The sequence below is a fragment of the Pseudomonas helleri genome, assembly GCF_001043025.1.
GTDB lineage: Bacteria > Pseudomonadota > Gammaproteobacteria > Pseudomonadales > Pseudomonadaceae > Aquipseudomonas > Aquipseudomonas helleri.
This window is the reverse complement of record NZ_JYLD01000013.1, coordinates 115,343-156,642: the sequence shown is the minus strand read 5'-3', so window position 1 is coordinate 156,642 and position 41,300 is coordinate 115,343. Positions and strand designations below refer to the sequence as shown.

At 59.0% G+C, this 41,300-nt stretch carries 27 protein-coding genes and 2 pseudogenes (1 of these 29 cut by a window edge); 9 read left to right on the top strand and 20 right to left on the bottom strand.

Annotation, left to right across the window (positions count from 1 at the left end; translation table 11 throughout):
* Positions 1-108: IS3 family transposase (locus TU84_RS26135; RefSeq protein ID WP_138762977.1), on the top strand; the 108-nt coding region annotated here is incomplete at its 5' end.
* Between the two features lie 151 nt (positions 109-259).
* Here the strand turns inward: TU84_RS26135 and TU84_RS26680 are convergent.
* Positions 260-748 (bottom strand): annotated as a pseudogene (locus TU84_RS26680) (ABC-three component system protein); the annotation flags it as partial.
* Between the two features lie 1,750 nt (positions 749-2,498).
* Between TU84_RS26680 and mdlC the strand changes: the two are divergent.
* A complete protein-coding gene (gene mdlC, locus TU84_RS20015) occupies positions 2,499-4,130 on the top strand; it encodes a benzoylformate decarboxylase (RefSeq protein ID WP_048372145.1) in 1,632 nt (543 codons plus the stop codon).
* 54 nt (positions 4,131-4,184) lie between these two features.
* Here the strand turns inward: mdlC and TU84_RS20010 are convergent, their stop codons facing one another.
* Positions 4,185-5,123 carry a LysR substrate-binding domain-containing protein gene (locus TU84_RS20010; RefSeq protein ID WP_153326383.1) on the bottom strand — a complete coding sequence of 313 codons (939 nt, stop codon included), beginning with the start codon at positions 5,121-5,123 and terminating at the stop codon, positions 4,185-4,187.
* A gap of 95 nt (positions 5,124-5,218) precedes the next feature.
* On the opposite strand from TU84_RS20010, the gene TU84_RS20005 reads away from it, so the two are divergent.
* The gene (locus TU84_RS20005; RefSeq protein WP_053225278.1) at positions 5,219-6,175 is read left to right on the top strand and encodes a DMT family transporter; all 957 of its coding nucleotides are present in this window, start codon (positions 5,219-5,221) and stop codon (positions 6,173-6,175) included.
* A 7-nt stretch (positions 6,176-6,182) separates the two neighbouring features.
* On the opposite strand, the gene TU84_RS20000 is transcribed toward TU84_RS20005, so the two are convergent.
* A complete protein-coding gene (locus TU84_RS20000) occupies positions 6,183-6,956 on the bottom strand; it encodes an ABC transporter ATP-binding protein (protein WP_048372143.1) in 774 nt (257 codons plus the stop codon).
* A gap of 208 nt (positions 6,957-7,164) precedes the next feature.
* Here TU84_RS20000 and TU84_RS19995 point away from each other — a divergent pair, with 208 nt between their 5' ends.
* The 4 genes from TU84_RS19995 (at position 7,165) to TU84_RS19980 (ending at position 12,142) form a co-directional block, all read left to right on the top strand.
* Positions 7,165-7,689 carry an RNA polymerase sigma factor gene (locus TU84_RS19995; protein ID WP_048372141.1) on the top strand — a complete coding sequence of 175 codons (525 nt, stop codon included), beginning with the start codon at positions 7,165-7,167 and terminating at the stop codon, positions 7,687-7,689.
* Positions 7,686-8,525, top strand: a complete 840-nt coding sequence (locus TU84_RS19990; RefSeq protein ID WP_048372139.1) for a FecR family protein — start codon at positions 7,686-7,688, stop codon at positions 8,523-8,525. The genes TU84_RS19995 and TU84_RS19990 overlap by 4 nt, the downstream gene beginning before the upstream one ends.
* Positions 8,526-8,601: 76 nt before the next feature.
* Positions 8,602-10,959 carry a TonB-dependent siderophore receptor gene (locus tag TU84_RS19985; RefSeq protein ID WP_053225277.1) on the top strand — a complete coding sequence of 786 codons (2,358 nt, stop codon included), beginning with the start codon at positions 8,602-8,604 and terminating at the stop codon, positions 10,957-10,959.
* 313 nt (positions 10,960-11,272) lie between these two features.
* Positions 11,273-12,142 carry an isocitrate lyase/PEP mutase family protein gene (locus TU84_RS19980; RefSeq protein WP_048372137.1) on the top strand — a complete coding sequence of 290 codons (870 nt, stop codon included), beginning with the start codon at positions 11,273-11,275 and terminating at the stop codon, positions 12,140-12,142.
* An 86-nt stretch (positions 12,143-12,228) separates the two neighbouring features.
* Here TU84_RS19980 and TU84_RS19975 read toward each other — a convergent pair whose 3' ends face one another.
* From TU84_RS19975 to TU84_RS19905, 15 genes are all read right to left on the bottom strand, one after another.
* Entirely contained in the window at positions 12,229-13,023 is a 795-nt protein-coding gene (locus TU84_RS19975) for an SDR family NAD(P)-dependent oxidoreductase (RefSeq protein WP_048372136.1), read from the bottom strand.
* Between the two features lie 51 nt (positions 13,024-13,074).
* A complete protein-coding gene (locus TU84_RS19970; protein ID WP_048372134.1) occupies positions 13,075-13,587 on the bottom strand; it encodes a GNAT family N-acetyltransferase in 513 nt (170 codons plus the stop codon).
* A 186-nt stretch (positions 13,588-13,773) separates the two neighbouring features.
* Complete coding sequence (locus TU84_RS19965) at positions 13,774-14,760, bottom strand: LysR family transcriptional regulator (protein ID WP_048372132.1); 987 nt, start codon at positions 14,758-14,760, stop codon at positions 13,774-13,776.
* Between the two features lie 102 nt (positions 14,761-14,862).
* Positions 14,863-15,804 carry a peptidylprolyl isomerase gene (locus tag TU84_RS19960; RefSeq protein ID WP_048372130.1) on the bottom strand — a complete coding sequence of 314 codons (942 nt, stop codon included), beginning with the start codon at positions 15,802-15,804 and terminating at the stop codon, positions 14,863-14,865.
* Entirely contained in the window at positions 15,801-16,292 is a 492-nt protein-coding gene (locus TU84_RS19955) for a YbjN domain-containing protein (protein WP_048372128.1), read from the bottom strand. Before TU84_RS19955 ends, TU84_RS19960 begins: the two co-directional genes overlap by 4 nt.
* Before the next feature lie 18 nt (positions 16,293-16,310).
* Positions 16,311-16,946 (bottom strand): hypothetical protein, encoded by a 636-nt coding sequence (locus TU84_RS19950; protein WP_048372125.1) that lies wholly within the window; start codon positions 16,944-16,946, stop codon positions 16,311-16,313.
* A gap of 18 nt (positions 16,947-16,964) precedes the next feature.
* Entirely contained in the window at positions 16,965-18,665 is a 1,701-nt protein-coding gene (locus tag TU84_RS19945; RefSeq protein ID WP_048372124.1) for a putative porin, read from the bottom strand.
* A gap of 39 nt (positions 18,666-18,704) precedes the next feature.
* Positions 18,705-19,385: an energy transducer TonB family protein gene (locus TU84_RS19940; RefSeq protein ID WP_048372122.1), complete on the bottom strand. Its 681-nt coding sequence runs from the start codon at positions 19,383-19,385 to the stop codon at positions 18,705-18,707.
* A 6-nt stretch (positions 19,386-19,391) separates the two neighbouring features.
* The gene (locus TU84_RS19935) at positions 19,392-19,817 is read right to left on the bottom strand and encodes an ExbD/TolR family protein (protein ID WP_048372120.1); all 426 of its coding nucleotides are present in this window, start codon (positions 19,815-19,817) and stop codon (positions 19,392-19,394) included.
* Positions 19,818-19,828: 11 nt separating this feature from the next.
* Positions 19,829-21,646: a DUF2341 domain-containing protein gene (locus tag TU84_RS19930; protein ID WP_048372118.1), complete on the bottom strand. Its 1,818-nt coding sequence runs from the start codon at positions 21,644-21,646 to the stop codon at positions 19,829-19,831.
* A 25-nt stretch (positions 21,647-21,671) separates the two neighbouring features.
* Entirely contained in the window at positions 21,672-23,276 is a 1,605-nt protein-coding gene (locus TU84_RS19925) for a ShlB/FhaC/HecB family hemolysin secretion/activation protein (RefSeq protein WP_048372117.1), read from the bottom strand.
* Positions 23,277-23,547: 271 nt separating this feature from the next.
* Complete coding sequence (locus TU84_RS19920) at positions 23,548-36,057, bottom strand: filamentous haemagglutinin family protein (RefSeq protein ID WP_048372115.1); 12,510 nt, start codon at positions 36,055-36,057, stop codon at positions 23,548-23,550.
* A gap of 377 nt (positions 36,058-36,434) precedes the next feature.
* Positions 36,435-37,364: a FecR family protein gene (locus tag TU84_RS19915; RefSeq protein ID WP_048372113.1), complete on the bottom strand. Its 930-nt coding sequence runs from the start codon at positions 37,362-37,364 to the stop codon at positions 36,435-36,437.
* Between the two features lie 37 nt (positions 37,365-37,401).
* Complete coding sequence (locus tag TU84_RS19910) at positions 37,402-37,947, bottom strand: RNA polymerase sigma factor (RefSeq protein ID WP_048372112.1); 546 nt, start codon at positions 37,945-37,947, stop codon at positions 37,402-37,404.
* Positions 37,944-38,564: an STN domain-containing protein gene (locus tag TU84_RS19905; RefSeq protein ID WP_048372109.1), complete on the bottom strand. Its 621-nt coding sequence runs from the start codon at positions 38,562-38,564 to the stop codon at positions 37,944-37,946. Before TU84_RS19905 ends, TU84_RS19910 begins: the two co-directional genes overlap by 4 nt.
* Before the next feature lie 250 nt (positions 38,565-38,814).
* Between TU84_RS19905 and TU84_RS19900 the strand changes: the two are divergent.
* Positions 38,815-39,126 (top strand): annotated as a pseudogene (locus TU84_RS19900) (hypothetical protein).
* Between the two features lie 12 nt (positions 39,127-39,138).
* Here TU84_RS19900 and TU84_RS19895 read toward each other — a convergent pair.
* Positions 39,139-39,891 carry an alpha/beta fold hydrolase gene (locus tag TU84_RS19895; protein ID WP_048372161.1) on the bottom strand — a complete coding sequence of 251 codons (753 nt, stop codon included), beginning with the start codon at positions 39,889-39,891 and terminating at the stop codon, positions 39,139-39,141.
* A gap of 176 nt (positions 39,892-40,067) precedes the next feature.
* Positions 40,068-40,961 carry a LysR family transcriptional regulator gene (locus TU84_RS19890; protein WP_048372107.1) on the bottom strand — a complete coding sequence of 298 codons (894 nt, stop codon included), beginning with the start codon at positions 40,959-40,961 and terminating at the stop codon, positions 40,068-40,070.
* Between the two features lie 106 nt (positions 40,962-41,067).
* Between TU84_RS19890 and TU84_RS19885 the strand changes: the two genes are divergently transcribed.
* Positions 41,068-41,300: the beginning of an RraA family protein gene (locus tag TU84_RS19885; RefSeq protein ID WP_048372105.1), read on the top strand. 436 nt of this gene lie beyond the right edge of the window; only the first 233 of its 669 coding nucleotides appear in the window; its start codon is at positions 41,068-41,070; its stop codon lies off the right edge, out of view.

Sequence of the window (41,300 nt, the reverse complement as noted above, 5' to 3'; positions counted from 1 at the left end):
GATTACATCGAGATGTTTTACAACCCAAAACGACGCCACAGTTTCAACAATCAGCTGTCACCGGTAGAGTTTGAAAAGCGTTACGCAGCGAGCCTGGAGAGTGTCTAGGAAACCCGGGGCGATTCACCATATACATTGCCGAAACCTTATCAATACTGTAAATAGCCGCGCGTCTAATAATTTTTGACTCAGTTATGCTGCCGCCCGCCCCCATAAAATCATCATCTAACCCAGTAATTGCACCCGAAGGAGTACTGATGTCTGTCCGAGATGAAACATGAATCTCCCCTTCACCTCCGCCGCCGCGCCCAAACACAATAAGTTTGGGATGCCACTCAGGTTCTTGAAGCCATTTTTCAACTTGACTCCTCACAAATCTATGACCGCGCTCGCGCTCGCTCCACACAAGGAGATTAACAGCGCCTGAAGACACTAAGTGACCATCCTGATTGTCCTCAGTCAACCACTCGGCATTTTCAAGTGATTTCAAAGCCGCTATTGCGTATATACCATCACGATAGCTTTCATTCTCATGAAGATCATCAGGCTCAGCTAAAAATTTTCGCTGTAGACCACTTAAAATATGAGAAACTAATCTTTTTAAAGTGCGCTCTGAAAAACCTTCAGCCCTTGTCCTAAGCGATTTTAAGCCAATATTTACGCAGGGATCCCAATTTTTTTGATTAGGCAACCTTCTTAAATTCCTACCAACTTCACACCTGATGATTGTATTCTTCGCATAGTTCATCAGATCAATCCCTTGGCTATCGATATGACAGAGCATGTCAGAGTGCCAAAGAAACTGCCCCTCCACAGGATTAAACGGCCTCCAACCCAACTTTCCACCAACGATACAAGGTTTAGAATCGCGTATTACCACACCAGAAATACTGGATGTATCCAGCGCTCTTCCTGCTGGCAAATGTTTCTGGCTTTTAGGAAGATCTTGAAATTTTGTAAAAACACCACTCATGCTTCTCCATTTATCGGCCTCTTCTACCTGGAGAGGGATGTCATGAGCGATATTGCAAAGAGCAAGTGCTGAAGGTCTTTCTGTTACAACATGCTGAAGTATATTTCCTACGGCGTTTTCCCAGTTTCTGTTATAGCCGGTTTGCCATAACGAGCCTGTTATCAAAACTGGAACTGTCGGACGCTGATCAAGATCTATCGCCTTGCGAAGTTTTTCCTGTGTTGACCCAGGCACACTTACAGAGTTCAATAGATCTGCACAAATAACTGGCAAAAGGCTTAGGTCGTTAAATTTTATATGCAAGACTTCCTTGCCAAATTGCATGTTTGGTATATTAACGGCCTCTACTCTCTGTTCAGCAATATTTTTCATCCACACGATGCAATCAGTACGAATGTTCGGTTGGTGAATCCAGCACCATGCCCCATTGACCACTTTTATGTTACTAATATCCTCAGACCAAGCCCAATGCCTCTTCGTTTCGCCATCCTTTTTCACCCAATCTGTAAGTAGAGCGCCCGCAGTAGCTCCAAACCCAGCTATTAACATAATAGGTGTACGACTTTCTCTTATAGCAGTATCCAGCTCATCCCAATCCACATAGCCAAATGCGAACTCAGGCAGGAGTATTAATGTCATCTTGCTTCTTGGTAAGATTTCTTTAAGTACTGGCTGCCCATGTCGTTCATTTTCTGCTAGCAACTGGCTAACAACTTTTACTGTTGTTTGTCGTGACTTGTCATTTTCAACTAGCTCAAAATCAGGCGCAGGCGCTTGTATTAAACATACATCTAGCTTTTTGTTTTCCAAAACGGAAAAATCAAAGTAAAACTCGCTGACCTCGTCATAGATTTTTTTTACTGGAGCAACCACAGCTAAATCCTATAAAAATTAATTAAGCTGAATCAAAAAAATCTTCAACTTTCAAAGACTAACCCAGCGCACCCAGCTCAATATTCCTACTTGACCAAAAATGTATTTTAGTGTGTTCCACATGTTCTGATGGAAACAGAGGGGGATCCTGAGCCATTTTTGGTTCCATACGTAATCTCCAGATTTCACCAATGGCTCGTGATGGGATGCAATCAGGAGGATTCACGATGAGCGAAGTGATTTCGCAATCTTCACGAATTCCTTTCTCTCTGGCTCCGCACTCATCACTGTAATGTTTGTAAAGTCTAATCATTCCATGACTAAAGGCGTGTGACATTCCGTGTGCTTCACTGATGATGAAAATACTGCATGATGGCTTTTTGATAACGTTTTGGCTAGAGTCAATTATGCGTCCCTAACGCACGGATCACTTCTCACCTCATCAAGCTGTGACAATTTCACACACTCAAACCTTCAATTTATCCCACCCAAACCACTCGTCGCCCTCACCCCCACCACCCCCCTCTTCGCCTACCCTCCGATCTGATCACCGCGCAGTTCCAGCGCTGGCTTGTGGTGAACACGCGCGAAATAACTACCCTGCCCATCAGCTATTTCGCAATGTCATCAATTTGAATTGATCGGAGTTTCCATGACAGGCAAAACCGTCCGCGATGTGACGTATCAGTTGCTACGAGAGCTGGGGCTTACCACGATGTTTGGCAATCCTGGCTCGACTGAGGAGACCTTTCTCAAGGATTTCCCGGCCGATTTTCGCTATATCCAAACCCTGCATGAGTCTTCTGCGGTTGGCGCGGCGGATGGTTTTGCGCAGGCCAATCGGCGACCGGCGATCGTTAACGTGCATACCAGTGCCGGGCTGAGCAACGCCATGAGCAATATTTTGACCGCGTTTCAGAACAGAACGCCGTTGATCATTACCGCGGGTAACCAAACCCGGGACATGTTGCTGATGGAGCCGTGGCTGACCAATATTGAGCCGGCTCTTTTGCCCAAGCCTTGGGTGAAGTGGAGTTATGAGCCGGTTTGCGCTGAAGATGTCCCGGCCGCGTTTATGCGCGCTTACGCCATCGCCGTGCAACCGCCTGCCGGTCCGGTGTTTTTGTCGATTCCACTGGATGATTGGGACAAGCCTGCCAGAGGCCCTGCCCTTGTGCGCTCGGTGGCCACGCGTATTGCTCCAGACCCTGAGGTGCTCAGCGCGTTTGCTCAGGCGTTATCCAACGCTACTAATCCGGCGCTGATTTATGGTGCGGCCATCGCCCGTGGCCAGGGCTGGCCGCAAGCCATTGCCCTGGCTGAGCAGTTGCAAGCCACGGTGTACGCCGCGCCTGCCTCTGAGCGCCCTCCTTTCCCGGAAAGCCATCCGCTGTATGCTGGCGGCTTGCCTTTTGCCATTGCACCTTTATCGCAGAAGCTTGCGGGCCATGATCTGGCTATCGTCATTGGCGCCCCGGTGTTTCGCTATTATCCCTATGTTGCCGGCGACTACTTGCCTGAGGGCTTACGCCTTTTGCACATCACTGACGACCCCAGTGAGGCGGCTCGTGCACCGGTCGGCGACAGTGTGCTGGGGGATGCGGTCCTGTCGCTGGATGCCTTGATTGCTCAAGTCAAGCCGCGCCCCGTCGGCAGTGCTGCGGTCAAGCGCCAGGCACATGGCTTGGCTCCGCACCCGGCAGCCAAGCACGCAGAAAGCATCGATGGGTTGTTGTCATCACTCAGTGTGTTCCAGGCCCTGCGCGCTGCAACGCCCGCCAATACGGTTCTGATTGAAGAGTCGCCTTCTAACCTCGCAGAGCTTCATAGCGCATGGCCTGTGGATCAGCCCGACTCGTTTTATACCTTTGCCAGTGGCAGCCTGGGCTGGAACCTTCCGGCCAGTATCGGTATTGCGTTGGCTGAGCGTGACAGTGGGCGCAATCGCCCCGTGCTGGCGATCATCGGCGATGGCTCGTTCCAATACTCCATACAAGGCTTATGGACGGCGGTGCAGCACGAATTACCGATTCTCTTTGTCGTGCCTCGCAACGGGCAATACGGGATTTTGAAGTCCTTTGCCGTGCTGGAACAAACGCCGAACGTGCCGGGGCTGGATTTGCCAGGTCTGGATTTTGTCGCTCTGGCACAGGGCTATGGCGCCCATGGGGTACGCGCCACTACCCTCGATGAGATCCGCAAGGCCTGCCGCGAAGCCTTCACCCGTAACGTGCCAACGGTACTGGAAGTGCCCGTGCAAGCGACCATACCGCCACTGCTCTGACCTATTTTGTCTCGCTACATCCGAGCGCTTAACCTTGGGCGCTCGGACCCATTCCTACCTGGGCGTGCGCCCCCCAACACCCAATACCCACTCGCGAAAAATCACCGCACAGGGCGACAACGGCCGATGCTTGACCGACACCAGGTACTCGGCGCGCCCTGTCACGCATTCAAACCCGGTGACGCGCTGCAACTCGCCTTTGGCGAAGGCTTCGTCGCCCATAAAGGTCCACGCCAGGCCAATGCCCATGCCTTGTTGCACCGCGCGAAAAGCCAAGGTCAGTTGGTTGAACACCGGGGCTTTTTCCGGGGCGAGGTAGTCGATGCCGAAATGCTCAAACCACTGCTCCCAGTCCAGGCAATGCCAGGCCGAGGTGTCGATCTGCACCAGATTGGCGCTGGCCAGTTGTTCCAGGGTTTGTATATCCGTGACGTCCAGGGCTGCATGGACAACCGGAAAGACGATTTCAGGAATCAGAAAGTCGCAATTTAAAGCACCCCACTCGCCTTGGCCGTAGAGGATGCCCAGGTCGTAGTCCTTGAGGCTGGCTTCATCGAATTCATTCATTGCGTGCACGTGCACGGCGATGTCGGGATAGGCCTTGTTGAATTCGATCAGTTTGGGGAACAGCCAAAACTGCGCCAGAGCGTGGGTCGCCAAAATTGAGACGGTGTTGGGTTGATGCACATTGCGGATCCGCGTCACGCTCTGGTGCAGCGTGGTCAGGAGTGTATTGACCGTTATCAGCAGTTCCTGCGCGGCAGGCGTGAGCATGACGCCGCGCGGTTTTCTTTCGAACAGCGGCACGCCGATGCAGTCTTCCAGCTGACGCATTTGTTTGCTCACGGCGCTTTGGGTCAGGAACAACTCCCTGGAAGCGCCAGTAAAGCTTGAGTGGCGGCCGACTGCTTCAAAGGTGATCAGGGTTTCCAAAGGCGGCAAGGCACGCAGGTAACGGTTGATGATGCAGCTCCTTGTGGCGACAAACAGCAAGATATTCCGCAGCGGAATGGGTGACTGATTTTTTATCGCAGGTGACGTTGAATTGCTACCGATAGAATCTCGCCAAAGTCATTAGTTGAGTGGGCGTGATGAAAAGCGGGATTGTGTTTGCGTTGCTGGCCGGAGCCATTTGGGGCGGAGTTATTCTTGGGCCCTCCTTGCTGCCGGAATTTAATGCGGTACTGATCAGCAGCGTCCGCTTTGCGATGTATGGCCTGATTTCCCTGGCCGTTGCACTGCCCATGGCAGCACGCCTGCTGGCTAAAATCAGCCGCGCCGATGTCGGCATGCTGTTGCGTCTGTCGCTCACCGGTAACGTGCTGAACTATGCGCTGCTGGGGGCCTCTGTGCAGCTCAGCGGGGTCACGACGGCCTCGTTGATCAACGGCATCATGCCGGTGGCCATCACGTTTTTAGGCCGCGCCGATGCGGGCTCGTTGCCGATCAGCAAACTCAAGCTGCCTTTATTGATGGTATTCCTCGGAATCGTATCGATCAGCCTGGAACATACCGCTGCCCATTCATCGGGCACTGAGTTGACCACGCAACTGCTGGGCATCGCTTGCGGGTTCTGCGGTGTGATCAGTTGGTCGTGGTACGCCACCCACAATGCCCGTTACCTCAAGCACAGCGCATTCAACAGCAGCGAATGGTCTACCCTGCTGGGCATCGCTACCGGGACCGTCGCCGTGGTGTTTGGCTTGGTGGCCTGGTGGCTGTTCCCCAACCTCATGCCTGCCAACATCGACAGCAGCCGCTGGATGGACTTTTTGTGGGTGTGCCTGTTCCTGGCGTTCTGCGGCTCGTGGATTGCCAATGGGTTATGGAATGCCTGCTCAAGGCGCATGGCAGCGTCGCTCAGCGCGCAATTGATTGTCTTTGAAACGCTGTTCGCCTGTATTTATGGCTTCTTTTACGCCCAACGCCTGCCCAGCCTCATCGAGTTGGTGTCGATTGCTTTGTTGGTGGGCGGCGTGGTCTGGGCGGCGAGGCGTCATCGGTTGCCGGGCGTTAAGCTGCCAAGCCCGGCCTGTCAGGGCTAAAGCGCTGTTACGCGTGCCAGCAGCGATACCAGCCGTTGTTTTCCGAAACTTGCAGTTCAGTTTGATACAGCGCTGAAAGCTTCTCGCTGGTGAGGATCTCGCGCTTGGGCCCGTCGGCAATCAGTTTGCCCTGGCTGATAAGAATCACCCGGTCGATTTCCGGAATGATCTCGTCGATGTGGTGAGTCGTGATGATCATGGCGCGATCTTCGCCACAGAAATTACGCATCAGCGACAGCAAACCAAGGCTGGCGCCCATGTCCAGGCCGCTGGTGGGTTCGTCAAGAATCAGTGCTTGCGGGTGGTGAACCAGGGCGCGGGCCAGCAGCAAGCGGCGCTTTTGCCCGGTGGACAGGCGCTGGAACATACGCTGCTCTTCAATATCACTGCCCAATTGCTGCATCAGGTTGCGGGCCAAAGTGATTTGTTCTTCATTGGGCTGCAAGTGAGCGTGGGCGCCCATGGCGCCAAAGAAGCCGGACACCACCACATCCAGCGCCGAGGTGTACGGGGTGTAATCCTCTTGCATGTCCTGGGACACAAAGCCGATCTTGCTGCGCAGGGCCCACAGGTTCACGGTTTCATCGCCGAACAGCTTCAGGTAGCTGCCTTCACGCTCAACCGGGTAGATCTCGCGGTTGATGAGCTTTAACAGGGTGCTTTTGCCGGCGCCGTTAGGGCCAAGGATGGCCACGCGTTCGTTGTAGCCAATGTGCAGCGAGACGCGGTCGAAGACCTGTGTTTGCTGTTGAAAAGCGCTGACCTGGTTCAAATCGATCATGGTTATGCCTTGGTTGACCGTGGGTGCGTGCCGTAGCGACTAGCGTTTTGCCGCGCGAGACTGTACGACGCATTCTTGGGTTTTGAAACCCTTTTGCGGCTGGTAAATCCTCCTCCCATGAGCGCAAGCACGCTGTGGCAATCTTCACTATGAATGGAAACATTTCTCATTTATATTTGCTGCCGCTCTGCACCCGCTCAGGCCGATCATGCCCTTCGACCCCGTCAAACCCTCACTGCTCAGTACACTGGTGCGTCACTACGACGAGCTGGTAGATCATGTGCGTCGGCGTTTTGGCGATCGCGGTTTTGCCCGCGAAGTGGTCCATGACGTCTGCGTGCAATTGCTTGAAAAACGCGAAAAGGATAACGTCCACACGCCGTTGGCGTTGTTGCGCAAGATCTCCCACGATCAAGCGGTCAACCGCTACCGCAGTGAGCGACGCAGCCAGGCCTGGCTCATTGAGATGCCCGAACCGCCGGATGCTGTCTGCCCGGCGCCGTCACCAACGCGCCAGTATGAGTCGGCTCGGGAGCTGGAATTGCTCACCCAGGCCATCAGCCAATTGCCGGAGCGTTGCCAGATGGTCTTTGTCATGCACAAGATTCACGAGTTGCCCCAGGCTGAAGTGGCCGCACGTATGGGCATTTCACTAAAAACCGTTGAAAAACACCTGCGTCTGGGCATTGCTGCCTGCCGCGCACACCTGGATCGTCCGCCCGGCCCTTTATGAACACGCCCTCTTCACCCGAGCAACCGCTGTCCGCCGAAGACCAAACCCTGGCCCGCCATCGCGAAGAGCTGCGCAAGCGTTTTCCGATGCCCACCCCCAAGCCGCGCAAACCGCGCACGCCGCTGGTGGTTGGGGCCCTGGTGGCGCTGGTGGGTGCAGGTCTGTTCTGGACAGACCCCAGCTATCGCATCGAACAGTACAGCAGTGCACTGGGCGAGCGGCGCGTGCTCGATCTGGCAGACGGCAGCCGGGTGGTGCTCGACAGCGGCACCCAGGTTGAAGTCAGTTGGCACTTGCGTTCGCGTCGCGTGGCACTCAACAGCGGACAGGCCTTGTTCGATGTCAGCAAAACGCTGTGGCGCCCGTTCCAGGTGGATGCCGGTGCTGCACGCGTGACCGTGTTGGGCACCCTGTTCAATGTGGCCCGCGAAGCGAATGCCGTGCACGTGGCATTGGTGCGCGGCAGCGTCAACGTGCAGTCAATTACCGATCCGGCACAGCAACAGCGGCTGATTCCGGGGCAGCAGTTGGCGGTCCTTGACGGTCAGCTACAGCCAACCCGAAACGCAGACCTGCCCGGCGTGCTGGCCTGGCAAGAACGCAAGCTGGTGTTCTCGCGCACCCCGCTGGCACAGGCCATTGCGCAGATCCAGCGTTATCGTCAGGCGCCGATCCGCCTCGAAGATCCAGCCCTGGCGCAATTGCCCATCAGCGGCATATTCAATACCGACAACGTTGAAGACCTGCTCGACCTGTTCCCGCATATCTTGCCCCTGACGATGGCGCGGGATGCGGACGGTACGTTGCACATCACCCACAAGCCTGCAAAAAAATAATTCAGTGACGAGGTAGGGTTTTGCCGTGCGGGTGACGGCAATAGAACTAACCCTAACGTTCTCAGGAGCCCCGTCCATGAAACAACGCTTGCCGGCGCGTCAGTATCTGTCGCTGTCTGTACTCGCCACCAGCCTTCTGTTCGCCCTCTCGGCCAATGCCCAGGGCAACGATACGTTCGACGTCGACTTGCCGAGCAGCAACCTGGAGCAAGCGCTGAATACGCTGGCCCAACAGTCCCGCGTGCAAATCATTTTCGCCAGCGACGTGGTCGGCAACAGCACCACCCCGGCGCTCAAAGGTCGCTATACCGCTGAAGAAGCCCTGCACCGACTACTCGATAAACATGGCCTTAACGTGCAAAAGCGCGACGACCAGACGTTTTTTATCGTCGCGCAAGACACCCAGGCCAATACCCTCACCCCGCCACCGCCTGCTGAGCCGGTAGCTTTGGGCACCATGGTGATCAAAGGTGATGTATTGGGTAGCGCCACCGACCCGGAAGTTCGCACCTACGCGGGCAGCCGTACGGTGATTGGCAACGAGCAACTGCAAAAAGCCAGCGTGCGCGGGGTCGATGAAGCCTTGCAACGTGTGCCGGGGGTCAAGGTGTTTGACGAAACCGGCACCGGCGCACTGCCACAAATCGCCGTGCGCGGCCTCTATGAAAGCCGCAGCGGCCGGGTTCAGGCTTTGTCTGACGGGATTCCGCTGGCACTGGCACCCTATGGCCAGACCGGGCTGTCATTGTTCCCGGTGACCATGGCGACGGTTGATCGCATCGACGTGGTGCGCGGCGGCGCGGCGGTGCAATACGGCCCGAACAACGTCGGCGGGGTGATCAACTTCATCAGCAAACCCATCCCCCACGAGTGGCAAAACACCGTTCAAGAGCGCACCACCTTCAACCCCGGTGGCCGCCAGCTGTGGGACACCTACGTGGGCACCGGCGGTTACCTGACCGACAATTTCGGCCTGCAACTGGACCTCAACAGCATCAACGGTGAAACCGGTCGTGAACACTCCGACACGGATATCCAGAACTACCGCCTGCGTGGCCAATGGAACATCGACGATGACCGTGACCTGAGCTTCGGCATTCAGCACTACCGCGCCGACATGGACCTGCCTGGCGCTCTCAGCGTGCGCGACTACAAAGACAACCCGCGCCAGTCGACCCGCCCGCTGGACAACTTCGAAGGCAATACCGACCGCGTCTGGGGCACCTACACCCAACAATTGGGCGCTATTGGCCCGTTCGACTCGGTGCAGTTCAGTTGGACCAACTTCGCCCATAAGAGCTACCGCAACTTTGTCGTGGGCCTGCCTTTCACCCCGGATGGCACCGCCGTCACCAAGCAGGATGGCCCGCGAGACTTCAAGGTCTGGGGCAGCGAGCCGCGCCTGAGCATGAACATCGACGGCGACCAGGTCAGCCAGACCTGGCTGCTGGGTGCCCGCTACGTCAAGGAAGACATCGACTACAAGGTCGACCGCCAAAGCGTTGCTACGGGCAAAACCACGCCGTTCCGTGACTGGCAGTTCAATGACTCGGCCAAGGCGTTCTACATCAGCAACGCCATCGGCCTGTTCGACAACCGCCTGACCATTACCCCCGGCGCGCGTTATGAAAATGCGCGCATGGACTACGACGACGGCATCACCGGCTTTACCAACGAAAACACCTCCCGGGAGTGGTTGCCGGGCCTGACCGTCGGCTTCCAGGCCAGTGACGACTGGTACGTATACGCCAACGCGCAGAAATCCCTGCGTCCGCCGCAAGTCACGCAGATCGTCAAGGAAGGCCAAGTCGGCGCTGAACTGGCATGGAACTACGAAACGGGCGTGCGCTATACACCTTGGGACGGCCTGCGCGTCGATATGGGCCTGTACCGCATCGATTTTGAGGATCAGATCGTCTACAACGGCACCACCGACCGCTTCGTCAACCTGGGCAGCACCCGTCACCAGGGCATCGAAAGTGAAATCTTCTGGACCCCGCAAGCCCTGCCCGCCCTTGACTTGCACGCCAGTTATGCCTACCTCGATGCCAAGCAGCGTAACGGTATCTACAAAGGCAATGACGTGCCCTTCGCCTCGCGCAACCAGTTCAGCGTCGATGGTCATTACCGTTTTGCCGAACACTGGAGCTACAGCCTCGATGGCCTGTACGTGAGCAGCGCCTACACCGACGCCGCCAACAGCGTAGACGAAGATGCCATTGCCTCGGTCGGTCGGCTGCCCGCCTACTGGCTGTGGAATACCTCCATCGAGCGCCAGTTCAAGTTGCAAGACCACAGCGTACTGACCGCCTCTGCGGGCATCAGCAACCTGTTCAACCGCGAGTATTACTTCCGTGGCATCGACACCAGCCCGTGGGGCCGCCAACCTGCACCGCAACGTTCGTTGACGTTGGGGCTGAACTATCAGTTCTGATTAACGGCTACCCTCTCCTTCGGGAGAGGGCGCTTTTGATTTGCCCGCCCCCCATTCCCGTAGCAGTTGTCGAGCTTTGCGAGGCGACGTCCGTGCCCACAGCAATCGCGAAGGGCAGAAACGCTTCAGCCTCAATGGAGCCTCCGATTGATGAAACTTTCTTCATAAAGGCATCTCGCCACACTTAAGGTATGCAGTTGCGGCATAGCCCATTCTGAAACGTCATAAACCTGTGTTTTGCTGCGTGGTAGTCTCGCTGAACCATGAACAGGCATAGATCGTAATTCGATGATGGCCAGAAACAGGAAAGATCATGCCCAAAAAGTCCCACACCGCCCTGCGCAATAACTTCCGCCAATTGCTTGCCACCCCTGCGTGTTTCGAAACGGCTTCGGTTTTTGACCCGATGTCCGCACGTATCGCCGCTGACCTGGGTTTTGAGGTCGGTATCCTCGGTGGCTCGGTGGCGTCGCTGCAAGTTCTGGCAGCCCCTGATTTTGCCCTGATCACCTTGAGTGAATTCGTCGAGCAGGCCACCCGTATCGGCCGCGTCGCTCAGTTGCCTTTCATTGCCGATGCTGACCACGGCTATGGCAATGCCCTCAACGTGATGCGCACCGTCGAAGAACTCGAGCGTGCCGGTGTTGCCGCACTGACCATTGAAGACACTTTGCTGCCCGCACAATTTGGCCGCAAATCCACCGACCTGATTTCTATCGATGAAGGCATCGGCAAAATCAAGGCCGCCCTGGAAGCCCGTGTAGACCCGGCACTCTCGATCATCGCGCGGACCAACGCAGGCGTGCTGTCTACCGAAGACGTGATCAAACGCACCCAGGCTTACGAAAAGGCCGGTGCAGACGGTATTTGCATCGTGGGGATCGACGACTTTGCACAGCTTGAGCAAATCAGCGAGAAGCTCACAGTGCCGTTGATGCTGGTGACTTATGGCAACCCGAAACTCAATGACAGCCAGCGTCTGGCCAGCTTGGGTGTCCGCATTGTCGTCGCCGGTCACGCCGCCTACTTTGCGTCGATCAAGGCCACCTACGACAGCCTGCGTGCCCAGCGTCACCTGACAAACAGCACCAATAACCTCAGCGCGACCGAACTGACCCATACCTACACCCAGCCGGAAGACTACGTGGCCTGGGCCAAAGAGTTCATGGACGTAAAAGAGTGATTCACCCCCCGGTTGGATAACACGGCCGTTATCTCACCACCTTGATAGACCTGTGGTTGGACAACGACCGCATGGAGAGCGTTAGGTCAGACGATGTCATCTACCACACCGCCGTCTACCCGCAGTGCCGCCCCTGTCGTCGCCGACGCTTGAGGTGAACACACGTAGACGACCATGTTGGCGACTTCCTCAACCGTTGCTGCGCGCTGAATGATCGAGCTGGGCCGATTGTGTAAAACAAATGCAGTCGCCACTGACTCCAGGGTTTTACCCGTACGCTCAACCTCGTCTTTCAGCATGTTTGCAACCCCTTCGGACAAGGTCGGTCCCGGCAGTACGCTGTTAACCGTCACCCCGCTACCTGCAACCCGCTTGGCCAACCCTCGCGCCAACGCCAATAGTGCTGTCTTGGACACGCCGTAATGAATCATGTCAGCCGGAATATTGCGTGCCGACTCCGACGACATAAACACCACTCGCCCCCAACCTTTATTGACCATGGCCGGCAGCAACGCCCGGCTCAAGCGAACCCCGGACATCACATTGGTTTGCCAATAGCTGTCCCAAACCTCGTCATCGGTTTCGTAAAAGTCCTGAGGCCCATAGATACCGGCATTGTTCACCAGAATATCGATCTCACCCGCCTCGCGAACCAGCGCCGCAACACCCTCGGCGGTGCTCAAGTCAGCAGCAATACCTTGCACCGACGTGCCCGGCACCGCTTTCGTCAACCTGGCGACGGCTTCAGCCACAGACTCCGTACTGCGACCATTGAGAACGATCTGCGCGCCCGCCTCTGCCAGGCCCTGGGCGATGGCAAAGCCGATACCCCCGGTGGAAGCCGTTACCAGTGCGCGTTTGTCATTGAATTGGATGTTCATCACTGCTCCTTCTCATGATTGATCGTGCGGCTGCGCTGAGCGGGTCAGCTTTCAGCCTTTATCCGGGGCAAACCAGGCCATGGTCAGATCAGCGATAAGCGCCCCGTCAGGCAAGCGGATGCGATTTTGCAGACGCCCTTCCTCGACGAAGCCAAACTTCTGATACAGACGAATGGCGCGGTGATTCACTTCACGTACACGCAGTTCGACCTTCAGCAAAGTGGATTGACTCCCCGCCCATTCCAGCAAGTGGGTCATTAAGGCGTGGCCGATCCCTTGCTCCACATATCCAGGGTGCACGACGATGGTCAGGCTCATCACGTGTGCCAAGGCTTCAAGCCCCAAAGGCTCCAAATACGCATGCCCGACCGGCTGGCCGTTGAACTGCGCAACCAAGTAAAGACCATGGTCTTTTAGTGCGTTGATTTTCCGTTCAAAGGCATCCCGGTTGAACTCGTGGGGACGTGAAACCAACAGCCCGGGGGTACGTGAAGTTTCGCGTTCGGCCTCATACAGTGAAGAGGCATCTGACGCTAAAGCCTGGCGGATGGTGATGTTTTTCAAGCGTTGCTCCACTGTTCAACGTAAATGGAAGGTACGAGGATGATGCTTGCACACCCTTCCTGCCGCTCACCATCAAGCAACCCAACAATGAGAGCGGTCAAGCCAAAACATAGCTTTACATTGCGCCAAAGCTCTCTCGTATCATGCCGAGGATCAAAAAATCTCAGCCTTAAGCAGCCCTCAGATTCATAAATCAAACCACTCTTTACGCCCTTCAAAGGTGCTGACGATCAGGTCCACCAGCCTCTGAGCCTCTTGCGGGAATGCTGCTGCGGCATTGACGGCCAGCCAGGCCTGCCGCTCCAGGCTGGCGGGCAGCAGCCCGGGGATGGCGGTGAGGCCGCGATCAAAGTGGCTCATGTAGCGCGGTAGCAAACCGATGCAGGCGCCGCAGCGGATCATTTCCAGCATCAATGAGTAATCGTGTACGTGCACCACGGCCGCCTGGCGCTGTTCCACCAGCGTATTCCACGGCTGCAGCACCTGTACCTGTTGGTCTGGTTGCCACTGCACCAGCATGTAGTCAGCCAGGTCGTCGAGGGTTTCTGGGCGGGTCATTAGCCGCGAGTAACGTTTGGCGATGTGCGGCAGGTAGTGCAAACGCGCCAACGGCCTGACGGACTCAACGGCGAAGCTCGGGCCCGACGGGGCTGGGTCCATGTCTGAGAGCCACAGCACCACGTCAGCTTCGACCGTTCGCAAGGCGTGGTGGTTTTTCAGCGAGATGATGTCCAGGCGGATGCTGGCATTTCGGCGTAACAAGGCAATCAGGTCACGCCCCAAAATGTCATGCAGGATTGTTTCAGCGACGGCCAGGCGAATGCGCGGTTGCTCGCCCATGGCCACCGATAATTGCTCTGCTTCCGCCAGGGCAATCAGTTGGGCTTGCAATCGTTGGCCTTCAGGGCTGAGTACCAGCGACCGCCCCTGATAGTTGAACAGCGTACAGTTGAGGCGATCTTCCAGTTGGGTCAGTTGCCTGCGTAACAGCGTGGCCTTGATGTTCAGGCTGCGTGCTGCCTGAGTGAAGCAGCCACAGCGGGCGCTCACCAGAAAAAATCGCGCCACATCGCTACTCAGGGTGTTCGCCAGAAGCATCCTTGGTTCTGACAATTCACAGGATTTGCGGTAGCCGGTGTTGCTTTGGGGTGCAGCCGATTCTTGAAATGCCATGTAGGGTGACTCCCTGTCGTGGTGCCGGCGCGGGGCAAGCTGCGATCTGTTGATTTTGTTGGCAATCGCAGCTTGTTGCAGTGTCGCGTCCTTGCGCGGGGTTTACTCAAGTACTTTGTTTAACTGCGCACCATCGATGCTCAGGGTTGCCGTGTTGAGCATGCCTTCCAGATACGACTTGGCGATTTGCTCCTGGCGCTGGGCGCGCAAGGCCTGGGTCAGGCGTTCGCGCATGTCGTCGAGGGTGGCGGTACGTGCAGGCTGCTGGGCCGTGAGCTTGAGCACATGAAAACCCGCCGAGCTTTGCACCACATCCGACACTGACCCGACCTTGAGCCGCGAGACCACGCCACGTACCTCTGGCAGCAGCTGTTCCAGCGGCTGCATCCCGATATCCCCGCCATGCCGGGCGCTGTTGGGTTCTTGCGAGTACTGGGTCGCCAGTTCTGCAAACTCACCCGGCGCCTCTTGAGCCTTGCGGCTCAACTCCAGCGCCTGGCGGCGCACCCCTTCTGCGCGTTGCCCCGGGCCCACTGCGAGGAAGATCTGGCTGACTTGATACTGTGCCGGCGTCACCCATTGAGCCTTGCCGCTGTCATAGGCCGCTTGCAGTTCGGCGGCGCTCGGGTAGTTGGCCGGCACTTCGCTGACCGACAACATGTAATCGCGGAATACGATCTGCTCAGCGGCAGCGCGGGTCTGTTGCTCAACCTCGGGGCGCTGACGCCAGCCCTGGGCATCGGCTTGTTCCAGCACGGCCTTTTGTGCCAATCGGGAACGCAGCCAAGTCTCCAGGGCGCTGCGGTTGCTGCGCAGTTGCTCGCGAGCCTCTGGCGGTAAAGTCGCCATCACCGACTTGAGTTCCTGGACATCTATTTGCTGACTGCCCAGGCGGGCGACCGCAGGGCCGCTTTGCTGCAGATCAAGGACCGGCGCCGGTTGCTGAGCGGCAACCGGGTCGCTACCCGGACGCAGGCTCAAAACCACCGCCACCACCAGCAAGGTCAACGCGCCCGCGCCGACCACCAGGGTTGGTTTCTTCACAGGGCAGTCGCCTCTTCGCGGTTGTCGACAGACTCGGTCTGTTCTTGTTTCTCGGCCTGGGCTGCCAACTGCGCCGCTTGCTGGCTGTATTCACGCAGGTACACGATGAACTCTTGCAGCAAGCGGTCCCACAGCTCCAGCTGGCTGCGCAGGTGGACTTCACCGACACCGGCCACGACCACGTCCATTTCCATCAGCAAGAACTCGCCCTGCAGCGACAGGCGAGCAAAGCGCCGCGAAGCGTTCCACACTTCGGTCAGGCCTTGTGGCAGTTGGCCTTGAACGCGCAATGCACAGCTGTAGGTGAAGTCAACGTAGCTGCCCTGCTCCACTGCCGGGTTACCGAAACGCACGGCAAAACCGATGCCCTGGCTGGCGCTGAGCAGTTGCACAATGCCGTTCTGCTCGGTTTCATTGACGCGGTAGCCTGCCGCTTGCAGCAGCTCAGTCAGGGTCTGGACGGTAACGCTGGTGATCAAATCGCTCATGGTGTGCTTCCTTGTCTATCAATGATTGAGGGCTGCTTGGGGGGCATCAAACCGGGTCTTGTACAAATCGTCGCCAAAGCCCTGGGCCAGTTCTTCGAACTTGACTCGTGCGCCGCTGGCGAATGGCTGGCGAATACTCATCACCTCAGCCACATCGATTTTTTCGTAAGCCGCGAGCAGTTGCTGGGCCACGCCGTACATCTGTTGATTCTTGGCAGCACATTGCTGCAGGTGTGTGTCACGTTCGGTCAATTGCGTCTGCAAGCGTGCACGTTCGGCTTCTTTGCCCCGCGCCAGTTGCAAAAGGTCTTCATAGGCCTTTTTAAACTTGCCGGTCTGTTCGTTGCTCGCCGCTACCTGGGCTTGCGCCTGGTTGTGCAGGTTCTGTTGCTGACCCACCAACTGCTCGGCCACGCCTCGGGTTTTCTCAAGCTCGGCGGTCAATTGCTTGATCTGTGCCTGCGCCTGTTTGGCCTGGTTTTCGGCAGCGATGCGCGCGGCGCTGGCCTGGGCCTGCTCGCTTTGCAGCGTCTGTAATTGCGCAGTGGTGCTGCGCAATTGCGTGCGCAGGCGCTCCTCCATGCCTTCGGCTGATGCACCGGTCGCGGCCAGGCTGCCCAAGGCCAGTACCAGGCCGCAAATTCGGGTGTTCATGTGGTTTCTCCCGGCGCATCAAAAGCGCGTGTTGAGTTCCAGTTGCATGACGTCGACCTCAAACGGCGCGCCATACACTTCGGAGGCGCTCAACCAACGAGCACTGGCGTAGATGTTTTTGTCGATGCCGTAGCTGCCGCCGACGAAATAGCCCTTGGCATTGGTGCCGCCCAGATGAAAGGACGAGTCGTTGAAGCCGTCCGGCAAGGCGTCAGGCTGAATGTACTTGTAGCCCGCGAGCACGTTCCAGTCGCCACGCTTGCGCATTTCCAGCGCGTTACCGAGGGTGAATTGCAGCATCATTGCGTTGCCGCCACTCTCAAACTCGCCGCTGCTGTTGAGGTTGTTGACGATCTCGCCTTCCGAGCGCTTGAGCATCTTGCCTTTGTTGTATGACAGGTTGCGGATGTAGTTGCCCTGGGTGCGCAGCATCAGGTTTTCCGGCAACTGGGCGTCCCACGCCAGGTTCAGGTCAAGCACATCGAACTTGGACGCCAGGCCCACAAACTGAGGCTGTGGCGTAAGCCCCGGGGTATCCGGGTTCGGCACGATGTCGCGCAGCAGGAACACCGTGTTGCCCTTTTGCATAAAGGTCAGGCGGGAACCGTCGGTGTCGCAACCCGGCTGGCCTTGCCACGGCTTGCACGGGGCAGAACGTTTGCCTTCAAGGTCTTCAAAGCGATAGTAAGCCAGCGCGCCCTTGAGGCTGTTGTCGCTGTTGAGCTTCCAGTCAGCGCCGATCTGGCCGCCAAACATCCACTTGTTTTTGCTGTCTTCCTTGTCCAGCCCGTTGCTGCTCGCGGTGTCCGAGCTGTACTCAACCGGGAACGCGCCCAACGTAGCGAACACACCCCAATCCTTGTCGAGCGTGTGATTGAAGTTGGCTGCGATCCCGTCAAAGTTCAGGTCTTTGGAGTACATCATGTCCGTTGAGTAGAACGGGTTGGCAAAGCGGCCGCCGGTCAAGGTCAGGCCCGGCATGGCTTTCCAGCTCAAGTAACCCTGGTCAAGCCACAGGTCTTTCTTGCCAAAACCGCCGCCCAGGGTCTGGTTGGCCGATACCGGGCTGTTGTCATTGCCGGTGCCGACCCGGATACCCGCCGTCCATTCCGGCGAGATGATCGCTTTCATGCCCAGACGGGCGCGCAGGCGCAGCAGGTTTTCGCGGTCTTCGCGGGTGTTGAGCAACGGCGGCATCTTGGTGTTGCTGTCTTTGTTAACGTCGTAAGGGCCGTTTTCGTTCAACTTGGCATAGTCGACGATTTCATTGCTGTTGTGGCCCGAGAAGTAACGGGATTCGTCGCGCAGGCGGATGTCGCCGTCAAAACTGATGCGTGACGCCCACTCCGGGAAGGTGTTGGGCTGAGCCCAGTTTTCCTGCTTGGCGGTGGCCATCACTTCAGCCTTGACCTGATCACGGATCTGGTCACGCACGGCGGTCGGCACGTATTGCACCCGTACATCGCCAGGCGCTGCCACAGGGCCAGCGGCAACCACCGGGGCTACGCTGGCCTGACGGGCTTGTTGAGCTTCACGTTCGGCCTGGGCAATCAGCCCGTCAGCGGCCGCTTGCTTGAGCACGCCTTGCTCGACCAGCAGGCGGATCAGGTTGATCGTGGCGTTTTCCGAGGGCGCGGCAGTCGCTGCCGATGCGGGGCCAACCAGGGTCGCGATGACCATGCCGACCGCCAGGGTCAGTCGATTCACGGGGGAAATCATGTGCTCACAACTCCTGTAAAAAACTGCAAAAAAGTTCAATCACTCCGGACGACGGCCCTTCAGGGACAGTCGTACCGGCAAGGTCAGCGAAGCCGGTGTGCGCTGCGTGGCATGCGGCGCACGCAAGGCAGCCAGCACCTGAGCATCGGTTTGGGCGTCACCGCTGGACTGCACCAGCACTACACGGGTGACCTGGCCATCCGCGCTCAGCCACAGGTCGGCCTGCACCTGGTAAGCCTTCTTGCGCAGCTCCGGGTCTTCGCGCAGCAGGCGCTGAAAGATCCCCGCCAGGTATTGCTTGTACGTCCCGGTACCCAGGCCTCCACCGCCAGAACCGGCCATGCCGCTGCCCTTGCCCGCGCCGACGTTGAACCCGTCGTTACCGGCCTGGGCGTCGCCATCGATCTGCATCGGGTTGGCCAGGTCATCTGCCGGTGACGGCGGCGCTTCTTCCTCGGGCTTGACGTCTTCGGGCTCCGGTGACGGCTCGGGCTCAACCACCTTTTCTTCCACCTGCGGTTCAGGCTCCTTGGGTTTTTCCGGCGGCGGCGGCGGTGGCGGCGGCAACGGGATAATCGTTGGCACCTTCGGCGCCTCCCGGCGTACGCCACTCATGTCATTGGCCCACTGCCAGATAAACCAGGCAGCAACGCCGCCCAGCAGCAGGCCGGCGCCCCACTTGAGCGGGCGCAAGAGCGTGTTTGGAGTCTGTGCACTCATGTCGTATCAGCCCTGACTCGGTTTGCCGGTGACCAGGCCGACCTGGGACAACTCCAAGCGGCGCAGCAGGTCGAGCACTTCAATGACTTTCTGGTACTGGACCATGGCGTCACCGCGCACGATGACCGGAAAATCCGGGCTTTGTGCCTTCTCGATACGCAGGCGTTCTTCCAGTTCGCTCAAGGTGACCGGGTAGGCATCGAGGAACACCTGCCCGGCATCGTTCACCGAAATAGCCTTGGTCTTGGCTTCGGATAACGACACCGAAGCACTGGCTTTAGGCAGGTGGATCTGGATGCCCGACACTTGTGCGGTGGCGGTGAGGATGAACATCACCAACACCACCATCAGCACGTCTACCAGGGGCGTGATATTGATGCTGTCGACGGCGGCATCATCGTCATCGTCGTGGGCGGCGTTTACAGAAGCCATGACGTTTCTCCTCAGGCCGGCAAGGCGGCGTTGGCGTGATGGCCGCGCTGATGCGCTGCTTCACTGAATTGGCTCTCGCCGTGCATTTCCGCCAGGCGGGTGATGAACTCATCGACGAACACCCGCATGTCAGCGCTGACTTCCTTGTTGCGGGTAATCAGGCGGTTGTAGCCAAACAGTGCCGGGATCGCGACGAACAGGCCCATGGCCGTGGCCAGCAAGGCGGCCGCCATACCCGGTGCAATCGCGTTGATGTTCACGTCACCGGCCATCGCGGTGCCGAGGAACACCACCATGATCCCCATGACCGTACCGAGCAGGCCGATGTAAGGGCCGCCGGCGATGGCATTAGAGAGGGTCGAGAGCTTTGAGCTCAGTTGCTGGTTTTCACGGGTGCGCACACCGTCCATGGAGCAACGGATGGCTTCGATGGTGGCGGCAGACACCGACGAGGTATCAGCGCCCTGGGCACGGCGGGTACGGATTTCCTTGACCGCCACCAGGTACAGGCGCCACAGCGGCGAATAGGTCAGACGCTCGGCCAGGGCCTTGTCATCGGCAAACATTTCCAGACGCGTACCGACGTGGGCGAACTGCTCGCGGAACACTTCGTTGGCCTTGCTGACGCGAGTGACCATGCGGTTTTTACGGATCATGATGATCCACGACTGAATCATCATGCCCACCAGCACCAGAATGATGATCCAGGCATCCATCGGCACGGCATTGAACAGGAAACCCAGGCTGCCGAAGCCGAAGCCCGACTGTTCTTCATCAACGCCATAGGCAACCAGCTTGGACTCGGAACCCTGCGCAGTCGCATCTGCCAACAACAGGCTGGCCGGGCGTGCGACCTTGGACAGGCGCAATTCGTCAATGGCCCCGTTCAACGGTTGGTAATGGCTTGGCTCAGCGTCAGCAGCCTGCGGCACGTCGGCACCAATGGCCATCGGTGAGTTGAAGGCAGGCATGGCCACTGCCAGGCTGGCGGCTTCACGGCCGTTGACAAACAATGAGGTTTTTTCGCCTTCGCTAGTCAGTGCCAGGTGTTGCCATTGGCCCGGGTTCAGGGGCTGGTTCGAGACGGCGCGATGGCCGTCGATTTCAACAAAAGGCACGCCCTGATCGGCACCGATCAACAGGCTGTGACCGGCTTCACGGCGGGCCAGCAACAGTTGCTCACCGGCCGGCTGGTCCAGACGCAACCAGGTGCTGAAGGTGAACGCAGCGCCCGCGTTGTGTTGCAGCGACGGGCTGGCAGGCAGCAACACAGGTTGGCCGCCAAGCTGCAAGGCACGCCCGATAACTCCGTCAATGCTGGTGCCGGTGGCGTTTTGTGCAGTGTTGCCGTACGCCGTGGTGTCACGTGCCGGTGTGCCGTTGGCGCCTTCAAAATGGTAAAGCACGGTGTAGTTCGGATCGAACGTCAACTGACCGTTCGAAGTGGCCGCGGCTTTCTGATTGCCGTAATACATCCACAGGTCTTGACGCTGACCGCCTTCGACCTTGGGTACATCGACCCAGATCAGCGCCATGCCCATCAGCGGGTCAAAACTTTCGATCTGGTGATTGAACACCGTCTTGTCGTCAGCACTGACAAAACGCAGGTCTGAACCGTCTTCCTTGACCCCGTCAAAGGTGAAGTTGCCGGTGTGCAAACGAACCAGCAACGCTGTGCGGCCCAGCGGGTCATTAATGGCCGCGCCTTGTGGCGTGGTGTCCACCGAAATCTGTTTGCGGTAATGCCAGTCATCCTGCCACCAGGCATGGGCGGTGGCCGGGAGCGCGAAGCCCAGGCAAATCAACAGACTCATTAATATGCGTTGCATGTGAACGGATCTCCGTGAAAGCGAATCAGAAAGTCGCCTGCACACTGAAGTGCAGTCGAGAGTCATGTTTTTGGGTGTTCGGGCCATCGACCAGCGGGTAGCCCCAGTTCAGGCTGCCGGACAGCCACTTGCTCAAACTGGCGCGGGTGCCGAGGCCGACACTGGCCAGGCGGTAGTCGTCTTCTTGCTCTTCCAGCGCGTCGCGCAGGTACAGCTGTGCTGCGTCGGCAAAGGCGTAAAAGCGCCATTCCTGCACGTAACTACCGAGGTATTTGGCCAGCGACGGGGTGCGTACTTCTTGCGAGAGCAGGTAGCCTTCGTCACCGGTGCGCTCGGCGGCGAGGTAACCGCGCACCGAGGTGGCGCCACCGGCGGAATACTGTTCGTTGGACACCAGCGGGCCAGAGGCCAACTGGAAGCCGACCTTGGACGCCAGTTGCCAGTCGTTCTTGAACGTAGAAGTCAGGTTGGCGTCGCCCTTGAGCACGGCGAAGCTCGGGCTGGCATCCCAGCGCTTGTCGCGAAATTCCTGGGAGTCGCTGCCGTAACCGAAAAAGGCCCGGGTGCCGATCACCAGGTTCAGGCCCAGCCCCAGCTGTGTTTGCTCGGTGTAGTTGTAACCGTTGTAGCCAAAGGTCAGCGGCGCGTACTTGAGCGGCACCTTGTCGTTGCTTTCGCCAAAACGCAGTTGCTCATCGAAGTCTTTGAAATCGACCCCGGCCGACAGCGAGTTGGCCCACGTACCGCTCGACGGCAGGCTGTAGATGGCCGACACACCGTAGGAATGACCTTTACCCAACACGTTGCTGCCGCCGATGGTGGCGATGTTGCTGTCCGACTGATAACCCGAGAACTGCAGGCTCCAGCGTTCGCTCAAAGGCGCGGTATAAGAACCGGACCAGACTTTGGCGTTATCCATGTCTTGCGGGGCGGTGAAGAACGTCAGGGAAACGCTGTGGCCCAACTGCCAGAGGTTGTCGTAACCCACGGTGGCGACGCTGCGCAGCCTTTTGGTGTCGGCGCTGTAGTCATTGTTCAGGCCCAGGCTGGCATGCCAGGGGCTTTGGTCTTCGACTTGCAGGTCAATGTCCATGGTGCCGGGGCGTTGCCCTTCGTGGACGAGTGGCGTGACCTGGCGCCCGGCGTTGCGGTTGATGCCAGCGAGCTGGGTTTGCACGCTGGTAAAATCCGGCACGGTGCCTTCCTTGAGGCCCGGCACTTCTTCCCGGATTTCGACAGGCGAATAGTGCTTGGCGCCCACCACCCGTACCCGCCCGACTTTGGTTTCGCTGACTTGCAAGTACACGATGCCGTCGTCGACTTTCTGCTCGGGCAGTTCGATAAACACCGATTGATAGCCGCGGTCCTGGTAAGTCTTCTGCAGGGCATCGCGGGCGCCCTCGATATCACTCAAGGTTTTTTGCGGCCCCAGGAAGGGATACACCGCTTCTTCGATGGCCTGCGCGTCGAGCACGGTATTGCCGCGTACGAAGTACTCGTTGACGTCTACCCGCCGCTCTGCACCTTGCGCCTGCGCGCCTTGCTCTTGCGCCAGTACCGGCTGCGCCAGCGCCAGCCAGCACAGCGCTGCGCCGCCGACCGGCCTGATTGACTTGAACAAATGCTCCACACCGCCCCCTAAATTGCCGTAATAAAACCCGTTGCCTAGCGCGTTACACAGGTAAGACCAGCGTGGTCGGGGGCTACCGAACTGATGTCATAAAAGCTTCATTCATCTTTTTAAACAGGACCCAAAGTCCCTGTAGGAGCGAGCTTGTCTCGCGATCTTTTGATCGTTAAAAGATCGCGAGACAAGCTCGCTCCTACAGCGAAATGAGGTGCCCAAAAAAAAGGGGTGATCAATGATCACCCCAAGGTCGAACTACAAAAATGTGCTGCGGTTACAGGCTGATCTGACCCCGCTCCTCGTCGGTCAAGCTCGCACGTGCCTGTTCACTCAATGGCCCGGCGCCCAGCACCTGCACTGGGCTGTTGGGGTTGTAACCGGGCTGCGCCCGGGTTTGTTCCGGCCCGTGTTGCACCGGCTCACTGCCAAAGCTCAAGACTTCAACGGTGACGATTGATGCACGTTGCTGCCGCGCCGCCGCTTGCTGGTTGCGCGCGGCGTTGTCGGCTGCCTGGGACGCTGCCGCGCCCGCCGAACTGGCAGAAGACAAAGCTCCGGTGTTGACGGTTGCCGACACCGGCACCCCGGACGATTTGCCCTGGGTCTGGATGTTCGCCGCGTTGACGACACGCAAGGCGGCGATGTTGATGTTGCCCGACACGCGAATCCCCGCCTCGCCCGCGTCAATGGTGCCCAAGGGTGCAATCAGGTCGATGTCGCCTGCCGGCACTTCCGGGATCGGGTTGAGCGTGGCAATACCCGCACCGGTACTTGGCACCGAAGGCGACAGGGCGACGTTGCCCCAGTTGTCATAGGTGCGTTTCGGCGGTGTGTAGACCACGGTGGTTTTCGAGCCTCGGCCGGCGTTGATGTCACCTTCGGCGGACCAGCCCATGATCGAACCCCCGAAGGTGGTCATGATCCGGCTTTGGCCCAGCAGGATGCTGCCCTGTGAGTACAGCTGGATATTGCCCGCGCCCTGGGTGATGACGCCCGCCGAAGCTGGCGGTGCGACACCCTCGATGCCGAATGTCTGGCTGCCGCCCGGGGTGAGCATCTGGATGGAGCCACCGAAGTCGGTGTGAACCCCGGAGCCGCCAAACATGCGGATGTCACCCTGATAAGCGATTGGGTTACCCGCCACGTCCTTCTCCGGGAACAGCGCCGCAATCGCAGCCCGGCCACGGGCATAGCTGCCTTCACGCACGCCACCGGCCTGGTTGTACTCGCGACCGCCTGCCTGCAGCTCGGCAAAATACACCTCGCGGGCAAACACGCGCTGCTGCTCGCCTGGCAATTGGTTGAAGTAAGCCACTGCCTGCTCGCTGTCACCGGCAAAACCGAAGCGTTCAGCCAACCATGCCACCAGCTCTTTCTCGTAGGTCTTGGCCACTTTACCGCCCGACACTGACAGCGGTTCACCCACGGCCAGTTGGTTAGCCGGGTTGAGGTAAGCCTCGACAAAACGCTGGTAGTCCACACCGTTGGCGCCCGTACCGGCCTGCATGGCAATGCTCGCGCCTTGACGCAAATCACCGGCAATGATCGGCCCGATGCTGGTCACGCTGACCTTGTCGTCCATGACGATGCTGCGCCCGGCGGTGATCTCCAGCCCACCCGGGCCGGCAATGTTGAAGCTGCTGTAAATGATGTCGCGCCCGGCCGAGACGATGGAGATGTCGGTCGCGTTGTTATGAACGAACAGGTTACCCGTGGTGATCACGCCCGGATAAATTTCGCCATTGTCACCCGGGTTGGCACCGCTGCTGACGATATCGCGACCGGCCATCATCCACACCGGGCGACTGCCTTCGTACCAGGTCTCACCGACATGGGCCACGTTGGCGTTTTGGTAAGCAATGATCCGGCCGCTGTTGACGCCCACAAGGTCACCCTTCACTGCATAGAAGCGCGCAGGATCAGCGCTATTGCTCAACGCTTCAGAGGCTGTACCCGGACCAAACGTAAACAGTGACAGCCCGCCATTGCCGTAAGTGCCGTAGTTGCCGGTTTGTGACAGGTTGCTGTAGTTCTGCCGCCCAAGTGTTGCAAAAAAGGCCGGATTCCACGGGGTAGCGATGCTGCTGAGCGCTGTACTGGATTGGGTCACGCTAAAGCCACCGGCGTAAATCGAGTCCTGCGCGAGGAACTGCAGTTGCCCGTTTTTGCCCGGTGCCAGGAGCAGCGGGTAGGTGTAGCTCGCGTAATCACGGGTGGTGCCGGCCTTGCCGTAGTAAAAACTGCCGCTGGCGGCGGTCGCCCTGAGGATTGATGGATACACCACCGCCATGTCGGTGTTCGAGCCCACCATGAACGGCGTCAGGTTGCCCCCTTCGGCATACAGGTCGACGGCCGTTTCAGGCGTCCACAAGGTAAACCAGCTGCTGGAGCCGCCATTGAGACCATCACGGCTGAAGGCCGATCGGTTGTACTGCGTCACACGTCCTGCATCCTCAACCGTTTGTACCACCAGGTCGCCCAAGGTGTGCAGGCTGAACGTGGCATCGCCTGCCACCAGGGTTATCCCGCCTTGCGGTTTGCTGCGGCTGGCGCGCAACGGTTCTGCTGCACGTACATCACCCGGCACCTGGGCCGAAGTGCCGTAGACAGTGTCGATGCGCCCGATACTGCCGGCCTGCACTTGCACATTGCCTCGCGTGTTGACCAGCACACCGTCACGATTGCCGAGCGTTTCGATGAGAGCCTGAGGGTTAAGCGCACCGCTGACTTGCAGACGCAGGTCGCCGCCACCGGTGAGTTGCAAGCTGCCATCGCTGCTCACCCGGCCCGTGCTGCCAACGGCCAGCACCAGGCCCTGGGTGCGTTTGTTGTTGCCATCGGGCGTGGGTGTCGGTGCTTTCAAGGAGCCCGCGTCGCCCCCTACGGTCACGTCCAGGTCACCGCCACCCAAGGTACCGAAGCCGGTGAAGCCAATCAGGTTGTCAGAAATGATGTTGGTGTACGTACCAAAGTTGATCCACCAGGCCGTCGGCTGCGCCTGCCCGCCCGTAGCCACGTCGCCGCTGCCCTGACGCCAGAGCCAGTTACCGACATCCGCCCGGTTGTTGCCGTAGTCATCGGGGTTGGGTCTGAACTGGCTATAGCGCCCGCCGTTGTCGAGGTTGCCGGTGAGGTTGCCATTGACGTTCAGCGTCAGGTTACCGCCCGCCTCGGGGTACCAGGCGCGGTACAGGCTTTCGCTGCCACCGTTGACGAACTGCTCGAAGTAGCTGGGGTTTTCCTTGAGCACAGTGCTGCCGCCCAGCAACGCCCGTGGCTGGTTGAAAGGATCGCCCGCGTAAGTACCGGTAGACGAAGTACCCGCCGTGTAAACGCCGTAAGACGAGTCCACGCTCAGGTTGCCACCGCTGAGCAATTGCAGGTCGCCGGTGCCGGTACGCACGACGCTGAAGCTCGAACTGGTAGGCAGCGGTGCATACTCCTTGGGGCTCTTGGACAAGCAATAGTCCGGTGAATCTACACAGAACTTAGACGCGCCGCCTTCAACCCCCAGGTCCGCAAGGAACTGGTCATCGATCACACCGCCCACCTCAACGATGATACCGATGCTCTCAAGGTCGGCCGCGGCGTACTCGGTCCACACATAGGTGGTTTTGGCCTGGCAATACTCCGCAAAGTTGCTGCAGAACTCGGCAATCGTGCCCAGACCAAACTCATCCAGAACCGATTGATCTATCGGATCACCTTCCTTGACCACAACCCCCGCATCACCAAGATCATTGACCGCGTAGGCAGTCCAGACCAGCACGCCTTTAGGTGGCAACTCTTTGGCAAACATGCCGTAGTGGCTGTCGGCCAGGCGCAATGTACCGGTACTCGGGTGCGGCTGAAGCAGGCGGCTGTCGGCTGCCTCCGTGTCCGCCCCGGCAACCAGACGCAACGACCACGACTGCGAGCCCTCGGCCAGCATCGGTGCAATGGCCCAGACTTTACCCTGACGCCCGGCCACTTCAGGGCGCAACTGAATCGAATCCACGTCGCCCACCAACTTGACGTTGGTGCCCACCGGAATCAGCGCACCGCGCGCCAAGGTAATGTCGCCATCCAGGGTGACGGTATTTTCAATCGTATTCAGGGGCCGTGCCATGCCAGGTAATGGCACCCCTTTAGGCCAGGTCATGGCGTGCAGCGAAATGGACTGACCCAACAAGGTCCCGGCTTCCAGTTGAGTACCGGCTTGCAAGGTGTATGGCTGGTTCAGCAAGGTGCCTGCTGCCAGCAGCGTGTTGCCCGAAGCGTCGAGTACCGCAGCCGCCAACACGGTGCCGGCAGGCAAGGTCAATGCTTGTGCCAATGTTGCCCGCGCAGGCAAGCGCGTCCCGGCCTCCACGGTCATGCTTTTGATCGGCAAATCGTAGTTCAGTACCGAGCCGGCCATGTAGGTGGTGCCATCCGCCAGAACCACGCCATTGCCCGGCACGATGGTATCGCCGCTGGTAAAGTCTCGACCTTTCAACAACACCCAGCCGTTGTCATCCATTGTTTCCGGCGGTGGCGCGAAGCCATCGTTGATGCTGCCGTAGATGCTTAGGTCGCCCCCGGCGCGCAAGGTCAGGCTGCCGGACTCACCCGAGCCGTACACCGAGGTTTTCTGGCTGTTGCGATTGAGACTGGCGTAGCGATAGCCGGACAGGTCGATATCGCCCTGCACCACCAGATCGCCATTCGCGGTGTTGCTGATGATTTCCACGCCCGGACGCAGGTGGAAAGCGTCGGCGTAGGTGGCGTTGTTCAACCCGGCCAGCTTGTTGTTCAGCAGGTTGCTGTTTTGCAACGCGGCGTTGATAAACGCCGTGCTCAAGGCGTGCTTGCCATCCAGATACGCCTGATCAATCACCTGATACGGCCTGCCGCTGGCGGTCGGATCGGTCATCACGGGCGCATCATTGTAAGTCGCCATGCCGTTAAGGGTGATTGCCCGCGCACCTTTAATGTCCAGACGGCCGCTGGCATCAATGGCGATGTCGTTGTTGTTCAGGCGCGGCGCGTTCATTTCCAGTGTGCCTCGGTTGCGCCCGTCATTGCCCGGCGTGCCCGCAGTGCCGTGACGCAGGTCGATGCGCACGCCGTCGGCCAAGGTCAGTTGTCCGGTGCCGGAACCCAGCACCACCATCGCCCGGTTCGGTGAATCGATGATTTTGCCGTAGCTGTCGACACGCACCTGGCTGCCGTGGGCATCGAGTACCGCGCTGCCGTCCAGGGTCAGGCCATGCTTGCCCGCAAGGTTGATGCTGCCCACGCGTTCACCGCTGGCGTCCACAAGGCCTGTAACACGCAGCGTGCCGTTGTCGACCGAGACGTTGATGGTATTGGCCTTGAGACCGCTACCGATGGTCAGGTCACCCTGCTTGAGCTGGAAGCTGCGGGCGCCGAAAACTTCGCCGTCATTAAGGCGCTGGTTGAGCGCTGCAAACTGCTGATCCAGCGAGCCTGTGGCACCCAGGCGCTGAGCCTGGACTTCGACGCTGCTGCCCTGATACGGCACAAGGGTGCCACCGGCATTGTAGTAACCGCTGTTGCCGCCCAGGATCTTGCCTTGCAGATCCACCATACCGCCCGCCGCGTCCAGCGCCACGGCGCGCAACTTGCCACCCTGGTTGTGTTTGGCTGACAGGTCGATGGTCGAGCCCGCCGCCTGGCGGATATTACCGTGACGGCTGTCGAGCAATACATTGCCGCCTGCGCCGTATTTGGTGATGTCGTTGAACACCACGGCACGACCGGCCACGTCGATCAACGATTCATCGTTCAACACCACATCACCTGTGGCGTCCAGCGTGACTTTGCCGCTCGGCAGCACCACCGCCGAAGCCAGGCGAAGGGTATCGCCCTTGAAGGACAGTTCGCCCCCGTAGCCGTTGACCGTGCCACGAGGGCCGCCAGATGAAGAAATATCAATCGCACCGCCCGCAGTAATGCGGTTCAGCGAACCTCCTTCACCGGTCATCAATGGCGTCACGATGTTGAGATTGCCGCCGCTATGAGCAAAGCCTGTGACCGGGTCATATGCGCCCTGACGTTGGTACACCGACAGGCTGCCTTTGTAGTTGGCGGTGATGCGATCGCTGGCATTCAGGTTGACGTTGGCAAAACCCAGCACCAGACGGTCAAACACGGTGTTGCTGCTGGGCTGGGCGAACGGACCATAACCAAACTCGATGCGCTCGGCGTTGATATCCAGGCGTCCGCTGCCGGTCCCGGCGCCGTCAGTGATGACCGCGCCCGGTGCGCCCGTGGCACCTTGCCAGATCAGATTGGCGGTGTGGATGGTCGCGACATCTTCGGCATTGCCCAAACCGTAGATCGCCGGGGTCGACAGCACCAGATTGTTCAGCAACGACTTGCCAGTCTGGGCGTCGTAGGTGTCCAGCAGCGTGCTGCCATAGAAGTTGAACGCCTGGCCCGCCGACAGTTGCAGGGTTTCCAGCGCCGGGGCACCGGTGCTGGAGTCACCGCGCATCAAACGTTCGAGCACTTGCTGGTTAAGGGTCAAGCCCGCTGGCAACACCTTGCGCGCGGCCGCATCCGCCAGCCCGGCCGTACTGCCGACGTTAATGTTGCTCAAGGCCAGCGTCAGGTGACGGGTGCCATAACGCACGGCATCGTCCAGTTGCAGGGATTTATCGGTGGCGGCGACGATACTGCCCTCGGAATAGATTGTGGTCTGGCCCGAACAGTTGCCGCTCGGGCAAACACCGATCTGGATATCGCCCGTCGGGTCGCCGGTGCGGTTGACATAAGGCAGCACATTGATCAGGCCATTGGACACGGCCAGCATGCTCGGCACACCCTCGTAAACAAACCCGTCGCGAGCGTCATAGGCGGCTGCACCGCGACCCAGGGTGGTAATCGAAGCTCCCTGCTCGATCACGATGCTGCCGGGGCCTGCCACGATCACCACTTCAGGTGCCGAGACGGTTGCACCGCTGCGCAGAAACACCGAGTTGCCCGGAGTGTTCACGCCATAAGGGAACTTGACGATATTACCGTTACGGCCATATTCCACTTGGGGCAAGCCGCCAATAAGGATGCGCTTGGCATTCAGATTGTTAAGGCTTTGCGCCGTCAGCGTCAGCCCTTCGAAAGCCTCCAGGGGGCTGTTGGCATCGACGATTTGGGTATAGCGGTTCTCGAGGGTCGCGCCGCCCAGGTTGATAACGCCCACGGTGCCGCCGTAACCGCCTTTGGACGCTTCAAACTTGCCAATGCCGTCGAAGGTGAAGGTGTCTTTGCCGCCACCGCCGGTAAACGCCAGTTTGAGGGTTTTGGCATCCACTTCCAGCATGGGCCGTGGCACACCGAGCCTGGCCGCATCGGCCATGGCGAATTGGGCGTAGCTGGTTTCGTTGTACTGCGAATAACGGCGCAAGGTGTCGGCCGAGGTCAGGATCACCTGGCTGTTAATGCTGTTGTGAATGCCCGTATTGATAATCGACAGTTGCCCTGCCGTTGACCAAGAACCGTTGCGCATCAGTGTGGTGGCACCATCACTGCCCTGCCCGGCAAGGCCGTTGATCTCTACCCGGAAAGCCCCCGGCTTCAAGGCGTAGGTGGATGGCATCAAAGTATAGGTGCCTGCGGGCAAGCCCGGTACGCCTGCGCCGATAGTGATTTGCTGGCCCACCAGCGGCGTGCTCGCGCCGGCTTCGCCCGTGGCCGGTGCATAGCCGGCTTGAACGCCCGGGACAATGGAGTAGACCGGGTTGGTCGCGAGGCTCGGCAAGGTAAAGCCGCCGTTGGCACCAAACTGCACCAACGGGTTAAAACGTGCATCGGTCGAACCGCCGCGTCCGGAAATAAAACCTGCGCCCAACAACTCACCGCCGCCGGACAAATCCAGTGTGGCACCAGGCATTACCGTCGCCTTGGCCCCCCCCAAAATGACCCCGACCGTTAGCTCGCCGCTGCCGGTCAGTCCCAGGCCACCCTGGCCGACGAAGACCACGTTTTTACCCTTATAGCGATAAACCTGATCATCCACGGTGCCGCCATACGGCAGTACCAGGCCTTTGGCGCTGACCGACGTCAGGCTGCCCGGCAACAGTTCAACCCGGGAGTCGCCCACGTTACCGAGCTCAATCATCCCCAACGGCGCACGCAATACGCCGCCCTGCTTGATGGTGTAAGCCCCCAGTTGCAGACGCCCGAACACCGAGTCCGGGGCCACGCCGTGATCATTGCCGACCTTTTCGATGGTCAGGGTGCGGGTCGGATCGAAAACCAACCGATTGTTAATGATGTTGACGTCGCCCACCAACACTTGGGCGTTGATTTCAGAGCCGGGGTAGATTCTTGCGGCACGCAGGGTCAAGTCCCCCGCCGTACGCAATTGGGTACTGAAGCCACTGGAGGTATCGCCGCCATCGCGCCCGGCGAGAAAGCGCAGGTCGCCGCGGCTGTTGAGCTGGACGTTATCAAAGCTCAGCGTGTCGCCGAAACCAACGCGATCGCGAATGTCCAGCAGGTCGCTGTCAACGATTAGCGTGCCCTGGCTGCGAAACCCCGGCGACGTGTCAGCGATGTAAGGCCGCGTCCAGGCTTCCATGCCGGATTTATCCGGTTCCAGCAGGCCGCTGAGGACCACATGCGGGGCACTGAGGTTAACGTGTGACGTCGGGTTGGCGTTGCGTGTCAGGCTGACGCCACCGGTGTACAGGTGCAGGCTTTGCCCCAGGTTCAGCGAAATATCACCGTCAACGCTGAACACACCCCGGACCAGCAACGTCAGGTTGTCGAAACCACCTGCCTTGACCTGATCTACACCCAGTGCGCCGTGGCCGTAGACCAACGAATCTGCCGCTACTTCGGCACTGTCAGCCAAGGCAATGGTTTTATGCTGCTGGCTCAAGACCAGTTCACGCACCGGCAACACCCGGTTGGTGACGTGTTCCTTCAGGTAATACGGAGCTTCCAGGGCCAACGACAGACGCCCGCCTGCCGCACCTGAACCGCCGGCATTGGCGTTGAAGCTGCCGTCCAGGTACAGGCCATTATTGGAAGCGAAGGCAATGTTACCGCCATTGCTGGCCACGTTGACGCGGCCCTGCCCCGGTATGTCCAACAGGGCTTGAGTACCGGATGCATCCAGGCGTGCGCCTTCGCGCACCACCACAAACAGATCGCTGGCCTTGACGATGCCGGTGTCTGGATTGACATCGCCGCCGACAATGATCTGCCCGCCATTGCGCACCTGACCATAGACACGGCCAAGGCTGTCAACACCCGTCACGGCACGCGCGGCTACGTCAATGACCGCCTGCTCGCCGATCCAGATCGAACGGCCATGGCCGATGGCGTCAATTTTATTGGACTCGCTGTTGGCCAGCCCCGCGAGGCTGACAGTGCCGCCCCAGGCGTTGAGCGTGCCATCGACCGTCAGTTGGCCGATGCTGCGCAGGTTAATCGCCTGGCCGGGATCAACGTTTACCACTGCACCTTTGCCCACCGTCAGGGCGGTGCTCGCAGCCAATGCGCCCGAGGCGATGGTGGTGCCCGCATTCAAGTTAAGGCTGGCGCCACGGCGCTGGGTCAACACACCCTTGAGGGCGTTTTCCTGGTACAGCGCCGGGGTCCAGCGCTCCAGCGCGGTGGTCGGGTCGCTGCCCGTTGGCGTGGTCGCAGCCTGTTCACCCTGATGGTAGACCGGCATCGAAACATCAACTTGTGTACCGTCGGTGACCAGCAGGCCTTCGTTACCGGTGATGTCGTAGGCCGAGAAGCCTTTTTTGAAGAAGTCACCGGACACATGCAAGGTGTCGGCATCGGGTGCCGTGGTGGTGTCGCCGATCTGCACCTTGCGCGCCTGTACCGCCAGGGTGCCGCCGCCCGTGATCCCGTAAGCGCGCAGCTCACTGCCCAACTCAAGTGCCTGCATGGCCGCCAGGGTTGCACTGCCGCCCTTACCGCCGATGAGATTACCGTCCAGGCCAATGGTGGCCCCGGAAGACACATCGATCACACTGCCTTGCGCCAGCTGCAGGTCGCCGGTGGTGCGCAGTGACACCTTGCCGCCATTGATCCAGGCCGCGGCAGGGTTGTTCGCAGCGTCCTGCGCCAGGTTGTTCCAGCGCCCGGTCGCGTCGAGTTTGACCCCGTCAGCCACCTTGACCCACGCCGGTGTGCCGTTGCTTGGCCGCAGGTAAACATCCCCCACCGCCATGTCACGCTCCCTGTCGGCCTGCAGGAAAATGTTGCCGGCATTGATGCTGCCTGCGTGAGCGGTCAGGTTGGCATTGATGGCAGCCCGTGGGGTCAGCAGCGTGATATCGCCGCCATCGGCCACTTTTAGCGCGCTGTTGACCGTGATTTGCTGCTTGGCAGAACCTTTGATTGCGCTCAGCTCAAAGCCATTGAGCTGATCACTGTCGAGAATGATTTTGCCCTGACGCTCAGTCGGCAAGGCAGCCAAAAGGTCCAGGCCGTTGGCGATTTTTTCGACGCCCGTGTCGAACACGATCTCGCCGGTGACCGGGTTCAAGCTGTAGCGCAAGGTCCCTGTGCTCTTGTTGAACACCGGCGTGTAGCTGCCGATGATCAGTTGCGCCCGCTGCGCCGCAGCTTTCTGCGACTGTTGGTAAGCGTCGATGTTGATGATCGGGGTTTTGATCTGGCGATCGCCCTGGAACACATCACTGATCAACTGGCCTTCGAGCACGGCGCTGGTGGTGCCGATGACCAGCTTGCCGGCGTCACTGCCCACGGTATAACCGGCTTCGTAGCGGCGCTGCGAAGCAATCAACGGGTTGTAGTAATAGTCTGCGCGGCCCCAGCGTTGGCTGGCGTCTTCAAAACCTTTGTAAAATCCGGAATACAAAATGTCGCCCGGCGCCCGGGACAGCTCGTACAGGCGGGCGTCCGGGCCTTTGAGCCAGCTCTGTTGAATGTAACCGCCCTGCACATCAACCGTGCCGCCCGACAGGTTGAACTGCGCGTTCTTCTCCGTGACCACTTCATTGCCGGTAAAGGTCAGTGTGCCGCCTTGAGCCATCCACTCGCCCACGGTATGCCCTTGGGTACCGAGGTAGCCGCCCACTTCCAGCAAGCCACCGGCGGTGTACCAACGATCCGTCGCGTAGCCGTTGGTGCCTGCCGGGACAAACACCAGTTCGCGCAAATCAACCCACACATCGTTGTTGATCAGTTTGCCGCCGTCACGGTTGACCGGCGCGTCTCGCTGCTCGTTACCCTGCACGTTGATCTTGATGTTGTTGGATTCCATCGACACCTTGACGCCCACGGCGCCCGAGACGTCGATCATCGCGCCGTCGCGGACCAGGCTGCGCTGAGCCGCGGTGACCGCGACCTGGCCGCCGGTTGCCAAGGTGATGGAACCGTCCTTGAATTCCACCGTGCCGCCGCTGACGATCTCGACCCGGGACTGATCGATGCGGTCGCTGATGGTGCTGAGGTGGTTGAACTGCCCGGTGGGCATATTGACCGCGTTCGGGCGGCCATCAAGGTTGATCAGGCCACTGTCACGCTGACTGTTAAGCGCGGTATTGCCCGTGGCGTCCAGCAGGATCGCGGTGGTACTGCCCTGCCCCAGGCTCACGCTGCCGGTTTTATCGGTGACCGAGTTCAGCAGGTGGATCGTGCCGCGCGTGTCCACCGAGGTACTGGCCAGCGCCACGCCGTTTTGCTCGACCTTGTGCCCGGTCAGCGTCACGTCACCCATCGACGCCATGATCAGGCCATTGTTGACGACCGTGCCTGCCGTGCTGCCCGCCTTGAGGCTGGTCGCGACTTCGTTGCCACGGGTGGTGGAGTTCTGGTTACCCGAGGTCCCGACGCCACGGCGGATATAAAAACTGTCGCCTGCGGCCAGGGTGGTCTGGCCCTTGGCGGTGATGATGGTGCCGGCGTTTTCAACCTCTGAGCCGAGCAGCAAGGCATAGCCACCGGACTCGGTGGACAGCGTGGCGGCGTGGGTCTGAATCACCGCGCCGCGCTGTACTTCAACCTTGCCTGCGGCGTCGGTAAACGTCGGTTTTGAGCCGTCAACATCGACATAAATCCCGCGCTGGGTGAACTGGTCATCCGTGATGCTCGCCGCACCGGCCACCAGATTACGCACGTTGACCTGGCTGGTACCGCTGAACACCACGCCGTTACGGTTCATGATCATGACCGTACCGGCGCCCTTGATCTGGCCCTGAATCTCGCTGGGCTTGGCGTTCGGATCGTTGACCCGATTCAACGCGGCCCAGTTTGACTGCTGCTGGAAATCGACCGTGGTGTTGCGTCCGACGTTAAACGTTTCCCAGTTGAGGATCGCCTTGTCAGCGGTCTGTTCGATGGTCACGGTGGTTTTACCACCGGCCTGGGTTTGCGTCGGGCCTTTGGCGTTGGTCCAGCCTTGGGTCAGGCTGTTATCGACTTGCAAACCCCCTTTGCCCAGCCCGTCCGGGATGTTCGACACCTGCCCCAACGCCGCTTGCCGTCCGGCAGCCTGCGCGGCTTGCTGCGCAGCAATCGCCGCCACACTGGTGTTGAGGGTGGTCAAAGACCGTTGCAACTGCTGATTGGCCTTGGCCTGCTGATTCAGCGTCGGGATCTTCGGCATTTGAGCATTGTTGCGCGCAGCGGTTGCAGCCTGAGACGCACCCTTATCGGCAAACCAGCCGGAGCTGAACGCCGGGGCACCGTGGGCAGTACCCGCCACCATCAGCAAGGCAATGGCATGGGCCAATGGCTTGAGGCGCACGGTGAGTTGGCCGCCAGGGCCTTGGGCTTTCGGGTTAACCGGTGGTTTGCAACGGACCATCTGGAATCATCCTCATTGGTTCTCGCTTGAAAGCGAGCTTCACGTTTAGGAGATAGGCAGTTGGCAGAGGGCGGGACTGAACCATTGTCATTGAAAGTTCATAAACAACGCTGTTGCTTCGGAGTCGATACGGTGCTCAGGTTTACGCCAAGCGTGGCGCAGCAAACAGGCGACTGTAGTCGCTGACGAGGTACGAAGGCTGCGATCGGCCAGCGTGGTTTAACGGAGCCTCTTAAATCAAGATCAAAAGATCGCGAGGCAAGCTCGCTCCTACAGATCTTTTAAAATCAATGACTTAGTTTGTGTTTGATAAGAACTGCCGAAGATTTTAAAAGATCGCAACCTTCGTGCCTCGGCAGCTCCTCAAGGTCTAGGAATTAACTCAACAACACCACGCCACCCGGCAGTTCGGTGCATTTGGCGCCGTAGGCATCGCGGATCATTACGGCTACACCTGGCAGTTGTTGCAGGCTGAAGCGTGCCTGCACGCGCCGTTTTCCCAGTTCAGTGTTGAGCAACACCAGCATGCCGGGGCGGTAGCGGTTGATCTCGTTGACCATGTGCGCCAGCGTCGCGTTGTTGAACACCAATACCTGTTCGCGCCAGGCGACCACTGCCTGGGTATCAACTGCCACAGGCTCGTCAACTTGGGTCGCGGTGTAGGTCAGTTGGCGGCCACTGTCCAGACGCAGGTTGCGCCCGTTCACCTGCACCGCAACGGAACCGTCCAGGCACGTCACGCAGACGCTGTGGTCAGTGTTGCGTACGTTAAAACGCGCTTGCGCAGCACTCAGCCAGCCTTTGCCCGCCTGTACCTTGAGCGGTTGCGCAGCGTTGGCCAGCACCTCCACTTCGCCTTCCAGCAATTTGATGCCCTTGTCGCGCTGGCTGACGCGGGTCTGGGTGTTGAGTTCAAGACGAACACCTTCACTCAGATCAACCCCGCGCTGCTCTCCGACCGCTGTGCGGTAGTCAGCGGTGAGCCCGTCAAAACCACCCGGCACACCGACCCGCACCATGACCACCGCCGCCGAAGCGGCAATGGCCGCGCCCAGAAATGCACGGCGGCCAAAATGCCGTGGCGGCTGCTGGACCTGGGCGGCGGCAGGCGCCATCTGTTGCCACAGCACCTTCGCCTGCTCAAATGCCTGGGCGTGCTCGGGGCTCTGTGCGCACCAGTTTTTCAGGGCCTTGGCATCAGCAACCGTGGCCTGGCCGGAGGTCAGCAGGATCAGCCAGTCCCGGGCTTCTGTCTGAAGCTGGCTGTTTGACCGATCCCGGGAAGCGGGGAAGCTAAAAATGTTCAAGCGCGTCAATTCTCACGGATTATCAGGGACTCATTACTTAAGACGGTTTTCCGGCCCCGGGACCGAACCGCTGAATGACTTTTCTTTCGAGGCGCTGCGCACAAAAGCCTAAAGCTGCCTTGATTTCCTTTTCAACCATGCGCGTTGAGATACCGTAGCGCTTGGCAATTTCCTGGTGCGGGGCTTCTTCGACACGTGCCGCGAGGAGGATTTTGCGCTGGCGCGGTGGCAGCGCATAGAGGGCTTTGACCAGGCTCTGGATTTCTTTTTGACCGCCCACCACCCGTGAAGGGTCAAGGGCTTCATCGCTGGGTTGCAACAGGTCTTCGATTTCACTGCCGGTCAGCAGGCGCGCATCGGCCTGACGGCGATCAGCCGCAATATTGAGGGCCATGCGGTACAGGTAGGCGTTGGGTTGCAACAGGTTGGGCGGCACCTCCATGCGGTCTACCCGCAAATAGGTCTCGTGCAGCACATCGCTGGCCAGGTCTTCAGAACCCAGGCGCTTGCGCAAACGCACCTTGAAGTCCTCGTAAGACGCCAGAAACAAGCTGACCATCGTACTCTGCCCGGAATTTTTCATGACCCCGAGGCTCCTTTCCCTGCTGTACATTCCATGCGTGTTCCTGCGGTTTCAGGCATCAAAAGTAAAGTCACCGGTGAGCGCAGTGAACTGGGAGCCGGTCGATTGACACGGGTGGCGCCCAGGCTGCGAACCAATGCTTCATCGCGTTGTACATCACCGGTGGTGCTGACCAGCCGGCTGTGTTCGATCAAACCTTCACGGTTTACCCATACCTGCACCAGCGCACGAAAGGTGCCGGGACGGGTCAGGGGTGAAGCGCACAAGCTGCGTTCAATGGCCGTTTGCAAAGCTGCGGCGTAGCTGTTGTTGATCCGCGCCGCAGCCGCCCTGCCCTTGGCGCCGTGCGGCTCAACCTGGCGACTGACTTCAGGCACTTGCAAGGTAAACGCGTCGCTGCTGGCGTATCGAGCCATCAGACCACTCCCTGTCAGTAACACACCCAATGCCTGCTGGGCGGTGTAACGACCATGCACGCCGATTGAACGCCGCCCGCGGGTCAGTTCCCGGTCCACCAGCACGGCCATGCCAGTGGCCTGGCTGAACGCTTGCAACGCTTGCTCAAGGTTTTGCGCGGGCAGGTCCATTTCCAGCAGCGGCGTGGCCTCTGCCGTCATTGCGGGCGGTGCCCACAGCAACGCCCACAGCAATGCCAGGCAACTTGCTGCGTGAGTCCAAGCCCTGCGCTCGCCCTTTGCTCCGCTTCGCTGCACTGCTTGCGCGCCCTTGAAAACCGTCATCCTGAAGCGCGTTTATGAAACTGACGTTACAGTGATGGCAAAAAAACATCGCACGACTGTCACACAGCCTGCTCTAGACTTCGCTCTGATAGCGGCCCTCATTCCTCGGGCCCGCATGGAGACCCCGATGAAATTGCTCCCCGCCCTCGCCGGTGTTTTTTTGTGTGCTGCGTTGCCTCTGGCAGCCCACGCCGAAGACGCGACCAAAGGCTGCACTGAAGTGAAAGTGGATGGTTACCGCTCGCCGGACTACGACTGTTTGAGCCAGCAGTTGGGCACGGGCCAGAACGCCGACAAAGCTGCACAGAAAAACACCGAAGCCCAGCAGGTGCCGGTGTAAAAGCGCCAACCGAATCAGATCGGGCTGTCGACCCCTGCAGCCACCAGCGTACGCATGGGCAATACCTTTGGTACGTCGGTAAAGCCGCAGAGGCCTTGAGAGGTTAAGCGCTTACGAATGCTGCGCGTAGAACTCGGCGATCCGGCGCCACATTTCGGTCGGATTGGAGTACATGGGGAAGTGTCCGCAGGCCGGTATCTGCGCCAGTTGCACGCCCGCACGTTGAATGGATGACAGGTACGACAACGAGGCGTTCTGTTCGCCATACATAAACAGGCGCGGGCAACTCAGACTGAGGAATTTGCCCATCAGGTCGGCGTTATCAGACAAATCGACTATCGACTCGAATATCCCGCGCACCGCCTCAGCTCGTACCTTGTGGCGCAAGCTTGCTGAATAAAGCGCGCTGGCAAATACCGGTACCTGGCGGGTGCGTTCGATAAAGGCATTGAAAAACGCCTGCGGATCCTGGGCCGGGTAATCCACGATCTGGCGGCTGAGAAAACAGTCTTCGGGGGCAATATTGCCTTCGATATCGACAAAGCTCAGCACCCGCTCAGGGTACTGGTGGGCCAGTAACAGCGCATTCAGCCCGCCCATGGAATGGCCGACCACGTGAAAGCGCTCAATACCGAAATGCTCCAATACCTGAAGGGCGGTTTGTAGCTGGAATGGAATGCTGACCCGCGACAGGTCATCGCAGCGGGTTTCACCACACCCAGGGGCATCGAAGGCCAGGAATGGATGGCCGGCGAACGCTGACTGCAGGGCAATGTCGGCATAGTCTTCTTTGGTCGAGCCAAAACCATGCAGGAACACAATCGGGGCCAAATGGCCTTCGCGGTGGATGGCGGCGACATTCATCGGCACGCCCTGGACGTTAAGCGGCAACTGGTGGTGGGTAAAGCTGGCAAGGGTTGGCACGTAAAACCTCTGGTACAAAAAACAAAGCGCCAATGTCGGGGCAATTGCTGCGGCTGTACATTCCTTATTCTGTTAGGTTTTTATAGGCCAAACCTATCAAAACCACAGACCCGGATTCATACCTTGTCGCGGAATCTGGCAATGATTTCATCGATCAGCGGATTGGCACGCTCGGCATTCCAGGCCACCGCGGTGGTCACCACATTGAGCTTCTGGCTCAACGGGCGAAACACCACGTTGGCGGGGGCCAGTTTTTTCAAGGACGCCGGAACCAGCGCAATGCCCTGCCCATAACTGACAAAGGCAATTTGTGACGCCACCGAGCGTACTTCGTGCAACACCCGTGGCGAAAAACCGCTGGCCTTGCAGGTGGCGATCAGGTTGTCGAAATACACCGGGCTGACTTTGCGCGAGAACATCACCAACGGTTCATTGGCCAGGCTGGACAGGTTTATCCGGCTGCGCGAAGCCAAGGGGTGATCCGCGGCCATCGCCACCACCAGTCGGTCTTCGAACAATGGCAACGACTTGATCGACGCGCCCAAGTCACCGTCCAGACGGGCAAACGCCAGGTCAATGTCTGACGTTTCGAGGGCCGGTACGGCTTCAACACTGTCGATTTCACGCACCGAGACGGTCAGGTGCGGATAGTCGTTTTTCAATTGTTCAATCAAGCCCGGCAGTACATCGAACATCGCCGTAGAAATTGCCCCAATGGTCAGAACCCCCGACTGGCCGGCCACGGCTTCTTCAACGGCCAGTTCCAGACGCTCCAGTTGCTCGGCGAATTTACGTACCGCCGGCAGGATCGCCGCGCCCACCGGGGTCAATTTGGCACCGCGCCGGGAGCGATCAAACAACTTGACCTTAAGCGCTTGCTCAAGCACCTGAATCTGCTCGCTCAAGGGCGGTTGCGACATGCCCAGGCGCTTGGCGGCGCGGCCGAAGTTTTGCTCTTCAGCCACGGCGAGGAACAACCAGAGGTGACGGATCAGACGGAAATTGATCATGGTTTATCCATAGGTTTGGCGTATCTGACGCTTATTTGATTCGTAATATACCTATCAAACACACTCCTCGACACTGGGCGCCTTCGTCACCACCGAGGTTCCCCCCATGAAGCTCCCCTGCTTGCTTGACCGTTTGGCCGCGCTGGACACCAACACGGTGTCTGATGCCCTCGATTTCCTTGGCATCAAAGGCGCCACCGCTGGCCTGCGCCCCTTGTGGAACTGCCCCAAAATCGTCGGCCGCGCCAGCACCGTGCTGCTCGGCCCCAAAGGCGACAACCTGCCCACCGTGCACCTGATCACCCCGGTGGTTGAACGTATCGACAGCGATGAACGGGT

Excerpts from the sequence above, each read along its gene's own strand:
- mdlC (WP_048372145.1), top strand. The coding sequence starts at position 2,499 with ATGACAGGCAAAACCGTCCGCGATGTGACGTATCAGTTGCTACGAGAG.
- TU84_RS20000 (WP_048372143.1), bottom strand. The coding sequence starts at position 6,956 with ATGATCGATTTGAACCAGGTCAGCGCTTTTCAACAGCAAACACAGGTC.
- TU84_RS19995 (WP_048372141.1), top strand. The coding sequence starts at position 7,165 with ATGCCCTTCGACCCCGTCAAACCCTCACTGCTCAGTACACTGGTGCGT.
- TU84_RS19990 (WP_048372139.1), top strand. The coding sequence starts at position 7,686 with ATGAACACGCCCTCTTCACCCGAGCAACCGCTGTCCGCCGAAGACCAA.
- TU84_RS19985 (WP_053225277.1), top strand. The coding sequence starts at position 8,602 with ATGAAACAACGCTTGCCGGCGCGTCAGTATCTGTCGCTGTCTGTACTC.
- TU84_RS19980 (WP_048372137.1), top strand. The coding sequence starts at position 11,273 with ATGCCCAAAAAGTCCCACACCGCCCTGCGCAATAACTTCCGCCAATTG.
- TU84_RS19975 (WP_048372136.1), bottom strand. The coding sequence starts at position 13,023 with ATGAACATCCAATTCAATGACAAACGCGCACTGGTAACGGCTTCCACC.
- TU84_RS19965 (WP_048372132.1), bottom strand. The coding sequence starts at position 14,760 with ATGGCATTTCAAGAATCGGCTGCACCCCAAAGCAACACCGGCTACCGC.
- TU84_RS19955 (WP_048372128.1), bottom strand. The coding sequence starts at position 16,292 with ATGAGCGATTTGATCACCAGCGTTACCGTCCAGACCCTGACTGAGCTG.
- TU84_RS19950 (WP_048372125.1), bottom strand. The coding sequence starts at position 16,946 with ATGAACACCCGAATTTGCGGCCTGGTACTGGCCTTGGGCAGCCTGGCC.
- TU84_RS19945 (WP_048372124.1), bottom strand. The coding sequence starts at position 18,665 with ATGATTTCCCCCGTGAATCGACTGACCCTGGCGGTCGGCATGGTCATC.
- TU84_RS19940 (WP_048372122.1), bottom strand. The coding sequence starts at position 19,385 with ATGAGTGCACAGACTCCAAACACGCTCTTGCGCCCGCTCAAGTGGGGC.
- TU84_RS19935 (WP_048372120.1), bottom strand. The coding sequence starts at position 19,817 with ATGGCTTCTGTAAACGCCGCCCACGACGATGACGATGATGCCGCCGTC.
- TU84_RS19930 (WP_048372118.1), bottom strand. The coding sequence starts at position 21,646 with ATGCAACGCATATTAATGAGTCTGTTGATTTGCCTGGGCTTCGCGCTC.
- TU84_RS19920 (WP_048372115.1), bottom strand. The coding sequence starts at position 36,057 with ATGGTCCGTTGCAAACCACCGGTTAACCCGAAAGCCCAAGGCCCTGGC.
- TU84_RS19910 (WP_048372112.1), bottom strand. The coding sequence starts at position 37,947 with ATGAAAAATTCCGGGCAGAGTACGATGGTCAGCTTGTTTCTGGCGTCT.
- TU84_RS19905 (WP_048372109.1), bottom strand. The coding sequence starts at position 38,564 with ATGACGGCAGAGGCCACGCCGCTGCTGGAAATGGACCTGCCCGCGCAA.
- TU84_RS19895 (WP_048372161.1), bottom strand. The coding sequence starts at position 39,891 with ATGAATGTCGCCGCCATCCACCGCGAAGGCCATTTGGCCCCGATTGTG.
- TU84_RS19890 (WP_048372107.1), bottom strand. The coding sequence starts at position 40,961 with ATGATCAATTTCCGTCTGATCCGTCACCTCTGGTTGTTCCTCGCCGTG.